This is a genomic window from Brevundimonas sp. GW821-FHT10A07 (genome assembly GCF_059415785.1).
In genome coordinates, this window is the sequence record NZ_JBWKNX010000008.1 from 54828 (window position 1) to 110207 (window position 55380).

55 protein-coding genes and 1 tRNA gene (2 of these 56 running past the window's edge) are annotated in these 55380 nt (G+C 67.2%); 18 read left to right on the forward strand and 38 right to left on the reverse strand.

Annotated elements, in window-relative coordinates:
• The 7 genes from AC07NC_RS08390 to AC07NC_RS08420 all read right to left on the reverse strand — a co-directional run.
• Positions 1-730, reverse strand: the 5' portion of a protein-coding gene (locus AC07NC_RS08390; protein ID WP_494569236.1) for a carboxynorspermidine decarboxylase. It extends 449 nt beyond the left edge of the window; the window shows 730 of its 1179 coding nt (coding positions 1-730); the start codon lies at positions 728-730; its stop codon lies off the left edge, out of view.
• 10 nt (positions 731-740) lie between these two features.
• The gene (locus AC07NC_RS08395; RefSeq protein ID WP_494569237.1) at positions 741-1946 is read right to left on the reverse strand and encodes a saccharopine dehydrogenase family protein; all 1206 of its coding nucleotides are present in this window, start codon (positions 1944-1946) and stop codon (positions 741-743) included.
• A 338-nt stretch (positions 1947-2284) separates the two neighbouring features.
• Positions 2285-4090, reverse strand: a complete 1806-nt coding sequence (locus tag AC07NC_RS08400; protein WP_494569238.1) for a TIR domain-containing protein — start codon at positions 4088-4090, stop codon at positions 2285-2287.
• 156 nt (positions 4091-4246) lie between these two features.
• On the reverse strand, positions 4247-5944 hold the full coding sequence (gene recN, locus AC07NC_RS08405) for a DNA repair protein RecN (protein ID WP_494569239.1): 1698 nt from the start codon (positions 5942-5944) through the stop codon (positions 4247-4249).
• A gap of 55 nt (positions 5945-5999) precedes the next feature.
• The gene (locus AC07NC_RS08410) at positions 6000-6290 is read right to left on the reverse strand and encodes a BrnA antitoxin family protein (protein WP_008262269.1); all 291 of its coding nucleotides are present in this window, start codon (positions 6288-6290) and stop codon (positions 6000-6002) included.
• Positions 6253-6537, reverse strand: coding sequence for a BrnT family toxin (locus tag AC07NC_RS08415; RefSeq protein WP_494569240.1), 285 nt, complete (start codon positions 6535-6537; stop codon positions 6253-6255). The genes AC07NC_RS08410 and AC07NC_RS08415 overlap by 38 nt, the downstream gene beginning before the upstream one ends.
• 37 nt (positions 6538-6574) lie before the next feature.
• Positions 6575-7429, reverse strand: coding sequence for an outer membrane protein assembly factor BamD (locus AC07NC_RS08420; protein ID WP_008262322.1), 855 nt, complete (start codon positions 7427-7429; stop codon positions 6575-6577).
• A gap of 191 nt (positions 7430-7620) precedes the next feature.
• Between AC07NC_RS08420 and AC07NC_RS08425 the strand changes: the two genes are divergently transcribed.
• Both AC07NC_RS08425 and AC07NC_RS08430 read left to right on the forward strand, forming a co-directional pair.
• Positions 7621-8556 carry a ribose-phosphate pyrophosphokinase gene (locus tag AC07NC_RS08425; protein WP_008261436.1) on the forward strand — a complete coding sequence of 312 codons (936 nt, stop codon included), beginning with the start codon at positions 7621-7623 and terminating at the stop codon, positions 8554-8556.
• 84 nt (positions 8557-8640) lie between these two features.
• A complete protein-coding gene (locus AC07NC_RS08430; RefSeq protein WP_291751480.1) occupies positions 8641-9741 on the forward strand; it encodes a hypothetical protein in 1101 nt (366 codons plus the stop codon).
• Between the two features lie 67 nt (positions 9742-9808).
• Here the strand turns inward: AC07NC_RS08430 and AC07NC_RS08435 are convergent, their stop codons facing one another.
• Together AC07NC_RS08435 and aceA are read right to left on the reverse strand one after the other, a co-directional pair.
• Complete coding sequence (locus AC07NC_RS08435) at positions 9809-10018, reverse strand: hypothetical protein (protein ID WP_008262023.1); 210 nt, start codon at positions 10016-10018, stop codon at positions 9809-9811.
• A 46-nt stretch (positions 10019-10064) separates the two neighbouring features.
• Complete coding sequence (gene aceA, locus AC07NC_RS08440) at positions 10065-11345, reverse strand: isocitrate lyase (protein WP_292150636.1); 1281 nt, start codon at positions 11343-11345, stop codon at positions 10065-10067.
• 156 nt (positions 11346-11501) lie between these two features.
• Between aceA and AC07NC_RS08445 the strand changes: the two genes are divergently transcribed.
• From AC07NC_RS08445 to AC07NC_RS08455, 3 genes are read left to right on the forward strand one after another with little or no spacing between them, the layout of a single operon-like run.
• Positions 11502-12932, forward strand: coding sequence for a helix-turn-helix domain-containing protein (locus AC07NC_RS08445; protein ID WP_494569241.1), 1431 nt, complete (start codon positions 11502-11504; stop codon positions 12930-12932).
• Positions 12933-12969: 37 nt separating this feature from the next.
• Positions 12970-13293 carry a hypothetical protein gene (locus tag AC07NC_RS08450; protein WP_494569242.1) on the forward strand — a complete coding sequence of 108 codons (324 nt, stop codon included), beginning with the start codon at positions 12970-12972 and terminating at the stop codon, positions 13291-13293.
• Positions 13290-13562: a type II toxin-antitoxin system RelE/ParE family toxin gene (locus AC07NC_RS08455; protein ID WP_494569243.1), complete on the forward strand. Its 273-nt coding sequence runs from the start codon at positions 13290-13292 to the stop codon at positions 13560-13562. Before AC07NC_RS08450 ends, AC07NC_RS08455 begins: the two co-directional genes overlap by 4 nt.
• A gap of 4 nt (positions 13563-13566) precedes the next feature.
• On the opposite strand, the gene AC07NC_RS08460 is transcribed toward AC07NC_RS08455, so the two are convergent.
• From AC07NC_RS08460 to AC07NC_RS08470, 3 genes are all read right to left on the reverse strand, one after another.
• A complete protein-coding gene (locus AC07NC_RS08460; protein WP_008261966.1) occupies positions 13567-14397 on the reverse strand; it encodes a universal stress protein in 831 nt (276 codons plus the stop codon).
• 71 nt (positions 14398-14468) lie between these two features.
• On the reverse strand, positions 14469-15917 hold the full coding sequence (locus AC07NC_RS08465; protein ID WP_494569244.1) for a hypothetical protein: 1449 nt from the start codon (positions 15915-15917) through the stop codon (positions 14469-14471).
• A 65-nt stretch (positions 15918-15982) separates the two neighbouring features.
• Complete coding sequence (locus AC07NC_RS08470; RefSeq protein WP_494569245.1) at positions 15983-16972, reverse strand: helix-turn-helix transcriptional regulator; 990 nt, start codon at positions 16970-16972, stop codon at positions 15983-15985.
• Between the two features lie 92 nt (positions 16973-17064).
• On the opposite strand from AC07NC_RS08470, the gene AC07NC_RS08475 reads away from it, so the two are divergent.
• Positions 17065-17289, forward strand: coding sequence for a hypothetical protein (locus tag AC07NC_RS08475; protein WP_494569246.1), 225 nt, complete (start codon positions 17065-17067; stop codon positions 17287-17289).
• 2 nt (positions 17290-17291) lie between these two features.
• On the opposite strand, the gene AC07NC_RS08480 is transcribed toward AC07NC_RS08475, so the two are convergent.
• Both AC07NC_RS08480 and AC07NC_RS08485 read right to left on the reverse strand, forming a co-directional pair.
• Positions 17292-18446: an acyltransferase family protein gene (locus AC07NC_RS08480; protein ID WP_494569247.1), complete on the reverse strand. Its 1155-nt coding sequence runs from the start codon at positions 18444-18446 to the stop codon at positions 17292-17294.
• On the reverse strand, positions 18421-18852 hold the full coding sequence (locus AC07NC_RS08485) for a cupin domain-containing protein (RefSeq protein ID WP_494569248.1): 432 nt from the start codon (positions 18850-18852) through the stop codon (positions 18421-18423). Before AC07NC_RS08485 ends, AC07NC_RS08480 begins: the two co-directional genes overlap by 26 nt.
• A 14-nt stretch (positions 18853-18866) precedes the next feature.
• On the opposite strand from AC07NC_RS08485, the gene AC07NC_RS08490 reads away from it, so the two are divergent.
• Together AC07NC_RS08490 and AC07NC_RS08495 are read left to right on the forward strand one after the other, a co-directional pair.
• Positions 18867-19142: a DUF4160 domain-containing protein gene (locus AC07NC_RS08490; protein ID WP_494569324.1), complete on the forward strand. Its 276-nt coding sequence runs from the start codon at positions 18867-18869 to the stop codon at positions 19140-19142.
• Entirely contained in the window at positions 19139-19420 is a 282-nt protein-coding gene (locus AC07NC_RS08495; RefSeq protein WP_494569249.1) for a DUF2442 domain-containing protein, read from the forward strand. The genes AC07NC_RS08490 and AC07NC_RS08495 overlap by 4 nt, the downstream gene beginning before the upstream one ends.
• Before the next feature lie 9 nt (positions 19421-19429).
• Here AC07NC_RS08495 and AC07NC_RS08500 read toward each other — a convergent pair whose 3' ends face one another.
• The 8 genes from AC07NC_RS08500 to AC07NC_RS08535 form a co-directional block, all read right to left on the reverse strand.
• The gene (locus tag AC07NC_RS08500; protein WP_494569250.1) at positions 19430-19831 is read right to left on the reverse strand and encodes a hypothetical protein; all 402 of its coding nucleotides are present in this window, start codon (positions 19829-19831) and stop codon (positions 19430-19432) included.
• The gene (locus AC07NC_RS08505) at positions 19828-21249 is read right to left on the reverse strand and encodes an NAD(P)(+) transhydrogenase (Re/Si-specific) subunit beta (RefSeq protein WP_494569251.1); all 1422 of its coding nucleotides are present in this window, start codon (positions 21247-21249) and stop codon (positions 19828-19830) included. Before AC07NC_RS08505 ends, AC07NC_RS08500 begins: the two co-directional genes overlap by 4 nt.
• A gap of 13 nt (positions 21250-21262) precedes the next feature.
• Positions 21263-21529: a hypothetical protein gene (locus tag AC07NC_RS08510; protein WP_494569252.1), complete on the reverse strand. Its 267-nt coding sequence runs from the start codon at positions 21527-21529 to the stop codon at positions 21263-21265.
• Positions 21526-21861 carry an NAD(P) transhydrogenase subunit alpha part 2 gene (locus AC07NC_RS08515; protein ID WP_035307110.1) on the reverse strand — a complete coding sequence of 112 codons (336 nt, stop codon included), beginning with the start codon at positions 21859-21861 and terminating at the stop codon, positions 21526-21528. The genes AC07NC_RS08510 and AC07NC_RS08515 overlap by 4 nt, the downstream gene beginning before the upstream one ends.
• 2 nt (positions 21862-21863) lie before the next feature.
• Positions 21864-22292, reverse strand: coding sequence for a hypothetical protein (locus tag AC07NC_RS08520; protein ID WP_372705538.1), 429 nt, complete (start codon positions 22290-22292; stop codon positions 21864-21866).
• On the reverse strand, positions 22289-23422 hold the full coding sequence (locus AC07NC_RS08525; RefSeq protein WP_494569253.1) for a Re/Si-specific NAD(P)(+) transhydrogenase subunit alpha: 1134 nt from the start codon (positions 23420-23422) through the stop codon (positions 22289-22291). Before AC07NC_RS08525 ends, AC07NC_RS08520 begins: the two co-directional genes overlap by 4 nt.
• A gap of 94 nt (positions 23423-23516) precedes the next feature.
• Positions 23517-23789 (reverse strand): aa3-type cytochrome c oxidase subunit IV, encoded by a 273-nt coding sequence (locus tag AC07NC_RS08530; protein ID WP_008264067.1) that lies wholly within the window; start codon positions 23787-23789, stop codon positions 23517-23519.
• A 63-nt stretch (positions 23790-23852) separates the two neighbouring features.
• Positions 23853-25661 carry a M3 family oligoendopeptidase gene (locus AC07NC_RS08535; protein WP_494569254.1) on the reverse strand — a complete coding sequence of 603 codons (1809 nt, stop codon included), beginning with the start codon at positions 25659-25661 and terminating at the stop codon, positions 23853-23855.
• 104 nt (positions 25662-25765) lie between these two features.
• Between AC07NC_RS08535 and AC07NC_RS08540 the strand changes: the two genes are divergently transcribed.
• The 3 genes from AC07NC_RS08540 to AC07NC_RS08550 all read left to right on the forward strand — a co-directional run bounded on the left by AC07NC_RS08540 (position 25766) and on the right by AC07NC_RS08550 (position 29660).
• Positions 25766-26251: a DUF1203 domain-containing protein gene (locus tag AC07NC_RS08540; RefSeq protein WP_494569255.1), complete on the forward strand. Its 486-nt coding sequence runs from the start codon at positions 25766-25768 to the stop codon at positions 26249-26251.
• Between the two features lie 65 nt (positions 26252-26316).
• Complete coding sequence (locus tag AC07NC_RS08545; protein ID WP_494569256.1) at positions 26317-28098, forward strand: DUF4153 domain-containing protein; 1782 nt, start codon at positions 26317-26319, stop codon at positions 28096-28098.
• Positions 28099-28211: 113 nt separating this feature from the next.
• Positions 28212-29660: a sigma-54-dependent transcriptional regulator gene (locus AC07NC_RS08550; RefSeq protein WP_372705543.1), complete on the forward strand. Its 1449-nt coding sequence runs from the start codon at positions 28212-28214 to the stop codon at positions 29658-29660.
• Here the strand turns inward: AC07NC_RS08550 and AC07NC_RS08555 are convergent.
• From AC07NC_RS08555 to AC07NC_RS08575, 5 genes are all read right to left on the reverse strand, one after another.
• On the reverse strand, positions 29657-30238 hold the full coding sequence (locus AC07NC_RS08555) for a DUF805 domain-containing protein (protein WP_494569257.1): 582 nt from the start codon (positions 30236-30238) through the stop codon (positions 29657-29659). The two genes, AC07NC_RS08550 and AC07NC_RS08555, sit on opposite strands and share 4 nt — an antisense overlap.
• Entirely contained in the window at positions 30238-30558 is a 321-nt protein-coding gene (locus AC07NC_RS08560) for a hypothetical protein (RefSeq protein WP_492100446.1), read from the reverse strand. Before AC07NC_RS08560 ends, AC07NC_RS08555 begins: the two co-directional genes overlap by 1 nt.
• Positions 30559-30708: 150 nt before the next feature.
• The gene (gapR, locus tag AC07NC_RS08565) at positions 30709-30984 is read right to left on the reverse strand and encodes a nucleoid-associated protein GapR (RefSeq protein WP_183195954.1); all 276 of its coding nucleotides are present in this window, start codon (positions 30982-30984) and stop codon (positions 30709-30711) included.
• A gap of 196 nt (positions 30985-31180) precedes the next feature.
• Complete coding sequence (ykgO, locus tag AC07NC_RS08570) at positions 31181-31306, reverse strand: type B 50S ribosomal protein L36 (protein WP_008263184.1); 126 nt, start codon at positions 31304-31306, stop codon at positions 31181-31183.
• A gap of 238 nt (positions 31307-31544) precedes the next feature.
• Positions 31545-31621 (reverse strand) — tRNA-Ala (locus AC07NC_RS08575).
• Between the two features lie 182 nt (positions 31622-31803).
• Here AC07NC_RS08575 and AC07NC_RS08580 point away from each other — a divergent pair.
• The gene (locus AC07NC_RS08580) at positions 31804-33081 is read left to right on the forward strand and encodes a lytic murein transglycosylase (protein WP_494569258.1); all 1278 of its coding nucleotides are present in this window, start codon (positions 31804-31806) and stop codon (positions 33079-33081) included.
• A gap of 54 nt (positions 33082-33135) precedes the next feature.
• Here the strand turns inward: AC07NC_RS08580 and tdh are convergent, their stop codons facing one another.
• The 9 genes from tdh to AC07NC_RS08625 form a co-directional block, all read right to left on the reverse strand.
• A complete protein-coding gene (gene tdh / locus AC07NC_RS08585; protein ID WP_008258650.1) occupies positions 33136-34188 on the reverse strand; it encodes an L-threonine 3-dehydrogenase in 1053 nt (350 codons plus the stop codon).
• Between the two features lie 104 nt (positions 34189-34292).
• Positions 34293-35483, reverse strand: coding sequence for a glycine C-acetyltransferase (locus tag AC07NC_RS08590; protein ID WP_494569259.1), 1191 nt, complete (start codon positions 35481-35483; stop codon positions 34293-34295).
• A gap of 42 nt (positions 35484-35525) precedes the next feature.
• Positions 35526-36455, reverse strand: coding sequence for a DUF4232 domain-containing protein (locus AC07NC_RS08595; RefSeq protein WP_494569260.1), 930 nt, complete (start codon positions 36453-36455; stop codon positions 35526-35528).
• Positions 36456-36495: 40 nt separating this feature from the next.
• Positions 36496-36918 (reverse strand): methylmalonyl-CoA epimerase, encoded by a 423-nt coding sequence (mce, locus tag AC07NC_RS08600; RefSeq protein ID WP_008264256.1) that lies wholly within the window; start codon positions 36916-36918, stop codon positions 36496-36498.
• Positions 36915-39083 (reverse strand): methylmalonyl-CoA mutase, encoded by a 2169-nt coding sequence (gene scpA, locus AC07NC_RS08605; RefSeq protein WP_494569261.1) that lies wholly within the window; start codon positions 39081-39083, stop codon positions 36915-36917. Before scpA ends, mce begins: the two co-directional genes overlap by 4 nt.
• Positions 39080-40459 (reverse strand): methylmalonyl-CoA mutase family protein, encoded by a 1380-nt coding sequence (locus AC07NC_RS08610; RefSeq protein ID WP_494569262.1) that lies wholly within the window; start codon positions 40457-40459, stop codon positions 39080-39082. Before AC07NC_RS08610 ends, scpA begins: the two co-directional genes overlap by 4 nt.
• A gap of 232 nt (positions 40460-40691) precedes the next feature.
• On the reverse strand, positions 40692-42671 hold the full coding sequence (locus tag AC07NC_RS08615) for an acetyl-CoA carboxylase biotin carboxylase subunit (RefSeq protein ID WP_494569263.1): 1980 nt from the start codon (positions 42669-42671) through the stop codon (positions 40692-40694).
• A gap of 39 nt (positions 42672-42710) precedes the next feature.
• Entirely contained in the window at positions 42711-43451 is a 741-nt protein-coding gene (locus AC07NC_RS08620) for a hypothetical protein (RefSeq protein ID WP_494569264.1), read from the reverse strand.
• Complete coding sequence (locus AC07NC_RS08625; RefSeq protein WP_494569265.1) at positions 43448-44983, reverse strand: acyl-CoA carboxylase subunit beta; 1536 nt, start codon at positions 44981-44983, stop codon at positions 43448-43450. Before AC07NC_RS08625 ends, AC07NC_RS08620 begins: the two co-directional genes overlap by 4 nt.
• Here AC07NC_RS08625 and AC07NC_RS08630 point away from each other — a divergent pair.
• From AC07NC_RS08630 to AC07NC_RS08655, 6 genes are all read left to right on the forward strand, one after another.
• Positions 44982-45122, forward strand: a complete 141-nt coding sequence (locus AC07NC_RS08630; RefSeq protein ID WP_494569266.1) for a hypothetical protein — start codon at positions 44982-44984, stop codon at positions 45120-45122. The two genes, AC07NC_RS08625 and AC07NC_RS08630, sit on opposite strands and share 2 nt — an antisense overlap.
• On the forward strand, positions 45115-46551 hold the full coding sequence (locus tag AC07NC_RS08635; RefSeq protein WP_494569267.1) for a helix-turn-helix domain-containing protein: 1437 nt from the start codon (positions 45115-45117) through the stop codon (positions 46549-46551). Before AC07NC_RS08630 ends, AC07NC_RS08635 begins: the two co-directional genes overlap by 8 nt.
• A gap of 7 nt (positions 46552-46558) precedes the next feature.
• Complete coding sequence (locus AC07NC_RS08640; protein WP_494569268.1) at positions 46559-47596, forward strand: oxidoreductase; 1038 nt, start codon at positions 46559-46561, stop codon at positions 47594-47596.
• 287 nt (positions 47597-47883) lie between these two features.
• Entirely contained in the window at positions 47884-48258 is a 375-nt protein-coding gene (locus AC07NC_RS08645) for a BlaI/MecI/CopY family transcriptional regulator (RefSeq protein WP_492087706.1), read from the forward strand.
• The gene (locus tag AC07NC_RS08650) at positions 48255-49901 is read left to right on the forward strand and encodes a M56 family metallopeptidase (RefSeq protein ID WP_494569269.1); all 1647 of its coding nucleotides are present in this window, start codon (positions 48255-48257) and stop codon (positions 49899-49901) included. The genes AC07NC_RS08645 and AC07NC_RS08650 overlap by 4 nt, the downstream gene beginning before the upstream one ends.
• A 94-nt stretch (positions 49902-49995) precedes the next feature.
• The gene (locus tag AC07NC_RS08655) at positions 49996-50826 is read left to right on the forward strand and encodes a hypothetical protein (RefSeq protein WP_494569270.1); all 831 of its coding nucleotides are present in this window, start codon (positions 49996-49998) and stop codon (positions 50824-50826) included.
• Between the two features lie 63 nt (positions 50827-50889).
• On the opposite strand, the gene AC07NC_RS08660 is transcribed toward AC07NC_RS08655, so the two are convergent.
• Both AC07NC_RS08660 and AC07NC_RS08665 read right to left on the reverse strand, forming a co-directional pair.
• Complete coding sequence (locus AC07NC_RS08660; protein WP_494569271.1) at positions 50890-52692, reverse strand: phosphocholine-specific phospholipase C; 1803 nt, start codon at positions 52690-52692, stop codon at positions 50890-50892.
• A gap of 80 nt (positions 52693-52772) precedes the next feature.
• A protein-coding gene (locus AC07NC_RS08665; RefSeq protein WP_494569272.1) for a TonB-dependent receptor crosses the window boundary here: on the reverse strand, positions 52773-55380 show its 3' portion. Its footprint extends 56 nt past the window's final position; the window shows 2608 of its 2664 coding nt (coding positions 57-2664); its start codon lies off the right edge, out of view; the stop codon is at positions 52773-52775.

Below are 55380 nucleotides of genomic sequence, written 5' to 3' on the forward strand. Positions count from 1 at the left end.
GGTCCTTCAGGAAGCCGACCAGGGCGTCGATGCGGTAGTCGGCGCGGGTCACATGGTGGCCGCCGCCCAGGTTGATCCACTTCAGGTCCGGCAACAGGGGCGCCAGCTTCGGCTCAACCGCAGCCCAGATCCGCTCCAGCGGCTCGAACCCCTGTTCGCACAGGGCGTGGATGTGCAGGCCGTCCACGCCGTTCAGATGCTCGGGCGTCAGTTGCGACACCGGGAAGCCCAGGCGCGAGCCCAGCTGGCAGGGGTCGTATTTGGCCACCTCGCCCTCCGAATGCTCGGGGTTCAGCCGCAGGCCGATATCGAACACCTGGCCCTCGGCGCGGGCGGCGGCGATCAGGTCGGCGAAGCGGGCGATCTGGTCCGGGGCGTTGAAGATGACCGTGTCCGACAGACGCAGGATCTCGGGCAGGTCGGCGGGCTTGTAGGCGGGGGAATAGGTGGTCAGGTGGCCCTGATAGAACTCCCGCGCCAGCCGCGCTTCCCACAGGCCCGAGGCGCAGACGCCGTCGAGGTATTCCCCGACGACATCGGCCAGCGCCCACATCGAGAAGGCCTTCAGGGCCAGCAGGACCCGCGCATTGCCCCGCGCCCCGACGTCCTGAAGGACCGACAGGTTGCGACGCACCGCGACCTCGTCCACCACGAAGGCGGGCGACGGGACGCGGTTCAGATCGAACCGGGCGAAGGCGCCCGGTCCGCCGGCCTGGGTCTGCATGACCATGGGCGTATCCTCAGAAGTCCAGCGGCGCGGACAGTTCCTCGACCGTCCACGGCAGGCCGTGCTTGTTCAGCATGTCCATGAAGGGATCGGGATCCAGCTGCTCCATGTTGAACACCCCCTCGCCCTTCCACTGGCCGGTCAGCATCAGGGCCGCGCCGATCATGGCGGGGACGCCGGTGGTGTAGCTGACGGCCTGGTTGCCGGTCTCGGCATAGGCTTCCTGGTGGTCGCAGATGTTCTTGACGTAGACCGTCTTGGCCGCGCCGTCCTTCTGGCCGGTGGCGATCGTGCCGATATTGGTCTTGCCCTTGGTGATCGGGCCCAGCGACGAGGGTTCGGGCAGCAGGGCCTTCAGGAACTCGATCGGGATGATCTCGCGGCCCTGGAACATCATAGGCTCGATCGAGGTCATGCCGATGTTTTCCAGCACTTCCAGGTGCTTGAGATAGGAGTCGCCGAAGGTCATCCAGAAGCGGATGCGCTTGATTTCCGGATAGAATTTGGCCAGCGACTCCAGTTCCTCATGATACATGAGGTACATGTTCTTGGGCCCCACGCCCTCGAAGTCGAAGGTCTGCTTGTGGCTCAGGGCCGGGCCCTCGACCCACTGGCCGTCGGCCCAGTGACGCGACGGGGCGGTCACTTCGCGCAGATTGATCTCGGGATTGAAGTTGGTCGCGAACGGCAGGCCGGTGTCGCCGCCGTTGCAGTCCAGGATGTCGAGCGTCTCGATCGAATCCAGCAGGTGCTTCTTGGTGTAGGTGGTGAAGACCGAGGTCACGCCGGGGTCGAAGCCCGAGCCCAGCAGGGCCATCAGGCCGGCTTCCCTGAAGCGGTCCTGGTAGGCCCACTGCCACTTGTATTCGAACTTGGCCTCGTCGCGCGGCTCGTAGTTGGCGGTGTCGAGATAGTTGACCCCGGCGGCCAGGCAGGCGTCCATGATGGCCAGGTCCTGGTACGGCAGGGCCAGGTTGACGACCAGGGCGGGCTTGACCGCCTGGATCAGGGCCGTGGTCGCCGCCACGTCGTCGGCGTCGATCGCCGCCGTGTCGATGGTCACGCCGAAGCGCGACTTGACGGATTCGGCGATGGCGTCGCACTTGGACTTGGTACGGCTCGCCAGAGTGATGTGCGAGAAGATGTCCGCATTCATCGCCATCTTGTGGACGGCGACCGAACTGACGCCGCCGGCGCCAATGACCAGCACCCTGCTCATGTGTGCTTCTCCTGAAGACTGAAATGCTCTGGCGACATCGCCGCCCGTATAAAGGGCGGGGCTCTTAGCACGATGATGACAGGACCGCTAATGCGGGGGGCGTTGGGGACGAATTCGGGGGGTGTTTGGCCGGTGGCCAGCCGCCCCTCCCCTTTCCGCCGTCCCAGGGCTTGTCCCTGGGATCCATACGCCAGGTCCCCAGAGCGCGCGCCCGTCGAACACCGGGAGTCCGAATCCTCGCTACAAAGGCGAAGATGATGGGAATAGGAGAACGGTGGTCGGCCGAATGGGGTTTCAAATACGCAAGTATTTGAACATACTGTCTATACTCAGCGACATTATGATAGCTGTTCGACTGAAAACGTCGTCTTACCTGATGGGAGTATGATGTACCGAATGGTCAGCGCGTCACTCAAGGCACCTCGGCTGTCATCCGCGATTTCGAGAACCTGAACTGCAGCGTAGAAGCCATCAGTATTGCGGAGTACAGCGATCTCCCCGATCTTCACCGTTCTTGACCGTGATGTGAAATCGTAGGACGCGGCATCCACGATATCCTCAATGGCTGTTGCCCCACGCGCAAGCGCTATGCCATGGATTCCTACTGGATCATTGTAGAGACGGATGGCAGTGTTGCTTCCCTTCGACCAAGCAGTTTCGAAAGCGCTTGCACCCGATCCGATTACATACCGGCCGTTGTAGGCACCGTAATCGAATGTGACTTCGCCAGACATCGCGCTGGATGACGGTGGCGGGACATGAGACGCCTTCCCATCGTTGGGGTTTACACCTACCTTTTTGGCGATCTCAACCGCGAGCTCGGCAGGCGTGAAGTTCTTGGCTGAAAGATACTGGATGGTATCTGGGAGGCCGTCCACTTCGGTCTGATCAAATCGAACCGGCAATATGTATTCGCCGACTTCTTTCATCTGACGGCTAATCGCTGATCTCCGCTCATGACGAGTCCACGCTTTGCTAACGTATTCAGCGGAAATGAACATAACCACAAACTGAGTGTCACGCGAATAAATCCGGTGAAAATGCTCCGCTCCGTCAGTGCCCCAAAGCGCATTTGACTGGAACTCGTCATAGAAGACTGCGATGTGACGCGCGGCTAATGCGCTGGCAACATCGCGAACATAATCTCTTTGCTCACCCGCGAAGGACAACGCGACCTGGAATCTCCGGCTGTCGGCTTCGATGGTCCGGACAGGTGTTGCCACCGTTTGCAGCAAAAACGCAGAAGAAGAAGAAGACGGAAAGAGCGCTGCCTTCAACGCGTCTGCTTGATCGCGAATATCCTGGGCGCGGGTTCCTGCCCAATGCCCTCGATCCTCCTCAGACGGAAAGTTCACGCCGTCGCCACGCAGGATGCGATCCTTCTCCACGGCGGCGCGGCGTATGGCATCCGCAAAGCTCGCTAAAAGATCGGCACTTTCGTTTATGGCCTGAATGGCGACGCTTCGCTCGTAGCCCTTGGCGGCCTCCTCGACCCAACTGAACTGGTCGAGAACTTCTTTGCACAAACCTCGCGAGACCGCGTCCCAATATACTTCTCGGGGACTGCCCCAAAATTTGAGTCCACCTAGACTGGTGAACCGACCGTCGAAAAGGTCGATTTCGATGGGCTGACTACCGCCGATATGGTGCCATTTGAAGAACCATTGATTGCGGAACCAGGACATGCGTTCGCTCAGCCGTTGCTGCAGCCGTGTCGCCGTTGGTGTCATTGTAGCTCCACTCGCCAAGCCAACTCGATCCAGTCCCACATCGAACTGCCTGAACTGGTAGGCGATCCTCTCATCCAAACGCGCGAGTCGCTTGTTGATTTCGTCCCGCGCCATAACACTCCCCACCGATTTTAGCCGGTCGTCGAGTTGGGCGGCGTCGCGCAGCACCGGCAGGAGGTCTCGGGTGCGCAAAAACGCTTGGTCACGGCAGGCTTGACGATCAATTCCAGGGACGGCTTGAATATGCCTTAGCACCATGAGCACTTCGGCCTGCGCCTTATCCAAGGCAGCTTCTATTAGCTTCACGAGCTCTTTAAGCGTCTTGCCGGATTGGAGCATTCCCTTTGCACTGTTGTGGGCCAAAAGTGCTCTGGCCTCCTCCCTGACGGAGTCGGCCGTTGTGTCACGGATCACGTACAAGCGATCCAAAAGGTCGTTTATGGTTGGCTGGCCGTCGTTCGACATGTGGTCGATATAGACGATCAGACGTGGATCACGAGAGTGACGAAACCTGACCGGTGTCTAGAAGATACCGGATCCGCCATTTCTCGCGGCTTAGTCAAACTCCCCCTACCCGATCAACGCCCGCGCCGCCGCCCTTGCCTCATCGGTGATCTCCGCCCCCGACAGCATCCGCGCGATCTCTTCCTGACGCCGCGCGTCGTCCAGGGCCACCACCGTGGTGGTCGTCATCCCCTCGTGGTCGGCCTTCATCACCTTCCAGTGGGCGTGGCCGCGGGCGGCGACCTGGGGGCTGTGAGTGACGACCAGGACCTGGGCGCCGGTGGACAGGCGTTTCAGGCGCGAGCCGACGGCCTCGGCCACGGCGCCGCCGACGCCCTGGTCCACCTCGTCGAAGATCATCACCGGCTGGCGCATGTCCTCGCGGCTGGCCAGGGCGGCCTTCATGGCCAGGGCGAAACGGGCCAGTTCGCCGCCTGACGCAATGGCGTCCAGGGGGCCGAAGTCGGTTCCGGCGTTGGTGGCGATCTGGAAGCGGACGGTCTCGACCCCGTCGGGGCCGCGCCGGCCCTCGATCGGCTCCAGCGCCACGCGGAACCGGGCGCGCTCCAGCTTCAGCGGACCCAGTTCGCCCATGACGGCGGCGGTCAGGCGGTCGGCCGCCGCCTCGCGCGCCGAGGTCAGGAACGCAGCGGCGAGGTCATAGGATTCGGCCGCCTCGGCGGCCTCGCGGCCCGCATTGGCCAGGGCCTCCTCTCCGTCCTCGATCAGGCGCAGCTGTTCGCGCAGGCGGATGCGCAAGGACGGCAGGGCGTCGACCGTGGTGTTCAGTTTCCGCGCGGCGGCGCGCAGGGCGAACAGCCGTTCCTCGGCCTTGTCCAGGCGGCCGGGCTCATAGTCGAAGGCGTCGGCGGCGGCGTCCACGGCGGCGACCGCCTCGGCCGCCTCGACCATGGTGCGGTCGATGGCCTCGACGGCGGCGGACAGTTTGATGATGACCGGGTGGTCGCCCTCGGCCCCCGCCTGGCCGGCGCGCTGGCGGGCGTGTTCGACGGCGCGCAGAGCGGCGCCCAGTTTCTGGCTCAGCTTGTCGCCGCCCAGCTGGGTGCGAGCGTCGGCCAGGTCGGCGATGGCTTTTTCGGCGGCGCCCAGCAGGGCGCGTTCGCCGGCCAGTTCCGTCTCTTCGTCGGCGCGGGGGTCCAAGGCGTCGAGTTCGGACAGGTTGAGGCTGATTTCCTCGACGCGGGCGGCGGCGTCGGCGGCCTGGGCCTTCAGCTCGGCCAGTTTCGCCTCGGCGGCCTTCAGCTTGGCGGAGGCGGCGGCGACGGCCTGCAATTGAGGCTGGAGACCGCCATAGGCGTCCAGCGAGCCCCGGTGGGTGCGCCAGTCCAGCAGGCCGACGGTCTCATGCTGGCCGTGAACCTCGACCAGGGCGGCGCCGATCTCGCGCAGGGCCGTGACCCCGGCGGGCTGGTCGTTGACATAGGCCCGGCTGCGGCCGTCGGCGTTCAGCACCCGGCGCAGGATCAGGTCCTCGCCCGGCTGGACCTCGAATCCCTTTTCGGCGATCAGGGCCAGCAGGTCGGGATCGTCCGGGGCGCTGAAGATGGCGGTGGCCACGGCCTGTTTGGCCCCGTGGCGCACCAGGCCGGCGTCGCCGCGCCCGCCCAGGGCCAGACCCAGGGCGTCCAGAATGATCGACTTGCCCGCCCCCGTCTCGCCCGTCAGCACGGTCAGGCCGGTCTCGACGTCGAGATCCAGCACGTCGACCAGGACGACGTCACGGATGGAAAGGGCGGTCAGCATGGGCGCACGCGATTCGGCATGGGGCGCAGTCTAGCGCGCGGCGGCGTGAAAGGAATCAGAGACCGGAGGCCCGGCGCAGGGCGGCGTTGATGCCCGATTGCCAGCCCGGCCCCTGGGCGCGCCAATGCTCCAGCAGATCGGCATCCAGACGCAGGGTGACCTGTTGTTTGGGCGCGTCGGCCTTGGGGCGGCCGGGGGCGCGTTTGAACTGGTTGAGGATGTAGTCGGGCAGGACTTCACGTGCGGGGCGGAGTTTGGCCGCGCGCTCTGCGGTCAGCTCCGGCGTATCGTCGTCGTCGAGAAAGGGCTCAGTCGCCGCTTCCGACACCCCTTTGTTCTCGGACATATCTCCGCTCCCGGTCATTGGCCTTGCGCAGACTGATGGCCCGCACCCTTGCGTCTCGAACCGTGAAGGCCAGAACGTGCAGCCGCCCGTCCAGTTCGCCATAGGCGATCCATCTGGGTTCGCCGTAATCGAAGCGATCATCCACCTCGATCAAGGCTTCTTCCATCTGGATTTCGTCGGCTCGCAACAGCGAGACGTCGTGCTTGGCGATATTGGCCTCATCCTTCGCCGGGTCGAAGACGATCATTTATGTAACTACATAAATCTGACCGTCAAGGGGACGATCAGCCGGGGATGATCCGCTGCAGCCAGGATTCGCGCTTGGCCTCGGGGGCTTTTTCCGGGGTCTGGCCGTTTTCGGTCAGCAGGGCGTAGGCCTCGGCGTACCAGGGGCTGCCGGGGAAGTTGTAGCCCAGGACGGCGCCGTTGCGGGTCGCCTCTTCCTTCAGGCCCAGCTGCAGATTGACCTCGACCAGGCGGTACAGGGCCTCGGGCGTGTGGGAGGTGCGCTGGAACTCGGGGTTGGCGATGACGGCCTTGTAGCGGTTCAGGGCCGCCAGCGGCTGGTTGGCGCGCTGGTAATAGCGGCCGATGTTCATTTCCTTGCCGGCCAGCTGGTCGTTGACCATGTCGATCTTGACGGCGGCGTCGCTGGCGTAGGGCGTGCCCGGATAGCGGCGCGCCACGTCCTTCAGCCCGGCCAGGGCGGCGTTGGCGTAGCCCTGGTCGCGACCCACGTCGGTGATCTGTTCGAAGTTGCAGACCGCCTTCATGTAGAAGGCGTAGGCCGCCGAGGGATTGCCCGGGAACAGGGAGATGAACCGGTCCGAAGCCGCGATGGCGTCCGCGTAATTATTGTTCTGATAGAAGGCGTAGACCTGCATCAGGATCGAGCGACGCGCCCAGTCCGAATAGGGATGCTGGCGTTCCACCTCCTGGAAATAGTCGACGGCGTCGGCCCAGCGGCGCTGTTCCAGGCGCTGGTAGCCGGTGTTGTACAGGGCCTCGACCGGCCGTTCCTCATAGGCGAGCTTGGGTCGTGCGTTGCCGGCGCAGCCCGCGATTGTCATTGCGGCGGCGGCCGCAGCCATCAGCACCAGGCCGGAACGGATCTTGGAAACGGACAAGGATGACCCCATGACGAGCAAAGACAGACCCTCGGCCTGGCTTCGGAAACGAACGCGGCGTTCTCTAGCACCCACGACCGGACCGCGCCATGCCGACGAAAACTCTCCGCACACGACTTGCCCTGCCCGGCACCGCTGGTAAAGAGCGCGCCAACCGACCGCCGTTCATGGGGGTCGGATGACGGCGAAAGGATGACCAGCCGATGAAGCTGCTCTCAGGCAACTCCAACCGCGGCCTCTCTCAGGCTATCGCCGACCATCTGGACGCCCCCTTGACCAAGGCCCAGGTCAAGCGGTTCGCCGACAATGAGGTCTTCGCCGTCATCGAGGAGAACGTCCGCGGCGAGGACGTCTTCATCCTTCAGTCGACCAGCTATCCGGCCAACGACAATCTGATGGAGCTGCTGATCATCACGGATGCGCTGGTGCGCGCCTCCGCCCGTCGGATCACGGCCGTCATGCCCTATTTCGGCTATGCGCGTCAGGACCGTAAGACCGGCGGTCGCACGCCCATCTCGGCCAAGCTGGTGGCCAATCTGATCACCCGCGCCGGCGCCGACCGGGTGCTGACCATGGATCTGCACGCCGGCCAGATCCAGGGCTTCTTCGACATTCCGACCGACAATCTGGTGGCCACGCCGGTCCTGGCCCAGGACATCCGCGAGAATTATGCGCGCGGCGACGACCTGATGATCGTCTCGCCCGACGTGGGCGGCGTGGTGCGCGCCCGTTCGCTGGCCAGCCGCCTGAACGCCGACCTCGCCATCGTCGACAAGCGTCGCCCCAAGGCGGGCGAAAGCGAGGTCATGAACATCATCGGCGACGTCGAAGGCCGAAGCTGCATCCTGTTCGACGACATCGTCGATTCGGGCGGCACCCTGGTGAACGCGGCCAAGGCGTTGATTGATCAGGGCGCCACCGAGGTCTCGGCCTATATCAGCCACGGCGTTCTGTCCGGCCCCGCCGTGCAGCGCATCACCGACGGGCCGCTGAAGGAACTGGTGATCACCGACTCCATCGAACAACCCGATGAAGTCCTGAAGTGCCCGAAAATCCGCAGGGTTTCCGTGGCTCCGCTTATCGGTGAAGCTATCCGGCGGATCGCCAACGAAGAATCCGTGTCGAAGTTGTTCGATTAATCTTCGGCAAACCACTTTCCTCACGTTATAAGCGGCTTCAAGTACACGCCCCGTCCGGGGCCATAGTTCTGTGGACGCGCCCCTATGCCCAAGGCCTTCATGACCCGCGGCCTGTCGATCGCCGCCCTGGCAGCCGCTGTTTTCCTGGCGAGTTGCACCACCAAGGAGCCAGAGGCGCCCCCGCCTCCCCCGCCGCCTCCGCCGCCGGTTTCGCTGAACGAGGGCGTGGCCCAAGCGGCCTCGATCTATGTCGCCTTCCTGCGGGAGGCCGAGACCATCCAGCCGGGCGGCTTCCCGGACGCCGAATCCATCCAGGCCGCCATCCGCAAGGGCGCCTCGTATGAGCCGGCCCAGTTGTCGCGCGGCCTGATCGCCTACGGCTCGATCATCGCGCTTCAGTCGCCCGAGTTCGTGGCCGGGGTGCGCCAGTTCGCCGCCGATCCCGTCCAACGCCAGCAGATGATCGCCCAGATCGTCGCCGATCCGGCCTATGCCGCCACCCTGCCCGGCGCCGACGCTGCGGCGGGCCTGATCACCGCCACCATCGGCAAGGACGCCGTCGCGATGCGCGCCATCGCCGAGGCCGTCGAGGCCGACGCCTATACGGTTCAGGAACGCAACGATCCGCGCCGTCGCTGGGCCGTCACCCACGTGCCCAACCGCGAAGTTCGGCTGGAGGGCGCCAAGACCCTGTCGGCGGCGACCATGCTGCCTTCCGGCGATGAATCGAGCCGTCTGTTCACGGCCGCCAACACCGGCCAGGGCCTGTCGGTCGAGGCGTCGCGCAAGGCGCCGCCCTATACGCCGGCCCTGACGCGGTCGCTGGCCATCGCCGCCCTGGCCGCTCTCGGGGCCGCCGGCGACGAGGCCCGGGCCAATACCGACGCCTTGGTGGTCGAGACGAACAGCGAATTCTGCCTGAACATGTCCAAACTGATGCTGTTCCAGTGCCTGGCCGCCTCGCGCCCCGCCTATGAGGACATGTTCTGCCTGGGCCGTCACGTCGCACGCGACCTGGCCACCTGCACCACCCAGGCGGTGCTCACGACCTCGATCACGGTCGGCGATCCCGAAGAAACCAGCACGCCCCCCGCCGCGGTTTCGCCGGTTTCGGTCACCCTGACGCAGACGCCCGCGCCGTCGCCGACGGCCTCGCTGAACACCTCGCCCTCTTCGTCTCGCTAAATCCGTTCAGACGGACGAAGGCCCGCCCCGAGCGATCGGAGCGGGCCTTTTCCTTGCGCGGGACGGCCTATTCGTAGCCGTGCGCGGCCTCGTTGATCACCTGGGACGGCATGGACGAGAAGTCCACGGCGATCGGCTTGGCGACCTTGGCCTGATAGGTTCGAAGCACATGGGTCATGCGACGGCGCACCTCGCGTTCGGCCTCGGTGCCTGTGTCGAGCGCCAGGGGCGCCAGGCAGAAGTCGATGATGGCTTCGGTTCGGGTCAGCGGTTCCATGGAGGTTCCTTTCCTTAAGCTGAGGGGGCCTTAAGCTGAGGGGGCCTTAAGCCGCGTGGGTGAACTGGGCGGTCTCGGTCGAGTCCTTCAGCGCCGTCGTCGAGGACGTGCCGTTGGAGATGACCGTGGCGACCTGATCGAAATAGCCTGTGCCGACTTCGCGCTGGTGACGCGTGGCGGTGTAGCCGGCGGCCTCGTTGGCGAACTCGCGCTGCTGCAGCTCGGAATAGGCCGCCATGCCGCGATCGCGATAGCCGTCCGCCAGCTCGAACATCGAGTTGTTCAAGGCGTGGAAGCCGGCCAGGGTCACGAACTGGAACTTGTAGCCCATGGCCCCCAGCTCACGCTGGAACTTGGCGATGGTGGCGTCGTCCAGCTTGGCCTTCCAGTTGAAGGAGGGCGAGCAGTTGTAGGCCATCAGCTTGCCGGGGTGCTTCTTCTGCACGGCCTCGGCGAACTTCTTGGCGTCGTCCAGGTCCGGGTGCGAGGTCTCCCACCACAGCAGGTCGGCGATGTTGGCATAGGACAGGCCGCGCGCGATGCAATGATCCAGGCCCGTGCCCTCCTTCAGGCGGAAGAAGCCCTCGGGGGTGCGGTTTTCGCGGTCGATGAAGGGCTGGTCGCGCTCGTCGATGTCCGAGGTGATCAGCTGGGCGCTTTCGGCGTCGGTGCGGGCGACCGTGATGGTCGGCGTGCCCATGACGTCGGCGGCCAAACGGGCGGCGACCAGATTGCGTTCATGCGCCTGGGTCGGGATCAGCACCTTGCCGCCCAGGTGGCCGCACTTCTTCTCCGACGCCAGCTGGTCCTCGAAGTGGACGCCGGCGGCGCCCGCCTCGATGAAGGCCTTCATGATCTCGAAGCTGTTCAGCGGGCCGCCGAAGCCGGCTTCCGCATCGGCGACGATCGGGGCGAACCAGTCGCGCTTGGCGCCGCCCTCGGCGTGCTCGATCTGGTCGGCGCGCTGCAGGGTGCGGTTGATGCGGCGGCACAGTTCCGGCGCGGCGTTCGCCGGGTACAGCGACTGGTCCGGATACATGGCCGAAGCGGTGTTGGCGTCGGCCGCGACCTGCCAGCCTGACAGATAGATGGCCTTCAGCCCGGCGCGGACCATCTGCATGGCCTGGTTGCCGGTGACGGCGCCCAGGGCGTTGATGAAGGGCTCGTCGTGCAGCAACTGCCACAGACGGTTGGCGCCGCGCTCGGCCAGGGTGTGGGTGATCGGCACGGAGCCGCGCAGGCGCAGAACGTCCTCAGGGGTATAGGGACGCTCGATGCCGTCGAAACGGCCGGCGGGCGAAGGAACCAGGTCGGCGAAGGTGGTCATGGTCGAACTCGGTCTCTGAATGGCGCGGCCGCAGCCGCCGTCTCAGGGACAAGAACACGCAGAAGTCACGAATAACACAGCACCGAAGCGCCTATTGATGTCAGTTTGTCATATCATGACTTTGCATACCCAGTCATAATGTGACATTCTCCAACCATGGAAATTGCCGCCGATCGCAAGCTTTTCCTCGGCGCCCGGCTGAAGCGGCTGCGGCGCGACCTGGCTCTGACTCAGACGGCCATGGCGGCCGACCTGGGCGTTTCGCCCAGCTATCTCAACCACATAGAACGCAATCAGCGGCCCGTTTCGGCCCAGCTGCTGCTGCGATTGGCTGAGACTTATGACGTCGATTTGCGCAGCCTGAACCAGGGCGGGGCGGCGGACGAGGCACGGCTGGGCGAGGTTCTGGCCGACCCTCTGTTCGCGGGCCTGTCCCTGCCCCGTCACGAACTGGTGCAATTGCTGGAAGAGGCGCCCGGCGTCGCGGACGCCATGCTGCGCCTGTACCAGGCCTTTGACGACGGCCGCGCCCGGGCCCGCGCCGCCGCCGAGAACGGCGAAGGCCTGGTGGACACCAGCCCGGCCGAATGGGTTCGCGAATATATCCAGTCGCGCGGCAACCACTTCCCTGAACTGGACCAGATGGGCGAGGCCCTGGCCGAGGCCCTGGCGGCCGAGGCGCCGGCCCACGCCGACGGTTTCGAACCCGCCGCGCGCCAGCGGCTGGCGGCGAAACACGATCTGGGCGTCCGCACCCTGCCGGCCGAGGTCATGGTGGAATGGACCCGCCGCTACGACCTGCACCGCCGCCGCCTGCTGCTGTCCGAGGCCCTGGGCCCGTCGTCGCGCGCCTTCGCCATCGCCTATCAACTGGCCCTGGCCGAGCAGGGCCCGGCCCTGAACGCCATGGTCCAGGCTGCGAACGCCCCGGACGGCCCGACGCGGTCCCTGCTGAAGGTGGCCCTGACCAACACCCTCGCCGCCGCGATCCTGATGCCCTACGCCGCCTTCCAGCGCACGGCGGAAGAGACCGGATATGATCTGGCGCGGCTCCAGGCCCGGTTCGGGGTCAGCTATGAACAGGCGGCGCATCGGTTGACCACCCTCTCGCGGCCGACGGCGCGGGGCGTGCCCTTCTTCCTGATGCGGGTCGATCAGGCGGGCAATATCTCCAAACGCTATGCCGCCGGCGCCTTCCCCTTCTCGCGTTTCGGCGGCGCCTGCCCGCGCTGGCGGCTGCACTCGGCCTTCCGCACGCCGGGCCGGATCATCACCCAGATCATCGAGACGCCAGATGGCGGGCGCTGGTTCACCTTCGCCCGCACGGTCGAACGCCAGGGCCAGGACGGCTATGGCGACGCCCACGATCTGGCCGTCGGCCTGGGCTGCGAGCTGCGCCACGCCCATCGGCTGGCCTACGCCCACGGCCTGGATCTGGAACGGCCCGAGGTCACGCCCATCGGCCCGGCCTGCCGCCTGTGCCACCGCCACCCCTGCGCCGAACGCGCTGCGGCGCCCATCGACCGGCCGCTGGCCGTGGACGACTGGTCCAAATCGGTCAGCCCGTACCCGTTCGCAGCGATGTGAGTTCACAACTACTCATAGTTGTGACAGACTGCGGATCATGGCCGATCATGTCCTGACCCTGCCCCTGACCGACGAGGCGCTTGAGCGGCTCAATGCCGCCGCGCATGCGGCGGGCATGACGCCGGAAGCCTATGCCGTCGCTGTCCTGGACAGGGCGCTTACAGAGAACTTATGTGGCGTCAGAGAAGACCAAGTTGCTTTCGAAGCGGGGCTGACCGGGCTTCACGCCGCGCCTCCAGAGGGTCCGACCGCGGCGGAAGCTCTGGCCGAATATGATCGCACGGGCGTCCACGAAACCTTCGAGGAATGGTCGACGGCGTTCGAAACGGACCTGAAAGCGCGCCTCGACGACCGACGGTGAAGCTCCGCTTCTCGGAACAGGCGGTTCGTGACAGGCGACGCCTCGCCGCCTTTCTGGCCGACCGCAATCCACGCGCCGCCCTGCGCGCGTTTCGGGTCATCACCCGGTCCGTATCCCTTCTACCCCGCACGCCGTTCATGGGGCGGGAGATGGGAGATCACCGCGAGCTTTATATCCGCTTCGGCGACAGCGGCTACGTCGTCCAATACCGCGTCGATGCGGACGTCGTCGTGGTCGCCCGCATCTTCCATGCGCGAGAAGACCGCTGAAGCGTCAATGGCTCAGCAGCAGCCAGGACTGGCTGCGGTTCAGCAAGGCCTGGGTGACGCCGCCCAGCACCCATTCCCGCATCCGGGAATGGCCCCAGGCGCCGGCGACGATCAGATTGGCGCCGGTCTGTTCGACAAGGGCCAGGATGCGGTCGCCGGCGGGGCGTTCGTCGCGCACCTTGGCCTCGCTTTCGGCGACGACGCCGTGGCGGCGCAGCCAGGCGGCGACGTCGGCGACCCGCGCGGCGGCGGCGGCGGCGTCGGCCGACGCGCAGATCTCGACCACCTTGACCTCGCGCGCCTGTTTCATCAGCGGCAAGGCGGCGGCGACGGCGCGCTGAGCCTCGCGCCCTTCCTTCCACGCCACCAGGACGACCCCGTCGACCGGCGCGGCCGAGGCCCGGGGCGGCGCGACCAGGACAGGCCGGCCGATGTTCATGATCAGGTCGCCCGCGTCCGGCGCACGATAGGGCAGACGCCCGGCGTCACGCCCCACCAGGATCAGGTCGGCCGCCCGCGCATGGCGTGCGACACAGGAGGCGGGATAGCCCGTCTCCGCCCGCCATTCGTGATCTATGCCGGTGTCCTTCATGGCTTCAAGGAAACGGGCCTTGGCGGCGGACAGTTCGCCGTCGGCCTGGTCCCGGCGCAGGGCCAGGATTTCACCGGCCATTCCCCCGGCGACATAGGCGTCGACCAGCGGCGGCTCGGGCTCGCTGACGGAGATCCCGATCAGGGTCGCGTCGTGAATGGCGGCGAGATCGCGCGCGAAACCGATCCGCGCGACATTGTCGGCCTCGTCATCCACATAGACCATCAGGCTCGCATAGGTCATGGCGGTGCTCCTTGTTGCCGGAGTCTGGATGCGCCCTTCGGCCCCGTCCCGCCTTGATCCGCGTCAAACCGTCAGATCAGGATCACCCGGCCGTTGTCGAGGCGGAAGGCGACGCCGGTGCGCTGGAACAGGCGGGCGATGACAGCGGAAGGATTGGCGACGCCCTTGTCCAGCATGGTCGAGATGTCGTTGGCCAGGGTGGGGTCGCGCGACAGGCGGGTCAGGGCGCCCAGCCATTCGTCGCGGCTCAGCACCCCGTCGTCATTGTCGCGGCGCTGAAAATCGGCGACCACGTCGAAGAAGTCGCCGCCGCCCGCGCGTCGTTCCGCCGCTTCGATGACCAGGCCCCAGACGGCGCCGCAGGCGTAATAGGCGCGGTTGTCGCCCCGGTCGCCGGCCGAGGCCACGGGCTTGCCCGCCGCCAGGGTGACGCAGTCGTCCACCTCGCGCTGCAGTTCCGCCCGGTCGTCATAGGCGGGGTCGATGGCTTTCAAAGCGCGCACCGCCATCAGGTCGGCCCCGCCCTCGGTGATCCAGGCCTCGCGGGCGTACTGGTATTTCAGCCCCTGAGAGCCCAGCCAGAAATGCGCCGCTTCGTGACCGATGAACCAGTGGGCGCGGGCGAGGGCCTGGGCGTCGGGGTCCAGCACCCCCTCCCCTTCGAAATTCATCGAGATCAGACCCGGCAGAACGCTGCCGCCCATGCTGGACAGGGATCTGGTCGGGCCGGTCCAGCTGACCATCAGGGTCGGCGCCTCGCCCTGAGCCCGACCCAGGCGCTGGGCGTAATAGGCCATGACGCGGGGTGTGAAGCCGGCCAGTTCCTCGCCCAGCCAGCGCGGCAGACCGGGATCGATGACGGTGGTGATCCCTTCGCCCCGGCGGGTCGTGGCGTCGCCGAACAGGACATAGGTCTGGGCGTCAACGGCCGTGACCTGGGGCGCGCGCTCGCCCTTGAACAGCACCGGTCCGGCGCGGTCACGCCAGGTCACGCTGGCCGGGCCGCCGGGCACATCGACGCCGTTCAGGTCGCGCGGCAGGGCGCGGGCGGCGGCGGCGGACTCCAGCGGGATGACGTCGAACTGACCGGAGAACAGCGCCACCGTGCCGTCCGAGAACACCAGGGCCGGATCATATTCAGCCTCCAGATCGCCGGGGCGCGGCGTCATGGCGATGCGGACATTGCGCGGCACAGGGCCGCCGTCGGTCGAGCGCAGCACGTCGTAATCGCCGATCCGCTCCAGCACGACGCCCGGCGTCTCCACCCGCCACCAGGCCGGCCGCCACGGCTGGCGGCTCTCGCGCAGCAGGGCCGAGCGGAAGAAGGCCCAGGCCGGGGCGTCACGATCCAGCACATACTCCGCCGTCCAGCGATCACCGTTGCGTTCGACCGACACGTCGACGCGGCCGTCTCCGGCCATGCTCGGGTCTTGCGACGCGACGACGGCGGGCGAAGCGCAGGCCGCAACGGTCGAAAAGCCGACAAGGGCGGCGCATATGAGAGCCGTCTTCAGACGCATGAAGTTCTCCAACAGGTCAGGCCTGCGATAGCGAGGGCCGGCGACAGCGTCACCTTAAGCCTTCGTCATCCGCGAGCCGCGTCCAGAGCGCGCCCGGCCGCCGCCAGTTCCCCGGCCATGACGGCCTTAAGCCGCTCGGGCGCCAGGATCATGGCCTGTTCGCCCCAGGTGAACAGGTGCCAAGCCAGTTCGCGCATGCCCGAGGCGCGGAACCGGACGATGACGGCGCCGTCCGCCTGATCCTCGAACGACTGGGTCGGGTGCCAGCGCCAGCTCTTCGCCTCGGCCGCACCCTCGGGGGCGATACGCAGCACCACGTCCTCGATCTCGTCCTGATAGATGCCGAAGGACTGGCTGGCGAAGACGCCCAGGTCGAAGTCGGCGGGTGGAACCGCCACCCCGTCCTGTGGGGCGACGCTGCTCATCCGGTCCAGGCGGAAGGTCTGGATACGGCCGGTCTCGCGGTCGGCGGCGACCAGATAGTTGGCGCGGCCGAACATGACACCGCACGGCGCGACGGTACGCCTGCGCGGTTCGGCCCCCGGCCGGGAATAGGTGAAGCCCAGCGGCTGTTGCGCGAGCACCGCCCCGCGAATGGCGGTCAGCAGGCCTTCGTCCGCCGAGGGGCGCGGCCCGGCCTGGACGGCGATGGTCTCGGCCCGCACCAGGGCCTCCAGATCCGGGGCCATCCGGTTCAGGGTGGTCGAGCGCATCGCCGCCTTCAGCTTGCGCTCCAACCCCTCCAGCGCCGCCGCCCGCGCCGGTTCGCCCGCCGTGCGCAGGGCCGTGGCCGCCTTGGACAACTCCAGCATCTCGGTCGAGGTCGGCGCCTGTTCGAAGGCCGACAGGCCGCCGCGGATGCGCCAGCGTTTCGACGGCGGGTCCGACACCTCCTCGACCGTGGGAAACAGCATGAAGACGGCGTCGCGCATCCGCTCGGCGGTGCGGCGGCTGACGCGCATGTCGCGCGCCATCTCGTCCAGGGTCAGGCCTTCGGCGCTGGCGGCCAGCCGCCGCGCCAGGTCGATCACCATGGCCGCCTTGTCGTGTCTCACCGTCGCTCCTGAATGATACGTCCGTTTCTGACGCATCAGTGCGCCATAACACCATCATCGACAAGAGGCCGACCGCTTCAGGAGATCATCACATGGCTCGTTTCCAACCCACCAACGCCGTCAACGCCAACCGCTATCTGATCGTCCCGTGCGAAGCCGACGGCTCGTCGGACCTGGCCGTGATCTGGGATCGGCTGGAGGAACAGGTGGTGGACGTCATCTCCGCCGCCGCCATCGCCCGCTATTCGGACGAGGACGCCCTGTGGGACGAGGCGCGGTCGGACCCGGCGGAAACGCCCTGGCTGATGGCGGCCTGAATTCAGGCTGTTTTCGGTTTGGTCCAGCGGTCGATCAGACGCTGGGCCGGCCGTTCGACCCGATTGTGCGCCACGACCGCGATCACGACGATGAAGCCGAACAGACCCAGCGCGAACAGGTCGTTCAGCCAGACCGAGCCGAAATCGACGCGCCGCCCGCCGGGCAGCCAGTCCAGCTTGCGTGCGATGATCAGCATCACGGTCAGAATGAACATGTGGACCATGTAGATGGAGAAGGACCAGCGCCCCAGGGTCACCAGGGCCGGGTGGTCCAGCAGCCGCGACACCCGCCCCTCCTCGCCCGCGAACACCCAGACCAGGACGACGAAGACCAGGGTCACGGCCACCGTCACCGGCCCCTGGGCCCAGGCCACGAAGACGCAAGTTCCGACGACGGCCGCGATCTCCAGCCCCGTGGCCGCCAGCCCCTTCAGGCGCGGGATGTTCATCCATAGCCCCTGCAAAAGGCAGCCCAGGAAGAAGCCGTAGACCGCCCGCGGCACGGCGAAGTCATAGGTGGTGTTCATCCAGCGCCGGGCGTAGCTGACCACCAGAATCCCGCCGATGACGGCCAGGACCAGGCCGATCCAGCGGAACCGCTTGGGCGCCGCCAGCACCAGACCGGCGAAGATCAGATAACAGGCCCATTCAGCGCTCAGCGTCCAGGACGGGCCGTTCCAGGTCAGGTGCGGATGGACGTGCCAGGCCTGGATCAGGGCCAGATTGGTGAAGATGGCCCACACCGACCGATCCCCGGTAAACGGCGCCGCACTATCGAAATGGAAGGCCAGCCGCGCCAGCTCCAGCCCGACATAGGCCGCCAGCATCAACACGTGCATCGGCCAGATCCGCCCGAACCGCCGCACCATGAACCGCCCGGCGTCCGCCCCCGTCTTCAGCCGCTCGGCATAAGCATGGGCGATGACGAAGCCCGACAGGACGAAGAAATAATCGACGAACAGATAGGCGTGCTGGATGAAGTCCCAGCTCCGCCAATGGCTGGCGACCGGCATGTGGAACATGACGACCAGGATGGCGCACACCCCGCGCAGGGAATCGAGCGCCTCGAAACGGCGATGGGCGACGGGAGCGGGTTTGGACAGGGCGTTCACGACCGCGTGATAGCGCCGGTCAAGCTCGGGCGATAGGCCCATCATCAGCCGCCAGCTCGAAACCGGCGAACTCGAACCCCGGCGCGACCGTGCAGCCGACCAGGGTCCAGTCGCCCAGGCTGCGCGCCGCCTGCCAGGCGCCGGTCGGCACCACCGCCTGCGGCCTCTGCCCCGCCGTCAGATCGACGCCCAGGGTCAAGACGCCCTGCCCCTCGATCTCCAGCGCCAGAGGCGCGCCCGCGTGGAAGTGCCAGATCTCGGCCGCGTCCACCCTGTGCCAGTGCGACCACTCGCCCGCCGCCAGCAGGAAATAAATCGCCGTCCCCGCCGACCGCCCGTCGACCATGCGCGGATCGCGGAAGGTCTCGCGATAATGCCCACCCTCGGGATGGGGCTGGAGGCCGAGCAGGCGGATGATGTCGGCGGCGGCTACGCCATCAAAACTAGACACGAACACAATCCTTGATGATCATTAATCATGCCTATCATATCGATCTTCTTCGGCATCGTGGTGCGCATCAACTTCTTCGATCATGCGCCGCCGCACATCCATGCCCTTACGGCGACGCCGAAGCGCTGTTCGACATCAGGACGGGCAAGGTCATCGCGGGTCGCCTGCCGCGACGCGAAACCCGCTATGTGGTAGAGTGGTTGGTGAAGAACCGCGTCGATCTGATGCGGAATTGGGATTTGGCCGGTGTCGGGACAGCCGACGTTCAGGATCGGGGGTCTGTCGGATGACTGAGATCAAGATGGTCCGGGCCCGCCGCGTTCGGGCATTGGCCGACCACCGACTGGAGATCGTGTTCGATGACGACACCCTGGGCGTCGTCGATCTGAGCGAATTCACGGCCCTGGGGCCGATGACCGAGCCCTTGAAAGACCCCGCCTTCTTCGCCCGCGTCTTCGTCGAGATGGGCGTTCCGACCTGGCCCAACGGCTGCGACATCGATCCGATCAACGCGCACAGGCTGATGCGTGAGGCGGGGACGTTGCGGCCGGTGAGCGAGGCGGCGTGAACATGCGCCTTAGAACTTTCGTCCCCGCGGCTCGGCGACGAGTTGATGCTCATCCTGCCAGACAACAAGGCCCGGATCGCGAGTAGTCAGGACGTCGACGTGAATGCCGCAGGCCTCCAAGGCCAGCTTCAATCGGTGCATCTGACGGATGTGCTCCTTGGCCACAGGCTTGAACCAGGAGAGTCCGGGTTGCCCGTAGCCCTTATGTCCGCCTGCTGAGAAGGTTTTTGGAATTGCGAGATTCGCGTTGAACCAAGCGCTCAATGCTCGCGCCTCAACAACTGCCCAACTCGGCGCGTGATCGCTTTCCACCGCTTCGGCGATGGCCTTGAACAATCCAAGGCGGCTGCGCTGACGGCCGATGTTCTGAAAGCAGACGAACCGCACATAGGTCCGGACTTCGGCGCTCACAGCGCCTTCACGATCCCCTCGACCATCTTCTTGGCGTCGGCGAACAGCATCATGGTGTTGTCGCGGAAGAACAGCTCGTTCTCCACGCCCGCATAGCCCGAGCCCATGCCGCGCTTGATGAACAGCACCGTCCCGGCCTTTTCCACGTCCAGGATCGGCATGCCGTAGATCGGCGACTGGGGGTCGGTCTTGGCGGCGGGGTTGGTGACGTCGTTGGCGCCGATGACGAAGGCGACGTCGGCGGTGGCGAACTCGGCGTTGATGTCCTCCAGCTCGAACACCTCGTCATAGGGGACATTGGCCTCGGCCAGCAGGACGTTCATGTGGCCGGGCATCCGGCCGGCCACGGGGTGGATGGCGTATTTCACCTCGACCCCCTCCTCCTTCAGCTTGTCGGCCATTTCACGCAGCGCATGCTGGGCCTGGGCCACCGCCATGCCGTAGCCGGGCACGATGATGACCTTCGACGCATTCTTCATGATGAAGGCGGCGTCCTCGGCCGAGCCCTGTTTGACCGGGCGGGTCTCCTTGGCGCCGGCCGGACCGGCCGCGGCGTCCGCGCCGCCGAAGCCGCCCAGGATGACGCTGATGAAGCTGCGGTTCATGCCCTTGCACATGATGTAGCTCAGGATGGCGCCCGAACTGCCGACCAGGGCGCCGGTGATGATCAGGGCGATATTCTCGAGCGTGAAGCCCAGGGCCGCCGCCGCCCAGCCGGAATAGGAGTTCAGCATCGACACCACCACGGGCATGTCGGCGCCGCCGATGGGGATGATCAGGGTCGCGCCCAGCACCAGGGCGATCAGGAAGACGCCCCAGAAGGCCCAGGTCGCCGCCCCGCCGGTGCCGATCAGAATGCCGATCAGGAAGACCAGGCCCAGACCCAGGCCGACATTGATCAGGTGCCGCGCCGGCAGGATGATGGGCGCACCCGACATATTGCCGTTCAGCTTGGCGAAGGCGATGACCGAGCCGGTGAAGGTGATGGCCCCAATGGCGACGCCGAGCGACAGTTCGATGATCGACAGGGTTTTGATGCCGGTCCCGTCCTCGGACAGGATGCCGAAGGCCTCGGGCGCATAGACGGCGCCGATGGCGACCAGGCAGGCGGCCATGCCGACCAGGCTGTGGAAGGCGGCGACCAACTGGGGCATGTCGGTCATGGCGACGCGCCGCGCGATCAGGGCGCCGGTCCCGCCGCCGACGATGACCCCGCCCGCGATCAGGGCCAGGGTGACGGCGTCCAGCGCCCCGGTGGTTCCCAGGGTCAGAAGGGTCACGCCGATGGCCAGGGCCATGCCGATCATGCCGAAGGTGTTGCCCTGGCGGCTGGTCTCGGGACTGGACAGGCCGCGCAGCGACAGGATGAACAGGACGCCGGAAACCAGATAGGCCAGTGCGGCCAACGATGCGTTCATCACGCCCCTCCCCTCAAGACGTGCGCGCCAGCCGCCACAGGGCGGCGGCGATGAACAACGGGCCGATGAAGAACAGGGCCCATTCAAAAACACCCAGCGGCCGCTCCTGGCTCATGACCCGGACCAGTATGGCCGAGAAGACCAGGGCGATGCCGCAGTCGTGCAGCCGCTGACGCTTCAGCGGCAGTTTCGTCCCGAACCAGCCATACAGCCACAGGCCGAAGCCGACGCCGGTGGCGATCCAGGAGCCGGTTATGGCGATCTGCGCGGGATCGATCATGCTGCGCCCTTGGGAGCCGGCCGCTCCTTCTTCTTGTACATGGCCAGCATCCGCCGGGTGACCATGAAGCCGCCGAAGATGTTGACGCTCGCCAGGGTCACGGCCGCCACGCCTGCGCCCTTGGCGATCCAGGCGCTGGGGCCGGTCGCATCGCCCGACACAGCCGCCGCCGCGATCAGGCCGCCGACGATGATGACGCTGGACACCGCATTGGTCACGGCCATCAGCGGCGTGTGCAGAGCCGGCGTCACGCTCCAGACGACGTAATAGCCGACGAAGATGGCCAAGACGAAGATGGCCAGGCGGAAGACGGTGGGATCGACATGTTCCATGGTCAGCCTTCCGCGCGAGGGAGATTGTCAGACTTAGGCTTGGGCTCTAGCCCGGCGGCCTTCGCCGTATAGACCGCAAGCCCTATAGCGACCGCGACGGCGAGCGGCGCCCATGCAGATCCGACCCAGATCAGAACCGCTGTCGCCGCCACGGCTATGCTCAGGCCCGCGACCACAAACGGGAGCATCTTTGGCAAATGAGGCTTCGTCAGCCGATCGAAAACCTCCTGCCCCGCAAGCACCAGCATCAACCCCAGCCCCAGAACAACAACGCCAATCACCAGCCGCAATGCTTCTTCCCCCGCAAACATCCATACGGACGCTTCAGGTTGCGTGCTTCTCAAGTCCGACCACCGCTCCCAGAAGCTCTGTGTGGCCATGGCGAGGACCAAAATCCAAATGCCCGCTCGTATCCATCGAGAGAGTTTCATCCCCTTACCCCCTCATGCACCACGGCCCCGCCGTGCGTCACAACGGCCGCCTTCAGGATCTCGTCCTCCAGATCGACCGCCAGAACCCCGTCCTTGACCATCAGCCCCACGAAGGCCGTCAGATTGCGGGCGTACAGGGCGCTGGCGTCGGCGGCGATGCGGCCGGACAGGTTGGACCAGCCGACGATGGTCACGCCGTTCGCCGTAGTCACGACCTCGTTCAGCTTCGAGCCCTCGACGTTTCCGCCCGCCTCGACCGCCAGATCGACGATGACCGAGCCCGGCTTCATCGAGGCCACATGGGCCGCCGTCAGCAGGCGCGGCGCCGGGCGGCCGGGGATCAGGGCGGTGGTGATCACCACATCCTGTTTGACGATGTGAGATGCGGTCAGTTCGGCCTGCTTGGCCTGATATTCCGCCGACATCTCCTTGGCGTAGCCGCCGGCGGTCTGGGCGTTCTTGAACTCCTCGTCCTCGACGGCCAGGAATTTGGCGCCCAGGCTCTCGACCTGTTCCTTGGTGGCGGGACGGACGTCGGTGGCGGTGACGACGGCGCCCAGACGTCGCGCCGTGGCGATGGCCTGAAGCCCCGCGACGCCGACGCCCATGACGAAACATTTGGCGGCGGCGACCGTGCCGGCCGCCGTCATCATCATCGGGAACCCCTTGCCATAGGCGTAGGCCGCCTCGATCACCGCCCGGTATCCGGCCAGATTGGCCTGGGACGACAGGACGTCCATGACCTGGGCGCGGGTGATGCGGGGCACGAATTCCATGGCGAAGGCGGTGGCGTTGGCGCCGGTCAGGGCCTCGACCGTGGCCTTGTCGCGCCAGGCGTCCAGCATGGCGATGACGATGGCGCCGGGCTTGAGCGCGCTGGTCTCCTGGGCCGTCGGGCCGCGCACCTTCAGCACGATGTCGGCGCCGTCCAGCACCGCGCGGGTGTCGGGCTTCACCGCCGCGCCGGCGGCGGCGTAGTCGGCGTCGGGAATGGAGGAGCCCAGGCCGGTCCCGGCCTCGACCGTGACGGTCGCGCCCAGGGCGATCAGCTTCTTGACCGTCTCGGGCGTGACGGCGCAGCGCGTCTCGCCTTCGCGACGTTCACGGGTGGCGGCGATAGCGACGGCCAAGCGAATCCCCTTGTTCCTGTATGGGACGCGAGACTAGGCCGGTTCCGAAGACGCCGTCAAAGCGCGTCGTTATTGCATCGTTGCGGACGGAGGCTCAGTGGCCCGCGTCGGCCTTGGGCTTCAGGGCGAAGAAGCCGACGCCCCCCAGCACCACTGCGCCGACCAGGGCCGCCATCAGGTTTCCGCCCGGATGGAACCACAGGGTCAGGAACAGCAGCAGGCAGGCCACGGCCAGCGAGCCCCATTTGGCCAGATCCATGAACAGCTTGAAGGTCGCCGCCTGTTCATTGATCTGCATCCCGCCCCGGACATAGGCGGTCGCGTCGGCGTCTGCCTCGGCGGTGGCGGGATTGTGAGCGTCGGCCATGAGAACTCCCTCGGTCTTGTCGTTGAGGCGACTATAGCGCGGGTTCAGCCGGGCGCCAGCCTCTCACCCCAGCGCTTCGAACTGATCCACCAGACGTTCCAGCCGCTTGCAGCCCACGCTCCAGAAGGCCGGATCGCGCGGATTGAGGCCGAAGGGCTTCAGCGCCTCGACATAGGTCTTGGCCCCGCCGCCGGCCAGCAGGTCGCGGTACAGGGGCGTGAACCCGGTCGGATCGGCCCGCCGCGCCTCCATCAACGCCGCCACCAGCAGGTCGCCGAAGGCGTAGGCGTAGACGTAGAAGGGCGAGTGGACGAAGTGGCTGACATAGGCCCACCAGTGCTCATAGCCGGGGTTTAGCGTCACCGCCGGCCCCAGCGAGGCGCCCATCTCGGTCAGCCATAGCTCATTGATCCGCTGCTGCGAGACCTCGCCCTTCTGGCGCTCGTCGTGGAAGCGGGTCTCGAACCGGTGGAAGGCGATCTGGCGCACCACCGTGTTCAGCCCGTCCTCGATCCGCCCGGCCAGCAGACCGCGCTGCTCGCGCTTGGGCGCCGTCGCCAGCAGGCGATCAAACGTCAGACCCTCGGCGAAGATGGAGGCGGTCTCGGCCAGGGTCAGGGGGGTGTCGGCCAGAAGCGTGCCCTGGTCCGCCGCCAGGGTCTGGTGCACCCCGTGGCCCAGTTCGTGGGCCAGGGTCAGGACGTCGCGCCGCTCGCCCATCCAGTTCAGGAAGACATAGGGGTGGCGGTCGGCGGTGACCGGGTGGGCGTAGGCGCCCGATTGCTTGCCCGGTCGGGCCCGGCCGTCGATCCACGGCTTGTCGAAGAAACCGGCGGCGCGCTCCGCGAACTCGGCCCCAAGGTCGGAGAAACTGTCCAGAACGATCTCGCGCCCCTGGCTCCAGGTGAAGGCGCGCGGGGCGGTGGTCTCGATCGGGGCGTTGCGGTCCCAGTGGTCCAGCCGCGCCTTGCCCATGGCCTTGGCCTTCAGCGCATAATAGCGGTGCGACAGCTGCGGATAGGCGGCGGCGACGGCCTCGGCCATGGCGTCCACCGCCTCGCCGTCGACCTCGTTGCCCAGGTGGCGGCTGTCGGCGGGGCGTTTGAAGCCGCGCCAGCGATCCTCCATCGCCTTGTCGGCGGCGACCGTGTTCAGCACCAGGGCCAGGGTCGGGGCGCGGGCGGCCAAGGCCTCCGACAGGCCCTCGGCGGCCGCCTTGCGCCGCGCGGGCTTGGCGTCCGACAGCCGGTTCAGGGCCTCGGCCAGGGTCAGGCTTTCATTCCCGGCCTTGGCGCGCAGGGCCGCCAGCTGTTCGTCGAACAGGCGCGGCCACTGGGCCGTGATCGGGCCGCGTTCGGCGATGAAGGTCTCAAGCTCGCTGGACAGTTCGTGCGGCTTCATCGCCCGCACCCGCCGCAGCCACGGCCGCCAGCGCGATGCGCCAGCGTGGGCCTGAAGCGCGGCCTCCAGCGCGGCGTCGTCGATCTGGTTGATCTCCAGCGTCAGCCAGACGGTCGGGGTGGCGATGGCGGTGATCTTCTCGCGCACATCCGCTTCGAACCCCTGCGCCCCTGCGTCGTCCCGCGCCGTCGAGGCCGCCAGGAAGGCGTAGGCGCCCAGGGCGCCCAGCACGTCCGAGGCCTGTTCATACAGGCTGATCGCCCGATCCAGCGCGGCGCCCAAGGAAGCCGGATCGCCGCCCTGCCCCGCCAGCCGGCCTTGCAGGCCGTTCATCTCGTCCACCAGGGCGCGCGCCCGATCCAGGTCGGCGGCGATCCGGGCGTCGTCGCGCGAACCATAGAGGTCGGTCAGGTCCCACAGAGGGGCTTCCGCAGGGTCGGACTGGGAGAGGGCTTTGAAGGGGGCGTTCATGCCTGCCTTTGTGGGGGCGCGGCGAGGCCGATGCAACGGCCGGAAGCCGCCAGACGACACGCGCGGATCATCGCAAGCAAAGGACCTCACCCCGGAGATCCCAAATGACCTACCGTATCGAAGCCCTGCCACTGGCGCCGTTCTCGCCCTATTTCGCCATGTCCGATAAAGACTTAGCCGCCGTCGGCGCGCGCCGCTGGGTCGCCGACGCCCCCGGCCGCGCGCCCTGCCGGGTCAGTCTGCGCGACGCCGACGCCGGCGAGGCGCTGGTGCTGGTCAATCACGCCCATCTGACCGACCCGACCTCGCCCTATCGCGCCTCGGGACCGACCTTCGTGCGCGAGTCGGCGGTGGAACAGGCGCCGATCACCGGACCGGCGCCGGAGATGCTGACCAAACGACCGCTGTCGCTGCGCCTCTATGACCGGCGCAACATGATGCTGGAGGGACTGGTGATCGACGGCGCCGATCTGGACGCGCGGCTGGCCGAGGCGTTCGACCATCCGGCCCTGGACCAGGTCCACATCCATTTCGCCCCGCGCGGCTGTTATCTGGCGCGGGCGTGTCGGATCGAGGCGCCGCTTCCCTGAACACCCCCGATCCGGCTAGATGGCGCGCCCAGGTCGGGCTCCGAACCGGACAAAAAGGGCGCGTCATGACCACCGAAGCGGCGAATATTCTCGGCACGGGCTGGGGCGGGACCACGCCGGACGGCGACCGCCGCCGGATCGCCATCGTGCGGCTGACGGTCGGCCTGTTGCAGGGGATCGTCCTGTACCTGCTGCTGCGCGCCACCGAGGGCGACAGCGCCAGCTGGTCGCAGCGCCATCCCGACCTGTTCGCGCCGGCCCTGCTGACCGCCCTGTTCCTGCCCGCCGTCCTGCTGTCCGGCGTCGGCAAGCTGAGGCTGTGGGTCTATGTGGTCTGGAGCCTGATCGCAGGTTTGGTGCTGGCCCTGCTGGCTTGGCACGACATCGCCCGTCAGGCCGACGGCGCCCGCGAGGCGACCTTCCCCCTGTTCGTCTTCGCGGCGGCGGCCCTGTTCATCGCCCATCATCTGGTCGTGCCGGCAGACCGCGAGCGCCGGCTGGCGGCCTCCTATCCGGCCTATTTCGACGCCGCCTGGATGGCGGGGGTGCAGGGGGTGCTGTCCATCGGCTTCGCCGGCGCCTTCTGGCTGCTGCTTCTGCTCGGGGCCAGCCTGTTCAAGATCATCGGGCTCAGCTTCCTCAGCGACCTGCTGCAAGAGAGCTGGTTCTCCCTGCCGCTGACCAGCCTGGCCTTCGCCACGGCGGTGCATCTGACCGATGTGCGCGACGGTCTGATCCGGGGCGTGCGGACCGTGGCCCTGATGCTGTTGTCCTGGCTGCTGCTGGTGATCACGGTGCTGGTCGGCGGCTTCCTGCTGGCCCTGCCCTTCACCGGCCTGGACGGCCTGTGGCAGACGGGCAGCGCGACGGCCCTGGTGCTGTCGGCGGCGGCGGCCCTGATCGTGCTGATCAACACCGCCTATCAGGACGGACGTCCCGACCATCGCCCCCCGGTGGTGCTGCGCTACGGCGTCCGGGTCGCCTCGGCCCTGATCGCGCCCCTGGTCGGCCTGGCCTTCTGGGGCTTGGCGCTGCGGATCGGTCAGCACGGGCTGACGCCGGATCGGATCATCGCGGCGGCCTGCGCTGTGATCGGCGCGGTCTATGGCCTGGGTTATCTGTTCGCCGCCGTCCGCCCCGGCCCCTGGATGAAGCCGCTGGAGCCGACCAACATCCTCGCCGCCGTCCTGTCGGTCGCGGTCATCCTGGCCCTGTTCAGCCCCTTGGCCGACCCGGCGCGACTGTCGGCGGCGGATCAGGTTGCGCGGCTGGAGCGCGGGGCCGTGGCGGCCAAGGATTTCGACTTTGACTTCCTGCGCTTCGACAGCGGCAAGGCGGGGCTGGCTGCGCTTGATCGGTTGATACAGTCGCCGGACGCGGAGATCGCCGAGCTGGCGCGGGCGGCCCGCGTGCGCGTAGATCGCGAGGCCTATTCTATCCAGGACCGGAACGAACGGCTGGCGGGCATCCGGATCCAGCCGGTCGACGGCCAGACGACCCCGCCCAGCTTCACCGCCCAGCTGGGTCGCCAGGACGCCCTGATGTACACCTGCAACAGCGAGGCGCCCTGCCGCCTGCGCACCCTGGACCTGGACGGCGACGGCCGGGTCGAGGTTCTGCTGGCGGCGCCGGGGTCCATCATGGCTTTCGCCCAGGACGCCGGGGGGCAATGGTCGCAAACCGGATCCTACAGCGTCATGTGCGGGAAGGCATCGCCGAACGACCTGCCCAAGGCCTTCGCAGAGGCTGTGACCGTCGCCCCCGCCAGCCTGCCAGACCTGGTCGTGGGCGATCAGACGCTGAAGGCCCAGCCGCAGATTCGGTGCGCGACGGCGTTACCTGGTTAACGTCCCGGTCACCACGCCCTCTCACCCGATTTTCACCTCGTCCCCCTAGAAATCGTCCCGAAACGGGCCAGTCCGCACCACGGGCGGCCTATCGGTGATGACAAGGGGCTCCCATGGCCAAGACCGTTCTGGTGGTCGACGACGATCCGACCCAGCGCCGCCTGCTGCAGGCCGTGCTCGAACGCGACGGCTACGCCGTGGTCCATGCGGCCGGGGGCGGCGAAGCCATTGACCGCATGCTCCGGGGCGGCGGCGCAGACATGCTGTTGCTGGACATGGTGATGCCCGAGATGTCGGGTCTGGAATGCCTGGCCGAGCTGCGCAGCGCGGGCGTGACCACCCCGGTCATCGTCCTGACGGCCAACGGCGGCATCGACACCGTGGTCAAGGCCATGCAGGCCGGCGCCCAGGACTTCTTCGTCAAGCCGGTCGGACCCGAGCGTCTGCTGGTCGGGGTGCGCAACGCCCTGAAGATGACCCAGCTGACCGCCGAAGTCGGCCGACTGACCAAGCGCGCGCAAGGGCGCGCCAGTTTCGACGATATCATCGGCGACAGCGCCCCCATGCGAATGGTCAAGGCTCTTGGAACGCGGGCCGCCAAGTCGTCCATTCCGGTGCTGATCACCGGCGAAAGCGGCGTCGGCAAGGAGGTCATCGCCCGCGCCCTGCACGGCGCCAGCGACCGGGCCGGCAAGCCCTTCGTCGCCGTCAACTGCGGCGCCCTGCCGGCCAATCTGGCGGAATCCATCCTGTTCGGTCACGAGAAGGGCGCCTTCACCGGGGCGGTCGACAAGACCCTGGGCAAGTTCCGCGAGGCCGACGGCGGCACCCTGTTCCTGGACGAGATCGGCGAACTGCCGCTGGACCTTCAGGTCAAGCTGCTGCGCGCCCTTCAAGAGAGCGAGATCGATCCCGTCGGCGGCAAGCGGCCGGTCAAGATCGACGTCCGCATCGTCTCGGCCACCAATCGCGACCCGGCCCAACAGGTCAAGGACGGCGCCTTCCGCGAGGATCTGTTCTACCGCCTCAACGTCTTCCCGATCGAGGCCCCGTCCCTGCGCGACCGCCGCGAGGACATCCCGGCCCTGGTCGATCACTTCATCGCCCGGTTCAACGCCGAGGAAGGCAAGCGGATCGTCGCCTGCGCGCCCGAGACGCAGGCGATGCTCCAGGCCTTCGACTGGCCCGGCAATGTGCGCCAGCTCGAGAACGCGGTGTTCCGCGCCATCGTCCTGGCCGACTCGCCCTTCCTTCAGCCCTATGATTTCCCGTCCATCTCGGGCGTGGTGGCGCCCATGCCGGAGGCGACGACGGCTCTGGCCCAGACCGCCCCTTCCTACGCCGACCTGCCGCCCCTGCCGGAACAGCCGATCCGCATCCTGGACGACCGCGGCCATCTGCGGACGCTGGAAGACATCGAACGCGACCTGATCCAGCACGCCATCGAGGTCTACGCCGGCCACATGAGCGAAATCGCCCGCCGCCTCGGCATCGGCCGCTCCACCCTGTACCGCAAGGTCCGCGAACAGGGGCTGGAGGGGCAGCTGAAAGAGGCGGGCTAAGATCCAGCCGGCGGAGGACCGTAGCGATTCACCGTCTTCTTGCCGTCCAGCACAAGCAGGATGACGAGACCGATCAGGCTGGCCATGTAGAGGACGTTGTTGAGAAACAGCAGCATGAACAGGCCTATGTCCGGCGCATCCTCCTGCATGAAGCTGGTCATAACAGCGGGAAACGCCGTCAGGCCGATCGTCAGGAACACCACAGGCGGCAGACCCCAATAGCCCGCCCGGCCGGTGTCATGCAGACGGCGCGTCACGGCGGCGGCCAAGAGGATCACAACCGCTGCCACGCCGATCCTCAGAACCAGGAAAAACGGGCCCATATCCGGCATGAAGGTCGGATCGTGGATTTCGACCGAGTAGTGCCCCGGGCCGCTGACAACGGTCGCTGCCTCGGGGTTTGTCGCTGCGGCCGCAGACGCCTGTTCAAACACGGCGGTCATCGTCGGGATCATACCCAACCAAAGCCCGACGAAGGACAGTCCGACAACGGCAAGGGCATACGGCCAGAACTGCGATCGCCTGTCCCGTCCTTTGAAATCCGCCAAGCGGCGAAAGCCGGCTAGGATAGCGTACATCAGTCTTCCCCCGTCGTGTTGCCGTCATCCTGAGGTCGATTCGAGCCAGACGTCTTGCTGCGTCCCCAACGCTTCGGCTCCTCGCCCTTCGCCTTGGCGGTGATCTCCTTCAGCTTGCGGCCTTGCATGGCCGACAGGGCCTGACCGGGCGCGCCCTTTTCGGGGTCGGCGAAGGCGCGGCCGTGGGTCTTGACCCGCTCGCCGACCGAATCGAGGAACTCCCCCTCCCATTCGGACAGAGAAACGCCCGCCTTCTCTGCCGAGCGGCGGGCGCGTTTCAATGCGTTGAGTGCGGCGCGCTTGGCCGCTTCGCGCTGGATCTCAAACGGGCTCGGCGGAGCTTTCTTGGGCGCGCCATCGCCCTTCGGGCTGCTTGAGCGCGTGTTGAACCCGCTACCGCCCTTCAGCCCGCCTGAGCGCGAAAGGCCGCCGCCTGGCTTGAAGGGGGTGCGCTTCAAGCCGGGTCAGCCTCAGATCTCGCCCAGGGCCGACATATAGAGGTCCAGGATGGCGTCCTCTTCCTGGCGCTTGGCCTTGTCCTGCTTGCGGATGCGGATGACCTTGCGCAGGATCTTGACGTCATAGCCCTCGCCCTTGGCCTCGGCGAAGACTTCCTTCATGTCGGTCATGACGGCCTGCTTGTCTTCCTCGAGGCGCTCCAGGCGCTCGATGATGGTGCGCAGCCGGCCCTGGGCCGTCGCGGTCAGAACATCGGACGAGGCGTCGAAGGCGGCGTCATCGGCCATGGGGAATACTCCAGAAATCAAGCGCGGACGCTAACCACGCCCAGCGGCGCGGCTCAACCGCCGAACACGAAAAAGGCCGCGGACAAAGCCCGCAGCCTGTGGATCGTCAGAGCTTTTGTCGCGCTATCGCCCTTCGGGCGACCTAAGCGCGGCCCTGCGTGCGCACGCCGCCAGAGCGGCGCGCCGCGAACGCAGCTTAGCCCTGCTTCGCCTTGAAGCGCGGGTCGGTCTTGTTGATGACGAAGACCACGCCCTTGCGACGCACGACCTTGCAGTCGCGGTGACGGGTCTTCAGGGACTTGAGCGAGCTGCGGACCTTCATGGTCGGACGTCCTGAGAGAAGCCAATAAGAAAGCCGCTGACCCGGTCGGATCGCGGCGGAGGCGGTCGTATAGAGAGCGGTCCGGAGAAGGTCAACCCGCTACAGGCCAAAACCCTATAAAAGCCAGTCCCAGCCTGCCCGAACCACCTTCCCCACCCCGTGCTCAAGCAGCGCGAAGCGCGGTAGCACCCAAAACATGGGCTCAAGCAGCCCGAAGGGCGATAGCACCAAAAAAAGATGGAGGCCTGACCTCCGAGTCGAACGGAGGGTTTCCGGGGTTGCACGCCCGTCGCGTCGCCACTCCGCCATCAGGCCGTCAGAGGACCCTGCGCCAATACGCCGCAGTTCGTTAGCGCGTCGATGAAATTGAGGGTTAACGACGTCAATAGGGGAGTCTCCCGGCGCCGCTTTCGCGCCACAGGCGCTTTGTGGCGCGTGAAAGTCATTCGCGCGGATGTCATTTCACCTATTACCTCGGGGGCTGTAGTCTGAATCTCATGCGCTTTTCCTATCGCCTACTCCTCATCTGCTGTGTCGCCGCCTGCGCGCCGATGCTGCCCGAGCCGCCCGTCAATTTGCCGACGCCGACGCCTGACTCGGGCGCGCCCGTCGCGGCGCCGACGCCCGCGCCCCAGACGCCGCCCCTGGCCGCCTATGACCAGCAGGGTTTCGAAGGCTGGAAACAGGGATTCCTGGCGCGCAAGGGCGGGGGCCGTCGCGCCGACTACGAACGCGAACTGGCCGGGCTGACGCCCGACGCCTCGGTCGTGCGGCTGGACCGCAATCAGCCCGAATTCTCAAAGCCCGCCGGCGCCTATATCCAGAATGCGGTGACGCCGGTGCGAATCGCCCAGGCCAAGCAGCGGATCGACCGCGTGCCGTGGCCGGTGGTCCAGCGCTTCGGCGTGCCGTCCGAAATCCTGGTCGGGGTCTGGGCTCAGGAGAGCGCCTTCGGTCAGGTCCAGGGCGACTATGACGTCATCCGCTCGCTGGCGACCCTGGCCTATGACGGCCGCCGCCGCGACTGGGCCGAGGCCCAGCTGAAGGACGCGCTGGACATCGTCGTCGACGGCCGCCGCGAACGCGCAGGCCTGAAGGGCAGCTGGGCCGGGGCCATGGGCCAGACCCAGTTCATGCCCGACAACTATCTGCGCCTGGGCGTCGACCAGGACGGCGACGGCAAGGTCGACATCTGGGGCGACGACGCGGACGCCCTGGCCTCCGCCGCCAATCTGCTGGCCCAGGCCGGCTGGAAGCGCGGCCAGGGCTGGGGCTACGAAGTCGTCCTGCCCGCAGGCTTCAACTACGCCGAGGCCGAAGGGCCGAAACACAACTGGGCCCACTGGGCGGCCAGGGGCGTGCGCCTGGCCCAGGGCGGCACGCCGAACGGCGCCGAGGCGCTGGAAGAGGCGACCATCCTGCTGCCCCAGGGCGCCAACGGCCCGGCCTTCCTGGCCCTGCCGAACCATTATGTGATCCGGCGCTACAACAACTCGGTCTCCTACGCCCTGGCCATCGGCCTGACGGCGGACGGGATCATGGGCAAGCCCGGCCTGACCAAGGCCTGGCCCAACGACGCCTCCATGTCGCGCGAACAGCGGATCGGCGCCCAGGCCGCCCTGACGCGGCTGGGCTATGACACTCAAGGGGTCGACGGGGTCATCGGAACCAACACGCGCACGGCCCTGCGCCGCTGGCAACAGGCCAACGGCCGCATCGCCGACGGCTATCTGACCGCGGCCCTGGCCGACGAACTGATCCGCAAGGCGAACTGAGGGGCGACTTCACCTCCCCGCGCGCGAAGGCGCGCGGGGAGGTGAGCCAAAGCCTCAGGCCGCCTTGTCCCAGTTCAACACCACCTTGCCCGACTGGCCCGACTTCATGGCCTCGAAGCCTTCGCGGTAGTCGGCGTAGTCCAGGCGGTGGGTGATCAGCGGGCTCAGGTCCAGGCCGGCCTTCAGCAGGCCCAGCATCTTGCGCCAGGTGGTGAACATCTCGCGGCCATAGACGCCCTTGATCGTCAGGGCCTTCAGGATGATCGCGCCCCAGTCGGTCTCCATCGGCTTGCCGGGAATGCCCAGCATGGCCATGCCGCCGCCCATGATCAGGGTGTCGACGCACTGTCTGAAGGCGATCGGCGAGCCCGACATCTCCAGGGCCACGTCGAAACCGACCTTCAGGCCCAGCTCCTTCATGACGTCGTGGATGTCTTCCTTGGTCGTGTTCACAGTGCGCACGCCCGGCGCCACCTTCTGCGCCAGCTCCAGCCGGAAGTCGTTGATGTCGGTCAGAACCACGGTGCGCGCGCCCGCGTGGCGGGCCACGGCGGCGGCCATCATGCCGATGGGGCCGGCGCCGGTGACCAGGACGTCCTCGCCCAGCAGGTCGAACTGCTGCGCCGTGTGAACCGCATTGCCGAACGGATCCAGGATCGAGCCGATCTCATAGGGCACGTCGTCCGGCAGTTCGATGACGTTGAAGGCCGGCGCCACCACGAACTCGGCGAAGGCGCCCTGGCGGTTGACGCCGATGCCGCGCGTCTTGGGGTCCAGGTGGAAATGGCCGGCGCGGGCCGCTTCGGAGTTCAGGTCGATGACATGCCCCTCGGCCGAGACGCGCTGGCCGATCTTCAGCGGGCGATCCACATCCTTGCCGACGGCGACGATCTCGCCGGCGAACTCGTGGCCGGTGATCATCGGGGTCGGGACGTTCTTCTGGGACCACTCGTCCCAGTTCCAGATGTGGATGTCGGTGCCGCAGACGGCGGTGCGATGGACGCGGATCAGCACATCCTCCGGTCCCGCCTCAGGGATCGGCGCGTCGATCAGTTCCAGGCCGACGCCCGGGGCGGTCTTGGCCAGGGCTTTCATCGTGTCGGTCATAGTCTCAACTCCCTGAAATTATGGCCTCGGCTTGTTCCGAAGCCCGCGGCTGAGGCCCCACGCCTCCTCACCGCTTGTTCTTCGTCGATGGCGCGCGAAGAGGGCTAAATGACGCCCAGTTCTCGTCCCGCCTGCGTAAACGCCGCCACCGTCCGGTCAATCTGGTCGAAGCTATGCGCCGCCGACATCTGGGTGCGGATGCGGGCCTGGCCGCGCGGCACGACGGGGAAGGAAAAGCCGATCACATAGACGCCCAGCTCCAACGCGCGCGCTGCGAAATCCTGGGCCAGTTTGGCGTCGCCCAGCATGACAGGGATGATCGGATGTTCGCCGTTCAGCAGGTCGAAGCCCGCATCGGTCATGGCCATGCGATAGCGGTGGGCGTTGGCCGACAGACGGGTGCGCAGGGCGTCGCCCTCCGCCCCTTGAGCGATACGGATGGCCTCCAGGCTGGAGCCGCACACGGCCGGCGCCAGGGCGTTGGAGAACAGATAGGGCCGCGCCCGCTGCTTCAGCAGTTCGACCACCGACTTCTTCGCGCAGATGAAGCCGCCCATGGCGCCGCCCAGGGCCTTGCCGAAGGTGCCGGTGACGAAATCCACCTCGACCCCGTGATGGGCGAAGGAGCCCTTGCCTTGCGGACCCAGGAAGCCGGTGGCGTGACAGTCGTCCACCATGATCAGGGCGTCGTACTTGTCGGCCAGCGCCCGGATCTCGTCCAGTTTGGCAATATAGCCGTCCATCGAGAAGGCGCCGTCGGTGGCGATGATGATGTCGCGAGCGCCGGCCTCGCGCGCCTCCTTCAGGCGGCTTTCCAGCTCATCCATGTCCGAGTTGGCGAAGCGATAGCGTTTGGCCTTGCACAGCCGCACCCCGTCGATGATCGAGGCGTGGTTCAGGCTGTCCGAGACGATGGCGTCGTTCTCGCCCAGCAGGGGCTCGAACAGGCCGCCGTTGGCGTCGAAGGCGGCGGCGAACAGGATGGCGTCCTCGAAGCCCAGATAGCCGGCGATGGCGGCTTCCAGCTCCTTGTGGATCTCCAGCGTGCCGCAGATGAAGCGGACCGAGGCCGTGCCTGCGCCCCACTTCTGCTGAGCGGCGATCCCGGCCTGGACGACACGCTCGTCGCCCGCCAGGCCCAGATAGTTGTTGGCGCAGAAGTTCAGCACGTCGCGGCCGGCGACCTGGATCACCGGCCCCTGACGCGAGGCGATGATGCGTTCGGGCTTGGTCAGGCCCTGGGCGTCGATCTCGGTCAGTTCGCCGGCGACGCGGTCATAGAAGCTCTGGGTCATGGGCCGCGACCTACGCCGATTTCGACCGGGTTTCCACCCGTCTTAGGTCGCCATCTCGGGATCGGCCTCGGCCCGGATCGGGCTGACGCGGACCTTGCCGCCGCAGGGCTGGAAGGCGAAGGCCAGGCTGACCGCCGCCGTATCGTTCGGCGCCGTGACCCGTAGGGTCGCCGCGCTCGGACAGGTCTTCTGCATCGTCTCGTCCGGCACGACGCTCCACGCCATTTCGAAATAGGCCTTGGCCCGGGGCGCCAGCTCCACCGGCGTCGGCGCCTGGCCCTGGCGGAAATAGCTGCCGGGGCTCTGGTCGGCGCGGATCGAGGTCAGGGGCCGCCCCTGCCCGTCCAGCAGGGTCACGCCTGGATAACCGGTCAGGCTGCACGCCTGGGCGCCGAGGTTCTGGAGGCTGAAGTTGCGCACCCGGTTGCCCGCCCCGGCGTCGCCGCCCTCGGCCGCCAGCTTCAGCTGCGGTCCCTTGCAGGGCGTGGACGCAGGCAGCACCCCGCCCGGCGCGGGCGTGGTCGTCTGGCCCGGCAGGCCTTGCGGAGCCGGGGCGGCGGTCGCCGCCGTCGCCACCGGCCGCGCGCATTGCTCCAGCACCGCCACCCCGACCTCCTCGTTGGGGCCGAGGCGGCTCAGGGTCGCCTTCTCCTGGCCGTCGCGGGGGGCGGTCCACCATTCGACGCCCGAGCCGACATAGCGGGCGCCGCTGGCCGCCTCGACCGAGCGCAGATCATAGGTCCGCCCCTTGTAGGCCAGTTGCGCCGTGGCCGTGTCGGGATACCGCGCCTCGACCATCGCCCCGCTCTCGCAGGCGTAGCCGACAGCCGGAACGGCCGACGCGGCCGCCGGCTGGGGCTCGACCGGGGCGGTCGGCTGCTCCGGCTCCGCCTGCTGACAGGCGGAGACCCCGGTCAGGGCGGCGAGGACGACGAAAGCGGTCAGGCGGCGCATCATGGTCAGGTCTTCCATTGGCAAACTTAACGGCGAAGCTGGCGAAAGGCTCCAGCGATCAGTGCGCGCCTTTCGGCGTCTCCATCAGCTCGATCAGCACCCCGCCCATGTCGCGCGGATGCAGGAAGACGACCGGCGTCCCGTGCGCCCCGATGCGCGGCTCGCCCGTGCCCAGGATTGTGACGCCCTTGGCCCGCATCTCGGCGACGGCGGCGTGGATGTCGGCGACCTCGAAACAGACGTGGTGCTGGCCGCCCTTGGGGTTCTTGGCCAGGAAGCCGACGATCGGGCTGGTGTCGTCATAGGGTTCGATCAGCTCGATCTGGGCCGTCGGGGTGTCGATGAAACAGACCTTCACCCCCTGCGCCGGCAGGTCGAACGGCTCCCCGATCTTGGTGGCGCCCAAAATGTCGCGATACAGTTTGATCGAGTCCGCGATGGACGGGGTCGCGACCCCGACATGGTTCAGGGCGCCGATCATGCGGTCTCCTTAGGCGCGGGCTGGGCGTAACCCAGCCGCTGGTTCAGCTTCTCGATCAGGTCCACCGCCGTGTCGGCGATGGCCGAACCGGGCAGATAGACGGCGGCCGCGCCCATATCGAGCAGGGGCTGGACGTCGGATGGCGGGATCACCCCCCCAACCACGATCATGATGTCCGGCCGGCCCAGCTTCTCCAGCTCGGCCTTCAGTTCCGGCACCAGGGTCAGGTGTCCGGCCGCCAGGGACGAAGCGCCCACCGCATGGACCCCCTTGTCCACCGCATCGCGCGCGGCCTCTGACGGGGTCTGGAACAGGGCGCCGGCGGTGACGTCGAAGCCCAGGTCGCCATAGCCTGTGGCGACCACCTTCTGGCCCCGGTCGTGCCCGTCCTGGCCAAGCTTGGCGATCAGGATGCGCGGCGGCCCGCCGTCATTCTCGACGAAGGTCGCCACCATCTCGCGGGCGCGAGCGAAGCGGGGATCGGCGCCGGCCTCCTTGGCGTAGACGCCCGACACGGTCTGGACCGTCGCCACATGGCGCCCAAAGGCGGCCTCCAGCGCGTCGGAGATTTCACCCACCGTCGCCTTGGCCCGCGCCGCCTGCACCGCCAGCTCCAGCAGATTGGCGCTGCCCCGCGCGCCGTTCGTCAGCGCCTCCAGCGCCGCATCGGTCGCCGCCTGATCCCGCTCGGCCCTCAGCCGTTTCAGCTTGTCGATCTGGGCGGCCAGCACCGCCGCATTGTCGACCTTCAGCATCGGAATATCGTCAACGACGGGGTTCAGATATTTGTTCACCCCCACCACCGTCTGCTGGCCGGTGTCGATCCGGGCCTGGGTCTTGGCGGCGGATTCCTCGATCCTCAGCTTGGGGATGCCCGCCTCGATGGCCTTGGCCATGCCGCCCAGGGCCTCGACCTCGGCCATGTGAGCCCGCGCCCGTTCAGCCAGTTCGTGCGTCAGCCGCTCGACATAGAAGCTGCCGCCCCAGGGGTCGATGACCTTGGTCAGCCCCGTCTCCGACTGCAGCAGGATCTGGGTATTGCGCGCGATCCGGGCCGAGAAGTCGGTGGGCAGGGCCAGGGCTTCGTCCAGCGCATTGGTGTGCAGGCTCTGGGTCTGACCGCCCGCCGCCGCCATGGCCTCGACCATGGTGCGCGGCACATTGTTGAACACGTCCTGCGCCGCCAGGCTCCAGCCCGACGTCTGGCAGTGGGCGCGTAAGGACAGCGATTTCGGATCGACCCCGCCCTCTTTCCGCACCGCCTCGGCCCACAGCAGGCGGCCGGCCCGCATCTTGGCCACCTCCATGAAATAGTTCATGCCGATGGCCCAGAAGAAGCTCAGCCGCGGCGCGAACCGATCGATCGGCATCCCCGCCGCCACGCCCGCCCGCAGATATTCGATCCCGTCCGCCAGCGTATAGGCCAGCTCGATATCCGCCGAGGCTCCCGCCTCCTGCATGTGATAGCCGCTGATCGAGATCGAATTGAACTTCGGCGTCTCCTGCGCCGTCCAGGCGAAGATGTCGGCGATGATCCGCATCGAGGGTTCGGGCGGATAGATGTAGGTGTTGCGGACCATGAACTCCTTCAGAATATCGTTCTGAATGGTCCCGGTCAGGGCCGCGTGCGGCACGCCCTGTTCTTCCGCCGCGACGACATAGAGGGCCAGGATCGGCAGCACCGCCCCGTTCATCGTCATCGACACCGACATCTGGTCCAGCGGGATCCCGTCGAACAGGGTCCGCATGTCATAGATGCTGTCGATGGCCACGCCCGCCATGCCGACGTCGCCCTTCACCCGCGGGTGGTCGCTGTCATAGCCCCGGTGCGTCGCCAGATCGAAGGCGATGCTCAGCCCCTTCTGACCCGCCGCCAGATTGCGGCGATAGAAGGCGTTCGACTCCTCGGCGGTCGAGAAGCCGGCGTACTGGCGGATGGTCCAGGGATTGCCCGCATACATGGTCGGATAGGGCCCGCGCACAAAGGGGGCGAACCCCGGCAAACCGTCCTGGTGATCCAACCCCTCCAGCGCCTCGGCGCCATAGGCGGTCTCGACGGTCAGACTCTCGGGCGTCAGCCACGGCTCGCGCGTCGGCCCCTGCCCCGTCGGCCCTAGGTCCAGAGCGATCTTGCTGAAGTCGGGGAAGCTCCCAAAAGCGCTCATTGGCCCGCCTCCTCAAAGGCCGCCGCAAATCGGATCGGCGTCAGGGGTTCGCACGCCCGCTCCACCGCCGCAGCCGCCTCATCGCCCGCCTCGACCGGGGCCGGCCGCACGTCCGCGTCCACATATTTGGTCACGCCGATGATCTGGGCCGCGCCGTTCGCCAGGGCCGCCTCGCGCAGAGCGCGGGCGCGGGCGATGCGGGGCTGGATCACCGACCCCTTCAGGGCCTCGACCAGACCGCCCTCGGCCTCGATCATCTGGAACTCGGCCCAGCCCGCCTCGGCCAGATCCCGCGTCCGGGCGTCCAGATACCAGCTCCCCGCCGCCGGATCATCGACCCGGCCCAGGTTGGCCTCCTCCATCAGCACCAGCTGGGTATTCCTCGCCTGCCGCCGAGCAAAGGCGTCGGACCGCCCGGTCGCGCGGGTGAAGCCCTCCAGCACCACCACATCCGCGCCCCCCACCGCGCCCGCAAACCCCGCCGCCGTCAGCCGCAGCAGATTGGGCCAGGGATCGCGCGCCGCCAACATCCGCCGCGACGACCGCGCCTCGATCACCGCCGGCGCCTCGACCCCGAAGGCTCGCGTCAACGCCGCCCAGATCAGCCGCATGGCCCGCACCTTGGCCAGGCTGTCGAAATATTCCGCATCGACCGACAGGCCGACCACCGTCCCCGTCAGCGCCGCCTCGACCGACATCCCCGCGTCCACGGCCGCCTTCACATGGGCCACCACGCTGGCGGCCGCAAAGGCCAGCTCCTGCGCCGCCGATCCGCCCGCCTCGTGCGCCACGCGCCCGCTGGCCATGAAGAAGGTCGCGTCGGGATAGGCGCCCGCATGGCGCGCCGCCGTATTGGCCGCCAGGCTCAGATGCTCTTCCACCGAACGCGGCGCCCCGCCCGCCTCGGCGAAGGCCGAGACCGGGTCCATGTGGAACCTCAGCTTGGCGCGCGGCGAGCCCTTGGCCACCACCGCCAGGGCGTTCGCCGCATCCGGCCCGTCGATCCCGGCCTCCAGCGCGACCGGCGCCAGCTCCAGAGCCACGCCTTCCAGCGCTCGACCCAGCGGCGCTGAATCCGCCAGCACCCGCCCCTTCAGCACCACCGAGGCGGCGCCGTTCTCCAGATCGGTCAGGACGGCGTCGTTCACCGCCTCGGGATCATCCCCCTCCACCAGGGTCCGCAGGTCCCAGGCCCGGCCTTCGGAATCGGACGGACGCGGCGCGAAGATCGGCTGCACGCCCGTCGCTCCGGCGTACAGCGGCCGCGTCACCAACTGGTCGGCGTCGAGGGACATCAACGCCTCGATCGGCCGATCCTTCAGCGCCTTCTGGGCGGACTCGCGCCATTCGAGGGGGGTGGGGATGGGGAAGCTCATGCGCCCGCCCCCCCTTCTTCTTTCGTCATCCTCCGGCAAGCCGCGCAGCGGCGCAGACCGGGGGACCCAGCGGCGCGCGAAAGCGCGAACCTGCCGCACACGCCGGCCTGCCCGTCGAGGCGCTGACGCGCCGCCCTGCGGGCTTTCGCCTTCGCTTCGCTACGGCGCCGCTGGGTCCCCCGGTCGTTCCTGCGGAGCGCCGGAGGATGACGAAAGAAGAGAAGGGCAGGCATCACCCGAACTCCACCAGCACATCATCCGCCGCCACCGGATCCCCGTCCTTGGCCCCCACCGCCTTCACCACCCCGTCGCGCTCCGCCTTCAGGATGTTCTGCATCTTCATGGCCTCGATGATCGCCACCGTCTCCCCGGTCTTGACCTCCTGGCCGACCACGACCGGGATCGACACCACCAGCCCCGGCATCGGCGACAGCACCATCTTCGAGGTATCCGCCGCCACCTTCTCCGGCAGGCGCGCATACAGTTCGGCGACGTGCGGCCTCAACACCCGCACCCGCGCCCGCACCGCCCGGTGACGAATATCAAAGCCGTCGGCCACGCGTTTGACCTCGGCGGTGAAGGCCTCGCCGTCCAGCTCGGCCTTGAACTGGGCCAGGCCCGGCCGCCAGTCGATGTCCGACAGGCGGATGTCGCCCCCGCCCGTCAGGGTCAGGATCATCTCCTCGTCCTCGTCATAGGACAGGCCGACGCCGTGCGGAGTCTTGTCGATCATCACGATCCAGTCGGTGCGATCCGACGGGTCGCCGTCCTGTTCGGCGATGACCTCGTGCATGGCCAGGGCCGAGGCGATCAGGATCCGCTCCTGGTCCTGCGTCGGGCGCAGGCCGTGAAAGCCGTCCGGGAACTCGTCCTTGATATAGCTGGTCGACAGGTTCCCCGACTTGAATCGATCCTGGTCCATCACCGCCGCCAGGAAGGGCACATTATGCCCCAGGCCCGACAAATGGATGTCCTCCAGGGCGCGGGCCATGCCCGTCACCGCATCCTCGCGCGTCTCGCCCCAGGCGCACAGTTTGGCGATCATCGGGTCGTAGAACATGCTGATCTCGTCGCCCTCGCGGACGCCGGAATCGTTGCGAACGGTGTAGTCCCCCTGGTCGCCTTCCTCGGGCTGCTCATAACGGACCAGCCGCCCAATGGACGGCAGGAAGCCGCGATAGGGGTCCTCGGCATAGATCCGGCTCTCAATGGCCCAGCCGTTGATCGACAGGTCCTTCTGCTCGAACGCCAGGGCCTCGCCCCAGGCCGAACGGATCATCTGTTCGACCAGATCGACCCCGGTGATCAGCTCCGTCACCGGATGCTCGACCTGCAGCCGGGTGTTCATTTCTAGGAAGAAGAAGCTCTTGTCCTGACCGGCCACGAACTCGACCGTGCCGGCGCTGTCATAGTTGACCGCCCGGGCCAGGGCGACGGCCTGCGCCCCCATGGCGGCGCGGGTGGCCTCGTCCAGCAGGGGCGAGGGCGCCTCCTCGATGACCTTCTGGTTGCGGCGCTGGATCGAACATTCGCGCTCGAACAGGTGGACCACATGGCCGTGCTTGTCGCCCAGCACCTGGATCTCGATGTGGCGCGGGTCGATGATGAACTTCTCCAGGAAGACCCGGTCGTCGCCGAAGGCGTTCAGCGCCTCGGCCTTCACCGCCGCGAACCCCTCGGCCATGTCGGCGTCCGAATGGGCCACGCGGATGCCCTTGCCGCCGCCGCCGGCCGAGGCCTTGATCATGATCGGATAGCCGATCTGGTTGGCGATCTTCACCGCCTCGTCCGGCGTCTCGATCAGCCCCATATGCCCCGGCACGGTCGAGACCCCCGCCTCGGCCGCCAGCTTCTTGGAGCTGATCTTGTCGCCCATGGCCTCGATGGCCTCGGGGTTCGGCCCGATGAAGGCGATCCCCTCGTCCCTCAGCCGCCGCGCGAACCCGGCGTTCTCGCTCAGGAAGCCAAAGCCCGGATGCACGGCCTGCGCCCCCGTCTGGCGCACCGCCTCGACGATCTTGTCCGCCAGCAGATAGGACTGTGCCGCCGGCGCCGGCCCGATCAGCACCGCCTCGTCGGCCATCTCGACCGCCAACGACCCGGCGTCGGCCTCCGAATAGACCTGCACGGTCTGGATGCCCATGCGGCGGCAGGTCTTGATGATCCGAACCGCGATCTCGCCCCGGTTGGCGATAAGGATTTTGGAGAACATTTAATTCCTGCCAGCAGAGTGAACTAGTTGGAAACTCACCTAGTTCGGCCCCGTTAAAAGTTTAACCGCAACAGGCGCTGCTAAAGTGAGAAGATTTCCACCAGCTTCGAGTAGCCCATACACTCTAAGAACATCATCGATTACATCTTTGACGGCCGATTTGCTATTTTCTGGATTTCTCTGCAACTCAACAAATATTCTGCCCATGGAAGACATTACTGATATTCGGAAAGGACCAACGCCAGTTTCCGAAAAACGAAGCAAAGAACGCTCCATTAAGGAAAGCTGAGCATCAACAACCAGTTTTGATGCATGACTAAGCCCATCAGATTTGTGAATCTTAACACGAAAATCGTTTATTTCTTGCACTATATCTGTAGTGCTAGCCGACAAAGATGATGAGTCGAACCGTATGTCTTCCAGTAACGGCAAAATCGCTTGGACAAACAGTCGGTCCACTTGAGTAGAACTCAGAAAGCTTTCGCAATTTAATGAAAGATTTTTCGGCGAAAAGATCGTTTTGAGGCGATCAACTACACTGATGGCGGCACTTTTCCGCCCCGCCTCTGAGAACTGCTCTTCAATTAACGGCGAGATCGAATCGACCGCACTCAATAGCCCCAATAGACCGTCGTACTGGCTACCTAGATTCCCAAGACGTGAGAATTCAGCCGCCAAAACAGTCGCCGCAGGACGTTTCGCAACGTTTCCGCTCATGTCAGACTCGACTGAGTCTAGAAGTGCCTTTAGTCGCGCGATTTCTGGAAGTGCTTCACTCATAGCGGAATATTGTCGTGCTTCTTCCAGGGATTGTCCTGGACCTTGTTCTTCAGCGTCCGCAACGCCTTCACCAGCCGCCGCCGCGTCCCGTGCGGCATGATGACATCGTCGATGTAGCCCAGCCCCGCCGCCACGAACGGATTGGCGAACCGGTCCTTGTACTCCGCCTCGCGCGCGGCCAGGGCGGCCGGATCGCCGGCCTCCTTGCGGAAGATGATCTCGACCGCGCCCTTGGCGCCCATGACCGCGATCTCGGCGGTGGGCCAGGCGTAGTTGACGTCGCCGCGCAGGTGTTTCGAACTCATCACGTCATAGGCGCCGCCATAGGCCTTGCGCGTGATCAGGGTCAGTTTCGGCACGGTCGCCTCGGCATAGGCGAACAGCAGCTTGGCCCCGTGTTTGATCAGGGCGCCGTATTCCTGCTTGGTCCCCGGCATGAAGCCCGGCACGTCCACGAAGGTGACGATCGGAATGTCGAAGGCGTCGCAGAAGCGCACGAACCGCGCGGCCTTGCGGCTTGAATCGATGTCCAGCACGCCCGCCAGCACCTGGGGCTGGTTGGCGACGATGCCGACCGTCTGGCCGTCCAGCCGCCCGAAGCCGCAGATGATGTTCTTGGCGAAGTCGGCCCCGATCTCGAAGAAGTCGGCCTCGTCGACCACCTTCAGGATCAGCTCCTTCATGTCATAGGGCTGGTTCGGATTGGCCGGGATCAGGGTGTCCAGCGACGGTTCGTCCCGCTCGGGCTCGTCATAGCTCTCGCGCACCGGCGGCTTTTCGCGGTTCGACAGGGGCAGGAAGCCGATCAGGCGGCGCACCTCCGACAGAGCCTCCAGATCGTTCTCGAACGCCCCGTCGGCCACGCCCGACTTGCCCGCATGGACGCGGGCTCCGCCCAGGTCCTCGTGGCTGACCACCTCGTTGGTGACGGTCTTCACCACGTCGGGCCCGGTCACGTACATATAGCTCGTGTCCTTCACCATGAAGATGAAGTCGGTGATGGCCGGCGAATAGACGTCGCCCCCCGCGCACGGCCCCATGATCACGCTGATCTGGGGAATGACGCCGCTGGCCAGGGTGTTTTGCAGGAAGATGTCGGCGTAACCGGCCAGGCTCTCGACCCCCTCCTGAATCCGCGCCCCGCCCGCGTCGAACAGGCCGATGATCGGCGCGCCGGTGGTCAGGGCCATCTTCTGCAGCTTGACGATCTTGGCCGCATGGGCGCCCGACAGGCTGCCGCCGAACACCGTGAAATCCTTGGAGAAGACATAGACCAGACGCCCGCCGATGGTCCCGCGCCCCGTCACCACCCCGTCGCCGGGGATGCGCTGATCCTGCATCCCGAAGTCGTGGCTGCGGTGCTCGACGAACATGTCGGTCTCCTCGAAGGAGCCCTCGTCCAGCAGAACGTCGATGCGTTCGCGCGCCGTCAGCTTGCCCTTGGCGTGCTGGGCGGCGATACGCTTTTCCCCACCGCCCAGTTTGGCGGCGGCGCGACGACGCTCCAGTTCTTCAAGGATGGCTTGAGTCATGATCGGTTTCGGCCTTGTGTTCGAACGGCAAGGAGTGGCGGCTTCATCGCAATTTGGCAAACGCAACTTTGCAAAAGGTGCGGAACTGCGCGGACTTGCAAAGGTGGGAACGATGAACTGCAAACTTGCGAATGGCTGAGAAGCTTTTCCTGGGCGCCAAGCTGCGCAAGCTGCGCGAGGCGCGCGGCTGGACGCTGGAGGCCTGCGCCGAGCGGCTGGGCCTGTCGCCCTCCTATCTGTCGCAGATCGAGACCAATCAGCGCCCGGCCACCGCCCGCGTCCTGATCGCCCTGACCCGCGCCTTTCATATCGACGCCAGCCTGTTCGATCTGGAGGGCGACGCCCGTCTGATCGCCGACCTGCGCGAGGCCACCACCGACATCGCCGGCCCGGTCAGCGGCGGGGCCGAGCCCCCGACGGCGGCCGAGCTGAAACAGGCCGTCGCCAACACCCCGCGCCTGGCCCATCAGTTCCTGGCCCTGCACCAGGCCTTCCGCCAGTTGGACGAGCGGGTGAAGGCGCTGGACGACACCCTGGGCCGCGACGAACTGGGCGCCCGCGTCGCCCTGCTGCCCTATGAGGAGGTGCGCGACTTCTTCCATTACCGCGACAACTACGTCGACAGCCTGGACACGGCGGCCGAGGCCCTGGCCGCGGCGGTCCCCCAGGACGGCCCGATCGAACGGGCGCTGGAGACCCTGCTGGCCGACCGGCACGGGGTCCGCACCGTCTATGTCGCGGGTCAGGAGGCCCTGCGCCGCTATGATCCGGCCAGCCGGATCCTGAGCCTGGACGCTTGGCGGCCCGGCGCCACCCGGTCGTTCCAGCTAGCCCACCAGCTGGCTCTGCTGTCCTTCCGCGACCGGATCGAGACCGAGCTGGACCAGGCCGCCTTCCGCACCCAGGCCGCGCGCGACGTGGCTCGCGTCGGCCTGGCCAACTACGCCGCCGGCGCCCTTCTGCTGCCCTACCGCGCCTTCCTGGAGGCGGCACGGACGGAGAAACACGACATCGACCGGCTGCGCACCCGCTTCCAGGTCAGTTTCGAACAGGTCTGCCACCGGCTGTCGAACCTGCAACGGCCCGGCTGGCGCGGCGTGCCCTTCTATTTCGCCCGCGTCGACATGGCCGGCAACATCACCAAACGCCACAGCGCCACCCGCTTCCAGTTCGCCCGCTTCGGCGGCGCCTGCCCGCTGTGGAACGTGCATGAAGCCTTCGCCACGCCCGACCGGATCGGGGTGCAGCTGGCCGAGATGCCCGACGGCTCGCGCTACATCTCCATCGCCCGCAGCGTGTCCAAGCCCAGCGGCTCCTACCTGGCCAACGACCGCCGCTACGCCCTGTCCCTGGGCTGCGAGGTCGAACACGCCGGCTCCCTGGTCTACGCCGCCGGTCTGGACCTGAACGGCCCCGCCGCCCGGATCGGCGTCAGCTGCCGCATCTGCGAGCGCACCGACTGCACCCAGCGCGCCTTCCCGCCCCTGGACCGCGCCCTTCACGTCCCCGAGAACGAGCGCGGCGTGGTGCCCTATGTGCTGGATGGCCCCCGCCCGGACCGCTATTGATCGAGGCATGACCTCTCACGCACCCATCGGCGTCGCCGTCGTCGGCTACGGCCTGGCGGGCCAGACCTTCCACGCCCCCCTAATCGCCGCCACCCCCGGCCTGCACCTGACCGCCGTCGTCTCGTCGCGGCCCGAGGCGGTCCACGCCGACCTGCCGGACGTCGATGTCCTGCCCGATCTGGACGCCGCCCTGGCCCGCGACGACATCGGCCTGATCGTCGTCGCCACCCCCGACGCCCTGCACGCCGAACAGTCGATCGCCGCGCTTCAGGCCGGCAAATCGGTGGTGGTGGACAAGCCCTTCGCCGCCACCCTGGCCGACGCGCAAGCCGTCGCCGCCGTGGCGGCCGCGTCGCCCGGCGTGTTCAGCGTCTTCCAGAACCGCCGCTGGGACGCCGACTTCCTGACCCTGCGCCGGCTGATCGCGGATGGGGAACTGGGCGATGTCGCCGTGTTCGAAAGCCACTACGACCGCTTCCGCCCCACCGTCACCGACCGCTGGAAGGACCAGCGCGACGGCGGCGTCTGGGCCGACCTGGGCCCCCACCTGATCGACCAGGCGGTCCAGCTGTTCGGCCCGCCCCTGGGCGTCTACGCCGACCTCCAGGCCCAGCGCGTCGGCGCGACCGCCATCGACTACGCCCACGTCCTGCTGCGCTACGACCGGCTGCGCGTCATCCTGAACATGAGCCACCTCGCCGCCGAGGCCAGCCTCCGCTACGTCGTCCACGGCACAGGCGGCAGCTTCATCAAACACGGCCTCGACGCCCAGGAGAGCCAGTCCAAAGCCGGCCTGCGCCCCGGCGACGCCGACTGGGGCCTGGACCCCTCGCCCGGCGTCCTGACCCAACAGATCGACGGCCAAACCCTCGGCGCCACACCGCCCCCCGAACGCGGCGACTACCCCGCCTTCTACGCCGCCGTCCGCGACGCCATCCAGGGCAAGGGCCCGCCGCCCGTCCCCGCCGCCCAGGCCCTGACCGTCATGCGCATCCTCGACGCGGGTCTCCGCAGCGCGGCGGAAGGCCGCGAGATGTCGCTCTAGCCTTCACCTCCCCGCGCGCGAAGGCGCGCGGGGAGGACAGGTCGCGCTTGCGACCAGGAGGGGGCGACTCCGGCGGTGGTGATGACCGACCCAGCGTCTGACACAGAGTCGCCCCCACCTGGCGTTCGCTGACGCTCCCGCCTGTCCTCCCCGCCGGCCTTCGCCGACGGGGAGGTGAGAGCGCCCCCCCACCCTACCGCGAGTTCATCCCCCCGCCTCATTCCCGCCCCAATCCGCTACGCATGTAGCGCTACAAATGTAGCGCCAACAGCCACGGGAACAGCCTCATGATCGAATCCCTGCCCCGCCGCGAACGCGAGATCTTCGAGACCCTGTGTCGGCTCGAGACCGCCGCCGCCGCCGCCGTCCGCAACGCCCTGTCCGACCCGATCAGCGACTCCGCCGTCCGCACCCTGCTGTCGCGGCTGGAGGCCAAGGGTCTGATCGAACGCGCCCCTGGCCCCGACGGCTATGTCTACAGCCCGGTCCAGCGCACCGAGGCCGTCGCCGCCGGCGCCCTGCAGCGGATGATCGACACCTTCTTCGCCGGCTCGGCCGCCAGCGCCGCCACCGCCCTGCTGGGCCTGGGCCAGAAGCTGACGCCGCAAGAGGCCGCCGCCCTCGAACGCATCATCGACGAATCCGTGGAGCGCAAGTCGTGACCTGGGCCCTTCTGCTGTCCCTGCTGGTCAAGTCCAGCCTGATCGCCGGCGCCGGCCTGGCCTGTTCGCGTCTGCTGGCCCAGCGGCCAGTCGACCGGGTCGACATCCTGCGCGGCGTGACCTGTCTGCTGCTGGCCCTGCCGGTGATCATGGCGGTCCTGCCGTCGCTGAAACTGGCCCTGCTGCCCGCCGCCGAGCCCCTCGTGACGCCGCAAACCCTTCCCATGTGGCAGGGCGAGGTCGGCCCCGTCGCCGGGGTCGAGATCTCCGGCGCCCTGCCCTGGCCCACCCCCGCGCTGATTGTCGGCCTGATCTGGCTGATCGGCGTCGCGGCGGTCGCCGGACGGCTGCTCTTGGGCCTGCACACCCTGGACCGCTGGACCCACGAAGGCCGCGCGGTCAAATGCCCCGCCTGGCGCACCGCGCTGGACACCCAGACCACCGGCCAACCGCCGCGCCTGATCGCCAACGACCGGCTGTCCGGCCCGCTCAGCTGGGGCGCCGCGCCCGGCGTCATCCTGGTCGATCCGACCAGTCTCGCCGAACGCCAGGCCGCCCCGGCCATCCTCGCCCACGAACTGGCCCATCTGCGGCGCAAGGACTGGGTTTTCCTGGTTCTGTCGCGGCTCAGCCTGGCCCTGTTCTGGTTCAATCCCCTGGTCTGGGCCCTGCACCTCGACCTGGTCGCCCGCTCCGAAGAGGCCGCCGACGCCGACGCCCTGACCACCGTGGACCGTCAGGTCTATGCCCGCGCCCTGGTCCGCCTGGCCGCGCATCCCGTCCCCCGCTCCATTCCCTGCGCCGCCAGCCCCATGGCCGCCGACGCCCGCACCCTGAAGACAAGGATCGCCTGCATCATGTCGAACACAAACGCCCGCCGTCGCCCGCTGACCGTCGCCCTGACCGTCGCCGCCCTCGCCGCCGTCGCCACGCCGCTCGCCGCGCTCGAGCTGAGCCGCCAGGACTACGCCAGTCCGCCCGAAGCGCCCGTGCCCCCGGCCCCGCCTGCGCCGCCCGCCCCGCCGTCGATGGTCGTCCCGCCGGCCCCGCCGGCCCCGCCCGCGCCTCCGGCTCCGCCGGCGCCCCCCGCTCCCCCGGCGCCGTCCGTCTTCCGCTCAAGCTACACCTATACCTACAACGGCCCCCTCTCCCCGGAAGAAGAACGCGCCGCAGCCGACGCCCGCGCCGAGGCCGAACAAGCCCGCGCCCACGCCGCCGAGGCCCGTCGCAACGCCGCCGAAAGCCGCCGCCAAGCCGAAGAAAGCCGCGCCCAGGCCGAAATCGCCCGCCTCGACGGCGACCAGGCCCGCGCCGCCGCCGCCCAGGCCCGCGTCGAAGGCGAAAAGGCGCGGCGCATGGGTGAACAGGCCCGGTTCCAGGCCGCCAGCGCCCGCGTGGACGCCCGCCGCCAGATGGCCCAGGGCGGCGAACAGATGCGCAAGGGCGCCCAGGACCTGCGAGCGGAAGCCGTCCGCCTTCGCGACCCTGCCTATCGCGCCCGCCAGATCGCCGAGAACCGCACGCGCGGCAACCGCGTCACCGACGCCGAACTCCTGGCCGTCGCCGCCAGCCTACCCGCCCAGGCGGACGAGATGGACCGTGACGCGGCCCGCTTGGCGCGCGACGCGCGCCGTCAGGATTGATCCGGACACGACCCTATCGCGAACTTTCACGACCTAAGATTGACTTCTCCGCCCAGATGCGACACTTTAAGGTTGCACACAGGGAGCAAACACTATGTCAGTCATCGTTACGCTTCACATCTTCTCTGGTCGTCCGGACCCGGTTTGGGAATTGGCGGATGACCAGGTGCTTCAACTCACGGAACGGCTCCGATCCACGCAGGAGCGGTCACTTCTTCGCCCCCCCGGCATCGCCGGCGCCCTGGGCTATCGGGGCTTCAGCATCCTCAGCACGGGCGAGAAGGCGCTGGATTCGCACATCTTCGTCCACCAGGGCCTGGCCGAGATCGGCGGCCTCAATATTTCGCTCAACCTCGGATCGCCCGAAACCGAACTGTTCCTGCTCGAAACCGGCCGGGCGGCGCTTCCGGACGATCTCTACGACTATGTCACGGGGGAAATCGGCGGCGAGGGTTTTAAGGCGGAGGCCGCGCCCACGGTGTTCGCCGCGCCGCCCTATGATCCCGGGAAGTGGAACAACAACCCCTACATCATGGCGAACAACAACTGCTACAACTACGCCAACGACAAGATCACCAACAGTTTCGCACAGCCCGGGCGCGGGTCCGGTCAGATGTACACGACGTTCAGCTGCGACAACGTCGGCGCCGCCTCGCAGCGCGACGGCCAGATCCTGATCCCCAATCCCAACGTCACCCCGGCGGCGGGGCAGATCATCTGCCTGGTCATCTGGCCCGGCAATGACTTCCACTGGTACCGAAGGGACAGCAACGGCCTGTGGTCTCACAAACCTGGCAGCACGCCGGCCAAGAACACGGACAACTCCGGAAACCTGATCCAGAGCCCGGCCACCTGCAATCGCGGCCCCTATGTGAACCTCTGCAGCTATTTCAACAGCATTCCCGCCCAAACCCAGATCTGGTGAAAAGGGCGTGGCGCCTGGACGGCTCGGGCCTTCGTCCCGCGCCGTCCAGGCCTCAGCCTTGGGTCAGCCGACGAAATGACCGACCCGCCCTGACGGTCCCAGAACCCAGAGGTCGTATCGTCCTCCATCGGGCGCCAGCGCCCATACGCCCGTCAGGCTCTCGCCCGCCCCGACGGTGTAGCGACGAGGAATTCGGTCCAGGTGCAGCCGGTCGTAGACATGGAAGACAGCGGCCAACTCGCCCTGAACCGAGAAGGTCAGCGTGGCCTCGCTCCTGTCCGCATTCACGTCGCAGGTCGCCTGGAGCCGATATCGGGTCGGACGGGCCGGCCTTTCGCCGGGCTCCTGAGGCGGTCGACTGTGATCGGCGGGCAGGACGGGCGTCGGTTGATGCGGAATGGCCGCGGCCCGCAACCGGGCGTCCGTCGTGTCCGGCAACAGCCGGGTGAAATCGGTGTCGTTGGGCGTCGCGAAATCGAATGCGGTGGTCAGGTCGCTGCACACCGCGCGTCGCCAGGCCGAGATATTGGGCTCCATCACGCCGAACCGGCGCTCCAAAAAGCGGATGACGGAGGTGTGGTCCGCGACTTCCGAATGGACCCAACCGCCCCGCGACCAGGGGGACAGGACATACATGGGCACGCGCGGCCCCAGACCATAAGGCCGACCCCGGAACTCCGCCGTGTCGCCGTCGGCGCCGGGCGCGGGCAGGCGGTGGTATTCGCCGGCCGTCGAAACGGTCGAGGCGCCGGCGAAACCGCCGGGCGCCTGCGGATCGGGCGAAGGCGGCGCGGGCGGCGGCACATGATCGAAGAAGCCGTCGTTCTCGTCGAAATTGATGAACAGCACGGTTCTGGCCCAGACCGCCGGATCGGCGGTCAGGGCGTCGATCACCCGCGCCATATAGTCCGCGCCCTGGGCCGGGCTGGACGGGCCGGGGTGTTCTGATCCCTCTGCCGTGCCGATGATCCATGACACCTGCGGCAGTCGGCCGCCCAACACGTCAGCCTTCAACTGGTCCAGATCGCGCGTCGACAGGGCGCGATCCTTCAGCGCCGGATCCGAGCCGGGCTCGTCGCGCCAGGCCCGCCGGTAGGCCATGAAGTTCTGGACGGGGTTGTCGCCGAAATTGTCGGCCAGATTCTGGTAGTGGCGCCAGTCGATCCCCGCCGCCTGCAGCCGCTCGGCGTAGGTGGTCCAGTTATAGCGCGGCTGGTCGTCGTCAGGCTTGTTCAGGTCGTCGTCGACATTGTCGACCACCGGCCCGCCAGCGAGACCGTGGGGATCATTGGTCCCGCTGAACAGGAACAGCCGGTTGGTGTTGGTGCCGGTCTGGACCGAGCAGTGATAGGCGTCGCAGAGGGTGAAGGCCTCGGCCATGGCGTATTGGAACGGAATGTCCTCGCGCCTATAATAGCCCAGAGCGCGCTGGGTCTTGGCCTCGGGCCAATGCGCCATCCGCCCCTGATCCCAGGCCGCCTGGGCGTCGGGCCAATGGTGGGGCGTGCCCTCCATCCGCATCAGGTCGAAATTCGCCGCAGTCGACAGATGGAAGGGGCCGATGTCCGCAGGTGGCTGGACCGTGCGGTCGGTCTGGGTCCAGACGTCGCGCGGCGCGCCGTCGGAGCCGGCCGCGACAGGAATGGGATGGGCGTCGCCGAAGCCCCGCACCCCCGCCATGGCGCCGAAATAGTGATCGAAGCTGCGGTTCTCCTGCATCAGGATGACCACATGCTCCACATCCTCGATCGTGCCATTGCGGACATCGGCCGGAATGGACAGGGCCCGCGCCAGAGACGCCGGAAGGCCCGCCGCCAGGGCCGCGCCCAGGCCGCCCGCCAGAAGGGATCGCCGATCGACAGACATGGTGTGTTTCCGAAAGAGGGGCCCGCGCCGATCTTATGACCGGCGCGGGCGACAGGCTTACGACGGTGAGGCGAGCCGCCTCAGTGACGCCAGGTCAGGCCCAGACCCAGCATGCGCGGCGCGGTCTGATAGCCGATGGTGTAGCGTTCCGACTTGCCGCGCGTAGCCCAGTAGCCGGCCTCGCCCGTCAGGTTCTCACCATAGAGGCTGAGCACCAGTTGGTCGGTCAGTTGCAGACGCGCGCCGAAGTCGAGCGTCGCCTGGGGCTGGATATATTCGTCCAGGGCGTTGGCGCGCAGGGTCGCGATGTAGCGGCCCCGGTAGCTGTAGCCCAGGTCGGCGTCGAACCGGTCGCGCTTGTAACCGATTCCGATATTGCCCAGCACCTCCGGCGCATTGGGCAGGCCGACTTCGACGCCGTCGCGCCAGGCGATGCCCGGATCCGCCTTGCTGGGCTGATAGGTGTAGTTGGCCCAGGCCGAGAAGCCGGCGATCAGGTCGCGACGACCGGCCAGTTCCAGACCCCAGATGCTGGCGTCCTTGCCGTTGGCCGAGGTCGTGATCGGCACGCCGTCTTCGCCCACGATGACCTGAGATCCGGCCGACTGATAGATGAAGTTGTCGATCTCCTTGCGGAACAGGCCCGCCGAGAAGAAGCCTTGGTCGCCGGAGTATTGAACGCCCAGGTCGAAGTTCAGCGCCTCGGCCGGCTTCAGATCGGGATTGCCCTTTGAAATCGAGACGATCCGCGGCCCGTTGGATTCGACGTTGATCCCCTTGGAGATGTCGGTGAAGTTCGGACGGGCGAACGAGGTCCAGACGGCGGCGCGGACGGTCCAGTCGGCGTTGGGGCGCCAATCGACGTGCAGGCTGGGCAGAAACTCGGTGTAGGTGGCCTCGGTGGTGCCGGTCGCGCCGCCGAACTCGCGTGTGACGACGCCGGTGACGGCGTCCTCGGTCGTGACCAGCGCCTCATTGTGGACGTCCGTCCGCTCCAGGCGCGCGCCTGCGGTGGCCGACCAAGCGCCCCGCTCCAGCACCGCCATGGCGTAACCGCTGTAGCTGGTCTCGTGGCCTGTGGAGTCGTTCAGGTTCCAGGGATATTCCGCGTCGGTCACGCGGGGCGCAGCCTGAAGCAGGGCCAGAACCCGGTTCATTTCCATGATCGTGCCGAAGCGGGTCCGGTCGCGATAGTGGTCGTCGTCGAAATGATCGATCGAGCCCGCGATCAGGTCGGTATGGCTCGAAAGGGGCGAGCCGCCGGCCAGTCCCGGAATGTCCCGCGTGCCGCTGTCGACATCCTGCTGCTGGTCATAGTCACGCTGGGACCGGCGGAAACGGAAACCGCCCTTAACGGTCTTCAGCGGACCCTTGCCCTCGGGAGACCAGGTCAGATTGGTCGTGGCGAAGGCCTGGGAGTCTTCGGAAATCCGGCGATACAGTTCGGCGTAGTCGAACTGCAGGTTGGCGGGGTTCAGCATGGCGGTAGACTGCGCCTCGCTCATCCCCCAGGTCGGGTGTTTGCTGTCCGAGGCGTCGAAGCTGATCGGCGTGTCGAAGATCGGCAGGCTGCTGTCCGTGACATACTCAATATACCACTGGTTCGGCGTCTCGGTCCGGCCGTAGGTATAGGCGATATCGTAGTCCAGCTCGAAGGCGCTGCGGACGTGGCGGCCGCCGAAGTCGACCATGGCCAGCCGGTTGTCTTCCTGCTTCACCTCGGCGCCCATCAGGGACGAGAAGCCGTCGATCGCGCCGGCGGCATTCAGGCTGGTCTTGACGTCGATATAGTCGTGCAGCTGATCATTCTTCCACTGCGAATAGAGGCTGCGCAGATGCAGGGCGTCGTCGGCCGAGGGGCGGTATTCCAGAGTGAAGTTGCCGCCGGTACGATCAATGTCGTTCACGAACCGGTCCAGGCCGTGCGAGACCAGCCGCAGCTCGGTGCTCTCCGGCAAGACGATATTGTCGGCGGGCAGGACGCCGTCCGGACGCCAGCTGGTGTTGTAGCTGATGTTCTCGTTGCGCTCGCCGGTGATGGTCCGCTCGGTGTGGAAGACGACGCCATAGAGACCCAGGGTCTTGGCCTCGTTCAGGAAGGTCGAGAAGGCGCCGGTCAGGTCGGTCGCCGTCTTGTCGGCGATGTTTTCCCGGCTGGCGCGCACCGACAGGCTTGCGAGGTTTTCGTCGAAATCGAAGGGGCTGGGCAGGCGGAAGTCGATGGTGCCGCCGACCGCGTCGCCGTCGAGATCCGGCGTCACGCTCTTGACCACGCGCACGGTGTCCAGGCCGTCCGGCGGCAGCAGATCCAGGGCCACGGCGCGGTTGTCGCGGCCCGAGGTCGCCAGGCGCACCCCGTTCAGCGTGTAGACGTTCAGGGCGCTGTCCAGACCGCGAATGCTGACGTAGCGCGCGTCGCCCGTGCCGCGGTCGTTGACGGTGCTGACGCCCGGAAGCCGCTTCAGCGCGGCCGCCACGCTGGTGGAGGGAATGGTCAGCAGTTCATCGGCGGAGATCACCTCGGACACGATGTCGGCCTGACGTTGCTCCGCCTCGGCGCGACGCGTGGCGTTGCGTGAGCCCGTGACGATGATTTCGGCAAGATTGGCGGGCTCGCCCGACGTCTGGCCCTGCGTGGTCTGGCCCTGGGCGTTCTGGGCCAAGGCGGCGGCGGGCAGAACCGCGGCG

Excerpts from the sequence above, each read along its gene's own strand:
- AC07NC_RS08420 (WP_008262322.1), bottom strand. The coding sequence starts at position 7,429 with ATGGGGTCATCCTTGTCCGTTTCCAAGATCCGTTCCGGCCTGGTGCTG.
- AC07NC_RS08645 (WP_492087706.1), top strand. The coding sequence starts at position 47,884 with ATGATCGAATCCCTGCCCCGCCGCGAACGCGAGATCTTCGAGACCCTG.
- AC07NC_RS08660 (WP_494569271.1), bottom strand. The coding sequence starts at position 52,692 with ATGTCTGTCGATCGGCGATCCCTTCTGGCGGGCGGCCTGGGCGCGGCC.
- AC07NC_RS08505 (WP_494569251.1), bottom strand. The coding sequence starts at position 21,249 with ATGAACGCATCGTTGGCCGCACTGGCCTATCTGGTTTCCGGCGTCCTG.
- AC07NC_RS08395 (WP_494569237.1), bottom strand. The coding sequence starts at position 1,946 with ATGAGCAGGGTGCTGGTCATTGGCGCCGGCGGCGTCAGTTCGGTCGCC.
- aceA (WP_292150636.1), bottom strand. The coding sequence starts at position 11,345 with ATGACCACCTTCGCCGACCTGGTTCCTTCGCCCGCCGGCCGTTTCGAC.
- AC07NC_RS08630 (WP_494569266.1), top strand. The coding sequence starts at position 44,982 with ATGATCGGTTTCGGCCTTGTGTTCGAACGGCAAGGAGTGGCGGCTTCA.
- AC07NC_RS08535 (WP_494569254.1), bottom strand. The coding sequence starts at position 25,661 with ATGAACGCCCCCTTCAAAGCCCTCTCCCAGTCCGACCCTGCGGAAGCC.
- AC07NC_RS08450 (WP_494569242.1), top strand. The coding sequence starts at position 12,970 with ATGGCCGATCATGTCCTGACCCTGCCCCTGACCGACGAGGCGCTTGAG.
- AC07NC_RS08550 (WP_372705543.1), top strand. The coding sequence starts at position 28,212 with ATGGCCAAGACCGTTCTGGTGGTCGACGACGATCCGACCCAGCGCCGC.
- AC07NC_RS08435 (WP_008262023.1), bottom strand. The coding sequence starts at position 10,018 with ATGGAACCGCTGACCCGAACCGAAGCCATCATCGACTTCTGCCTGGCG.
- AC07NC_RS08595 (WP_494569260.1), bottom strand. The coding sequence starts at position 36,455 with ATGGAAGACCTGACCATGATGCGCCGCCTGACCGCTTTCGTCGTCCTC.
- AC07NC_RS08480 (WP_494569247.1), bottom strand. The coding sequence starts at position 18,446 with ATGATGGGCCTATCGCCCGAGCTTGACCGGCGCTATCACGCGGTCGTG.
- ykgO (WP_008263184.1), bottom strand. The coding sequence starts at position 31,306 with ATGAAGGTCCGCAGCTCGCTCAAGTCCCTGAAGACCCGTCACCGCGAC.
- AC07NC_RS08590 (WP_494569259.1), bottom strand. The coding sequence starts at position 35,483 with ATGACCCAGAGCTTCTATGACCGCGTCGCCGGCGAACTGACCGAGATC.
- AC07NC_RS08555 (WP_494569257.1), bottom strand. The coding sequence starts at position 30,238 with ATGTACGCTATCCTAGCCGGCTTTCGCCGCTTGGCGGATTTCAAAGGA.
- recN (WP_494569239.1), bottom strand. The coding sequence starts at position 5,944 with ATGCTGACCGCCCTTTCCATCCGTGACGTCGTCCTGGTCGACGTGCTG.
- tdh (WP_008258650.1), bottom strand. The coding sequence starts at position 34,188 with ATGACCGACACGATGAAAGCCCTGGCCAAGACCGCCCCGGGCGTCGGC.
- gapR (WP_183195954.1), bottom strand. The coding sequence starts at position 30,984 with ATGGCCGATGACGCCGCCTTCGACGCCTCGTCCGATGTTCTGACCGCG.
- AC07NC_RS08635 (WP_494569267.1), top strand. The coding sequence starts at position 45,115 with ATGGCTGAGAAGCTTTTCCTGGGCGCCAAGCTGCGCAAGCTGCGCGAG.
- AC07NC_RS08520 (WP_372705538.1), bottom strand. The coding sequence starts at position 22,292 with ATGAAACTCTCTCGATGGATACGAGCGGGCATTTGGATTTTGGTCCTC.
- AC07NC_RS08430 (WP_291751480.1), top strand. The coding sequence starts at position 8,641 with ATGCCCAAGGCCTTCATGACCCGCGGCCTGTCGATCGCCGCCCTGGCA.
- AC07NC_RS08545 (WP_494569256.1), top strand. The coding sequence starts at position 26,317 with ATGACCACCGAAGCGGCGAATATTCTCGGCACGGGCTGGGGCGGGACC.
- AC07NC_RS08510 (WP_494569252.1), bottom strand. The coding sequence starts at position 21,529 with ATGATCGATCCCGCGCAGATCGCCATAACCGGCTCCTGGATCGCCACC.
- AC07NC_RS08495 (WP_494569249.1), top strand. The coding sequence starts at position 19,139 with ATGACTGAGATCAAGATGGTCCGGGCCCGCCGCGTTCGGGCATTGGCC.
- AC07NC_RS08410 (WP_008262269.1), bottom strand. The coding sequence starts at position 6,290 with ATGTCCGAGAACAAAGGGGTGTCGGAAGCGGCGACTGAGCCCTTTCTC.
- AC07NC_RS08640 (WP_494569268.1), top strand. The coding sequence starts at position 46,559 with ATGACCTCTCACGCACCCATCGGCGTCGCCGTCGTCGGCTACGGCCTG.
- AC07NC_RS08530 (WP_008264067.1), bottom strand. The coding sequence starts at position 23,789 with ATGGCCGACGCTCACAATCCCGCCACCGCCGAGGCAGACGCCGACGCG.
- AC07NC_RS08465 (WP_494569244.1), bottom strand. The coding sequence starts at position 15,917 with ATGCGTCTGAAGACGGCTCTCATATGCGCCGCCCTTGTCGGCTTTTCG.
- AC07NC_RS08625 (WP_494569265.1), bottom strand. The coding sequence starts at position 44,983 with ATGACTCAAGCCATCCTTGAAGAACTGGAGCGTCGTCGCGCCGCCGCC.
- AC07NC_RS08580 (WP_494569258.1), top strand. The coding sequence starts at position 31,804 with ATGCGCTTTTCCTATCGCCTACTCCTCATCTGCTGTGTCGCCGCCTGC.
- mce (WP_008264256.1), bottom strand. The coding sequence starts at position 36,918 with ATGATCGGCGCCCTGAACCATGTCGGGGTCGCGACCCCGTCCATCGCG.
- AC07NC_RS08445 (WP_494569241.1), top strand. The coding sequence starts at position 11,502 with ATGGAAATTGCCGCCGATCGCAAGCTTTTCCTCGGCGCCCGGCTGAAG.
- AC07NC_RS08655 (WP_494569270.1), top strand. The coding sequence starts at position 49,996 with ATGTCAGTCATCGTTACGCTTCACATCTTCTCTGGTCGTCCGGACCCG.
- AC07NC_RS08515 (WP_035307110.1), bottom strand. The coding sequence starts at position 21,861 with ATGGAACATGTCGATCCCACCGTCTTCCGCCTGGCCATCTTCGTCTTG.
- AC07NC_RS08610 (WP_494569262.1), bottom strand. The coding sequence starts at position 40,459 with ATGAGCTTCCCCATCCCCACCCCCCTCGAATGGCGCGAGTCCGCCCAG.
- AC07NC_RS08490 (WP_494569324.1), top strand. The coding sequence starts at position 18,867 with ATGATCATTAATCATGCCTATCATATCGATCTTCTTCGGCATCGTGGT.
- AC07NC_RS08415 (WP_494569240.1), bottom strand. The coding sequence starts at position 6,537 with ATGATCGTCTTCGACCCGGCGAAGGATGAGGCCAATATCGCCAAGCAC.
- AC07NC_RS08620 (WP_494569264.1), bottom strand. The coding sequence starts at position 43,451 with ATGAGTGAAGCACTTCCAGAAATCGCGCGACTAAAGGCACTTCTAGAC.
- AC07NC_RS08425 (WP_008261436.1), top strand. The coding sequence starts at position 7,621 with ATGAAGCTGCTCTCAGGCAACTCCAACCGCGGCCTCTCTCAGGCTATC.
- AC07NC_RS08540 (WP_494569255.1), top strand. The coding sequence starts at position 25,766 with ATGACCTACCGTATCGAAGCCCTGCCACTGGCGCCGTTCTCGCCCTAT.
- AC07NC_RS08460 (WP_008261966.1), bottom strand. The coding sequence starts at position 14,397 with ATGACCTATGCGAGCCTGATGGTCTATGTGGATGACGAGGCCGACAAT.
- scpA (WP_494569261.1), bottom strand. The coding sequence starts at position 39,083 with ATGAGCGCTTTTGGGAGCTTCCCCGACTTCAGCAAGATCGCTCTGGAC.
- AC07NC_RS08615 (WP_494569263.1), bottom strand. The coding sequence starts at position 42,671 with ATGTTCTCCAAAATCCTTATCGCCAACCGGGGCGAGATCGCGGTTCGG.
- AC07NC_RS08475 (WP_494569246.1), top strand. The coding sequence starts at position 17,065 with ATGGCTCGTTTCCAACCCACCAACGCCGTCAACGCCAACCGCTATCTG.